Origin of the sequence: Vibrio sp. RW (genome assembly GCF_027587105.1) — a bacterium.
GTDB lineage: Bacteria > Pseudomonadota > Gammaproteobacteria > Enterobacterales > Vibrionaceae > Vibrio > Vibrio toranzoniae.
This window is the reverse complement of the sequence record NZ_JAPPTM010000006.1, coordinates 57,672-115,342: the sequence shown is the minus strand read 5'-3', so window position 1 is coordinate 115,342 and position 57,671 is coordinate 57,672. Positions and strand designations below refer to the sequence as shown.

Annotated in this window: 43 protein-coding genes; 14 read left to right on the top strand and 29 right to left on the bottom strand. The window is 44.5% G+C overall.

The genetic code is table 11. The features are described 5' to 3' along the window. Positions 1-30 precede the first annotated feature (30 nt). From OCT63_RS07395 to OCT63_RS07355, 9 genes are all read right to left on the bottom strand, one after another. On the bottom strand, positions 31-762 hold the full coding sequence (locus OCT63_RS07395; protein WP_269983470.1) for a hypothetical protein: 732 nt from the start codon (positions 760-762) through the stop codon (positions 31-33). A 55-nt stretch (positions 763-817) separates the two neighbouring features. Next, a complete protein-coding gene (locus OCT63_RS07390; protein WP_269983469.1) occupies positions 818-1,504 on the bottom strand; it encodes a hypothetical protein in 687 nt (228 codons plus the stop codon). 312 nt (positions 1,505-1,816) lie between these two features. Continuing rightward, on the bottom strand, positions 1,817-4,240 hold the full coding sequence (gene pheT, locus OCT63_RS07385) for a phenylalanine--tRNA ligase subunit beta (protein ID WP_269983468.1): 2,424 nt from the start codon (positions 4,238-4,240) through the stop codon (positions 1,817-1,819). 18 nt (positions 4,241-4,258) lie between these two features. After that, entirely contained in the window at positions 4,259-5,242 is a 984-nt protein-coding gene (gene pheS, locus OCT63_RS07380) for a phenylalanine--tRNA ligase subunit alpha (RefSeq protein ID WP_004734764.1), read from the bottom strand. 217 nt (positions 5,243-5,459) lie between these two features. Then, a complete protein-coding gene (locus OCT63_RS07375) occupies positions 5,460-6,569 on the bottom strand; it encodes a GGDEF domain-containing protein (protein ID WP_269983467.1) in 1,110 nt (369 codons plus the stop codon). A 235-nt stretch (positions 6,570-6,804) separates the two neighbouring features. Further along, positions 6,805-8,037, bottom strand: a complete 1,233-nt coding sequence (locus OCT63_RS07370; protein ID WP_269983466.1) for a hypothetical protein — start codon at positions 8,035-8,037, stop codon at positions 6,805-6,807. Between the two features lie 9 nt (positions 8,038-8,046). Then, positions 8,047-8,796, bottom strand: coding sequence for an outer membrane lipoprotein-sorting protein (locus OCT63_RS07365; RefSeq protein ID WP_269983522.1), 750 nt, complete (start codon positions 8,794-8,796; stop codon positions 8,047-8,049). A 101-nt stretch (positions 8,797-8,897) separates the two neighbouring features. Further along, positions 8,898-11,372, bottom strand: coding sequence for an efflux RND transporter permease subunit (locus tag OCT63_RS07360; protein ID WP_269983465.1), 2,475 nt, complete (start codon positions 11,370-11,372; stop codon positions 8,898-8,900). A 170-nt stretch (positions 11,373-11,542) separates the two neighbouring features. Continuing rightward, entirely contained in the window at positions 11,543-12,328 is a 786-nt protein-coding gene (locus OCT63_RS07355; protein WP_161672627.1) for a TetR/AcrR family transcriptional regulator, read from the bottom strand. A gap of 543 nt (positions 12,329-12,871) precedes the next feature. Between OCT63_RS07355 and OCT63_RS07350 the strand changes: the two genes are divergently transcribed. Both OCT63_RS07350 and OCT63_RS07345 read left to right on the top strand, forming a co-directional pair. After that, positions 12,872-13,648, top strand: a complete 777-nt coding sequence (locus tag OCT63_RS07350) for a hypothetical protein (RefSeq protein WP_269983464.1) — start codon at positions 12,872-12,874, stop codon at positions 13,646-13,648. Next, positions 13,569-14,345, top strand: a complete 777-nt coding sequence (locus OCT63_RS07345; RefSeq protein ID WP_269983521.1) for a hypothetical protein — start codon at positions 13,569-13,571, stop codon at positions 14,343-14,345. The genes OCT63_RS07350 and OCT63_RS07345 overlap by 80 nt, the downstream gene beginning before the upstream one ends. A gap of 193 nt (positions 14,346-14,538) precedes the next feature. Here the strand turns inward: OCT63_RS07345 and OCT63_RS07340 are convergent, their stop codons facing one another. From OCT63_RS07340 to OCT63_RS07330, 3 genes are all read right to left on the bottom strand, one after another. After that, positions 14,539-15,033 (bottom strand): outer membrane beta-barrel protein, encoded by a 495-nt coding sequence (locus tag OCT63_RS07340; RefSeq protein ID WP_017057506.1) that lies wholly within the window; start codon positions 15,031-15,033, stop codon positions 14,539-14,541. Between the two features lie 143 nt (positions 15,034-15,176). After that, positions 15,177-19,247, bottom strand: coding sequence for an ATP-dependent RNA helicase HrpA (gene hrpA / locus OCT63_RS07335; protein ID WP_269983463.1), 4,071 nt, complete (start codon positions 19,245-19,247; stop codon positions 15,177-15,179). 168 nt (positions 19,248-19,415) lie between these two features. Next, a complete protein-coding gene (locus tag OCT63_RS07330; protein WP_269983462.1) occupies positions 19,416-20,732 on the bottom strand; it encodes a MipA/OmpV family protein in 1,317 nt (438 codons plus the stop codon). Between the two features lie 135 nt (positions 20,733-20,867). On the opposite strand from OCT63_RS07330, the gene OCT63_RS07325 reads away from it, so the two are divergent. From OCT63_RS07325 to OCT63_RS07315, 3 genes are all read left to right on the top strand, one after another. Continuing rightward, positions 20,868-21,356, top strand: a complete 489-nt coding sequence (locus OCT63_RS07325; protein WP_046224039.1) for a hypothetical protein — start codon at positions 20,868-20,870, stop codon at positions 21,354-21,356. An 8-nt stretch (positions 21,357-21,364) separates the two neighbouring features. After that, positions 21,365-23,353, top strand: coding sequence for an alkaline phosphatase family protein (locus OCT63_RS07320; RefSeq protein WP_269983461.1), 1,989 nt, complete (start codon positions 21,365-21,367; stop codon positions 23,351-23,353). Positions 23,354-23,486: 133 nt separating this feature from the next. Beyond that, positions 23,487-23,936 (top strand): tellurite resistance TerB family protein, encoded by a 450-nt coding sequence (locus OCT63_RS07315; protein WP_060467895.1) that lies wholly within the window; start codon positions 23,487-23,489, stop codon positions 23,934-23,936. 114 nt (positions 23,937-24,050) lie between these two features. Here the strand turns inward: OCT63_RS07315 and OCT63_RS07310 are convergent, their stop codons facing one another. Further along, positions 24,051-24,581 (bottom strand): 3'-5' exonuclease, encoded by a 531-nt coding sequence (locus OCT63_RS07310; protein ID WP_060467896.1) that lies wholly within the window; start codon positions 24,579-24,581, stop codon positions 24,051-24,053. Between the two features lie 87 nt (positions 24,582-24,668). Beyond that, positions 24,669-26,207 carry a sensor domain-containing diguanylate cyclase gene (locus OCT63_RS07305; RefSeq protein ID WP_161672633.1) on the bottom strand — a complete coding sequence of 513 codons (1,539 nt, stop codon included), beginning with the start codon at positions 26,205-26,207 and terminating at the stop codon, positions 24,669-24,671. Positions 26,208-26,554: 347 nt separating this feature from the next. On the opposite strand from OCT63_RS07305, the gene OCT63_RS07300 reads away from it, so the two are divergent. The 3 genes from OCT63_RS07300 (at position 26,555) to OCT63_RS07290 (ending at position 32,154) form a co-directional block, all read left to right on the top strand. Continuing rightward, entirely contained in the window at positions 26,555-27,187 is a 633-nt protein-coding gene (locus OCT63_RS07300) for a DUF2760 domain-containing protein (RefSeq protein ID WP_060467898.1), read from the top strand. Further along, the gene (locus OCT63_RS07295; RefSeq protein ID WP_269983460.1) at positions 27,187-29,163 is read left to right on the top strand and encodes an Hsp70 family protein; all 1,977 of its coding nucleotides are present in this window, start codon (positions 27,187-27,189) and stop codon (positions 29,161-29,163) included. Before OCT63_RS07300 ends, OCT63_RS07295 begins: the two co-directional genes overlap by 1 nt. A gap of 138 nt (positions 29,164-29,301) precedes the next feature. Next, on the top strand, positions 29,302-32,154 hold the full coding sequence (locus OCT63_RS07290) for an Hsp70 family protein (RefSeq protein WP_269983459.1): 2,853 nt from the start codon (positions 29,302-29,304) through the stop codon (positions 32,152-32,154). Between the two features lie 195 nt (positions 32,155-32,349). Here OCT63_RS07290 and OCT63_RS07285 read toward each other — a convergent pair whose 3' ends face one another. The 8 genes from OCT63_RS07285 to OCT63_RS07250 all read right to left on the bottom strand — a co-directional run bounded on the left by OCT63_RS07285 (position 32,350) and on the right by OCT63_RS07250 (position 40,357). After that, entirely contained in the window at positions 32,350-32,565 is a 216-nt protein-coding gene (locus OCT63_RS07285; protein ID WP_269983458.1) for a hypothetical protein, read from the bottom strand. Positions 32,566-32,820: 255 nt separating this feature from the next. Beyond that, entirely contained in the window at positions 32,821-33,294 is a 474-nt protein-coding gene (locus tag OCT63_RS07280) for a DUF2947 domain-containing protein (RefSeq protein WP_060467902.1), read from the bottom strand. Between the two features lie 171 nt (positions 33,295-33,465). Continuing rightward, entirely contained in the window at positions 33,466-34,053 is a 588-nt protein-coding gene (rimJ, locus tag OCT63_RS07275; RefSeq protein ID WP_161679235.1) for a ribosomal protein S5-alanine N-acetyltransferase, read from the bottom strand. Positions 34,054-34,158: 105 nt separating this feature from the next. Next, positions 34,159-35,703 carry a transcriptional regulator TyrR gene (tyrR, locus tag OCT63_RS07270; RefSeq protein ID WP_161679234.1) on the bottom strand — a complete coding sequence of 515 codons (1,545 nt, stop codon included), beginning with the start codon at positions 35,701-35,703 and terminating at the stop codon, positions 34,159-34,161. 144 nt (positions 35,704-35,847) lie between these two features. Continuing rightward, positions 35,848-36,900: a YcjF family protein gene (locus OCT63_RS07265; protein ID WP_060467905.1), complete on the bottom strand. Its 1,053-nt coding sequence runs from the start codon at positions 36,898-36,900 to the stop codon at positions 35,848-35,850. A gap of 14 nt (positions 36,901-36,914) precedes the next feature. Then, positions 36,915-38,288, bottom strand: coding sequence for a YcjX family protein (locus OCT63_RS07260; RefSeq protein WP_161686492.1), 1,374 nt, complete (start codon positions 38,286-38,288; stop codon positions 36,915-36,917). A 201-nt stretch (positions 38,289-38,489) separates the two neighbouring features. Beyond that, the gene (locus OCT63_RS07255; RefSeq protein WP_161679231.1) at positions 38,490-38,675 is read right to left on the bottom strand and encodes a hypothetical protein; all 186 of its coding nucleotides are present in this window, start codon (positions 38,673-38,675) and stop codon (positions 38,490-38,492) included. 164 nt (positions 38,676-38,839) lie between these two features. Next, positions 38,840-40,357: a fumarate hydratase gene (locus tag OCT63_RS07250; protein ID WP_060467907.1), complete on the bottom strand. Its 1,518-nt coding sequence runs from the start codon at positions 40,355-40,357 to the stop codon at positions 38,840-38,842. A gap of 253 nt (positions 40,358-40,610) precedes the next feature. Between OCT63_RS07250 and pabB the strand changes: the two genes are divergently transcribed. Beyond that, a complete protein-coding gene (pabB, locus tag OCT63_RS07245) occupies positions 40,611-41,984 on the top strand; it encodes an aminodeoxychorismate synthase component I (RefSeq protein ID WP_269983457.1) in 1,374 nt (457 codons plus the stop codon). Positions 41,985-42,149: 165 nt separating this feature from the next. On the opposite strand, the gene OCT63_RS07240 is transcribed toward pabB, so the two are convergent. After that, entirely contained in the window at positions 42,150-43,868 is a 1,719-nt protein-coding gene (locus tag OCT63_RS07240) for an ATP-binding protein (RefSeq protein ID WP_060467909.1), read from the bottom strand. Position 43,869: 1 nt separating this feature from the next. Next, positions 43,870-44,412, bottom strand: coding sequence for a heme NO-binding domain-containing protein (locus tag OCT63_RS07235; protein WP_060467910.1), 543 nt, complete (start codon positions 44,410-44,412; stop codon positions 43,870-43,872). Positions 44,413-44,728: 316 nt separating this feature from the next. On the opposite strand from OCT63_RS07235, the gene OCT63_RS07230 reads away from it, so the two are divergent. From OCT63_RS07230 to OCT63_RS07220, 3 genes are all read left to right on the top strand, one after another. Next, positions 44,729-45,319 carry a CoA pyrophosphatase gene (locus tag OCT63_RS07230; RefSeq protein ID WP_060467911.1) on the top strand — a complete coding sequence of 197 codons (591 nt, stop codon included), beginning with the start codon at positions 44,729-44,731 and terminating at the stop codon, positions 45,317-45,319. Positions 45,320-45,637: 318 nt separating this feature from the next. Beyond that, entirely contained in the window at positions 45,638-46,891 is a 1,254-nt protein-coding gene (locus OCT63_RS07225) for an aromatic amino acid transport family protein (protein WP_017057530.1), read from the top strand. 119 nt (positions 46,892-47,010) lie between these two features. Beyond that, complete coding sequence (locus tag OCT63_RS07220; RefSeq protein WP_060467912.1) at positions 47,011-48,372, top strand: L-serine ammonia-lyase; 1,362 nt, start codon at positions 47,011-47,013, stop codon at positions 48,370-48,372. 396 nt (positions 48,373-48,768) lie between these two features. Here OCT63_RS07220 and OCT63_RS07215 read toward each other — a convergent pair whose 3' ends face one another. From OCT63_RS07215 to OCT63_RS07200, 4 genes are all read right to left on the bottom strand, one after another. Continuing rightward, entirely contained in the window at positions 48,769-49,911 is a 1,143-nt protein-coding gene (locus OCT63_RS07215; protein ID WP_099049812.1) for an amino acid permease, read from the bottom strand. Between the two features lie 81 nt (positions 49,912-49,992). Next, entirely contained in the window at positions 49,993-50,190 is a 198-nt protein-coding gene (locus OCT63_RS07210) for a hypothetical protein (protein WP_157769196.1), read from the bottom strand. A 260-nt stretch (positions 50,191-50,450) separates the two neighbouring features. Then, entirely contained in the window at positions 50,451-51,281 is an 831-nt protein-coding gene (fdhD, locus tag OCT63_RS07205) for a formate dehydrogenase accessory sulfurtransferase FdhD (RefSeq protein ID WP_060467914.1), read from the bottom strand. Positions 51,282-51,352: 71 nt separating this feature from the next. Then, positions 51,353-52,237, bottom strand: a complete 885-nt coding sequence (locus tag OCT63_RS07200) for a LysR family transcriptional regulator (protein WP_060467915.1) — start codon at positions 52,235-52,237, stop codon at positions 51,353-51,355. Positions 52,238-52,836: 599 nt separating this feature from the next. On the opposite strand from OCT63_RS07200, the gene OCT63_RS07195 reads away from it, so the two are divergent. Next, positions 52,837-55,161, top strand: a complete 2,325-nt coding sequence (locus OCT63_RS07195; RefSeq protein ID WP_269983456.1) for an FdhF/YdeP family oxidoreductase — start codon at positions 52,837-52,839, stop codon at positions 55,159-55,161. 72 nt (positions 55,162-55,233) lie between these two features. Here the strand turns inward: OCT63_RS07195 and queD are convergent, their stop codons facing one another. After that, positions 55,234-55,599 (bottom strand): 6-carboxytetrahydropterin synthase QueD, encoded by a 366-nt coding sequence (gene queD, locus OCT63_RS07190; protein WP_060467917.1) that lies wholly within the window; start codon positions 55,597-55,599, stop codon positions 55,234-55,236. Positions 55,600-55,924: 325 nt separating this feature from the next. On the opposite strand from queD, the gene OCT63_RS07185 reads away from it, so the two are divergent. Continuing rightward, positions 55,925-57,559: a methyl-accepting chemotaxis protein gene (locus OCT63_RS07185; RefSeq protein WP_269983455.1), complete on the top strand. Its 1,635-nt coding sequence runs from the start codon at positions 55,925-55,927 to the stop codon at positions 57,557-57,559. Positions 57,560-57,671: the final 112 nt, after the last annotated feature.

The following is a 57,671-nucleotide window of genomic DNA, read 5'->3' as shown; positions in this document are numbered from 1 at the left end:
GAACAGTACCATCGAAATATCAAGCAATTACTACACGTATGTTGATAATTCATTGATCAAGTTGAACCGTGGTATTTTTCCCCCACTGACGTGGGCTGCTAACTGAGCATTGTATGCTTCCATACACTTGGCGTATTGAGGTTCGCGAAGCTTTTCAACATCAACAAAGGTTTTTGTCACAACACGACCGACAAACGTGCATTTCACATCACTAGTCGATGCTGTAAACCACATTCCCAACAACTTTCCATTACTAATATATGGCAGCGCAGTATCAATTGAATTCAGTCCGGGAGTCCGCCATTTCTCGTGAATATTGATAATTTTTTGAGGTTCCCCAGTCAAAACATACTTAGTTTGTTCATGGATTGCTTTTGCAACAGCTTCTCTTGGACTCTTGGTTTTCAATCTTTGAATCAGACGTTGAATTGAATGTCTTGAAAATCTCATATCACTATCATAGATCGAGTATTTTCCATTAACTCTTGCTAAATATGCACCAGCAAACATTTCCTTTCTTTGGTCATACATTACAAACATAGCTAAACACTCTCTATCACCAATATAGAAGCCCGAAACATTTCCATTTTTAAAAACAGCTTTGGTTTTTTTCTGTAAGTTTTTCAAACCACCATGGCTAACGATATTAATACTACCTAAATTTTCAACACACTCTCGAGCCAACCTCTTCATTGCACCTCTAGCAAGAGACTCATCAATTGTAAGAGGATCAAGCTCTAACTTACCTATAACCTGTACCATTTTGATTCCTTTTCATACTCTAGAACACTAGCTAAGCTAAAGTGAATGATTCTGGCTAAGCCAAGTGCGACCAAACACTAGAACCAGGACTGATTCCGCTAGTCTTATTCTTAGGAAAGGCTCGACTGAGTGCTGTGGTAGCTGTTGTGTTATACACACTCACAGAGCGAACCCAGTCTGATACATAAGTTTCAAAGTTTGCATGGATTAAACGGTGGTCGGATAAGCAATATCCCGTTGAGCGATAAAAATGTCCGAGAGCAATAAGTAAGGCTCCCTTGATTTGAAAATCTTCCTTGTCATCTTTCAATGCATTCCAGCCTAGTTCTTTTATATACTCGGTATCCAAAGCCCAGTTTAAAATTGACCATTTTGCATTTATATTGATGCCGTCATGATTAAGCCCAGAATCAAAAGCATCTAACAAAGTAGATAAAACAATAGGCTTTAAATCTTGGTTTGGGTGATGTCGTTCAATAGTTGAACGGCTATGCTCAATTCCTGCAATGCCCGCATCACTTTCAATAAAGCTAATTAAAAATTGTCGAGCAAACTCTTTAGGGCTAACGGAAAGTTTGGATTGATTAGCATGGGAGTTTTGTAAAGCGTAATAGGAAGCAAAACCTGCTTTCTTCGAGGTCACTTCAAGAGCTTCAGAGTGAGATATACCTAACTCTTTCTTGAGGTGCTTTGCAGATTTTTTAACGTTGGAAATGAATGAGGATGTTATAAGTTTTGACATTGTCTTATTTCTCCATGCGAAAGCTGCGTCAATTCACCCCTAATTTCACTTTTCCGCAAATGGTAATAAGATCAAAGTTATATTGTTTACTTTTGCATGGTTCTCGAAAGAATTCGCCTAGTTGGGGTGGGCAAGCTTCCACAAAGCTTGAGCAAAAAATATCTCAGCCAGAATTCTGAGTCAACAAACTTTAATGTAATTTATCTAATGTACTTTAAACAAATTGTTATTTAGTGCGCTACGTCACTAGTTCTCAAAAAACAAAAAGGCCTCGCAATACGAGGCCTTTGGTTTTCTATCTATCAGAAGAAATTAGTCGCGAAGTGCTGCGCCGAATTTCTCTGAGATTGAAGCTACGATAGCATCTACTGAACCAGCGATGTCTGCATCTTCTAGTGTGCGCTCTACAGACTGTAGGCTAAGTGCGATTGCTAGGCTCTTCTTACCTTCTTCAACGCCTTGACCAACGTATACGTCGAACAGTTTAGCACCTGTTAGGAATTCGCCACCAGCAGCGATACACGCTTCAACGATGTCGCCAGAAGCTACTGCTTCGTCAACAACAACGGCGATATCACGACGGTTTGCAGGGAACTTAGATACGGCTACTGCTTCTGGAAGCACGCGAGTGTTGATAGCTGCCCATTCGATTTCGAATACGATAGTGCGGCCGTTAAGACCAAACTTACGCTCTAGTTCTGGGTGAACAGTACCAATGATACCCACTTCTTTGCCGTTAGCCATAATCACTGCTGATTGACCCGGGTGAAGTGCTGGGTTGCGCTCTTTTGCTTCAGAAGAAAGGGCTTTGAAGCTGTATGCGATTTCGTTTGCAGAAAGCTCAAGAACGGCTTCTAGGTCACCTTTAAGATCGAAGAAATCTACAGTGTTAGTTGCAATGTCCCAGTGCTCTTCGCCACGAGTACCAGAGATAACGCCCGCAAGCATCATTTCTTGGCGCATGCCGTTTTCAGCAGTTGCTTCAGGGATGAAACGTAGGCCTGATTCGAATAGACGAACGCGAGACTGTTGACGCTTCTGGTTGTGAACAACTGTGTTTAGAAGACCTTGGATTAGACCAAGACGCATTGCTGACATGTCCGCAGAGATTGGGAATGGCAGGATTAGCGGCTCAACACCAGGTACAACAAGTTTTTGCTGTTCTGGTTCTACGAAGCTGTATGTGATTGCTTCGTGGTAGCCACGGTCTACAAGAAGGTCACGAACGCGCTTAAGCGGTTGGTCAGCTTCTTTGTGGTCATTCATTTTAAGTGCCGCTTTAGGCGCTTGGTTTGGAATGTTATCGTAACCGTAGATACGACCTACTTCTTCAATTAGGTCTTGCTCGATTGCGATATCAAAACGCCAAGATGGAGACGTTGCCGTCCAACCAGCATCAGTGCTTTCAACTTCACAACCTAGGCGAGTAAGAATTTCCACTACGTCTGTAGATGGGATTTCGTGACCTAGTAGGCTGTCTAGCTTAGCGCGACGTAGAGCAACTACGTTTGCTTTAGGAAGATCAGCTTCAGATTCGCTGCCGTTTACTGGCGCAACTTCACCACCGCAGATTTCAACTAGAAGCTGTGTTGCACGCTCCATTGCTGCTGCTTGAAGTGTTGAATCAACACCACGTTCGAAACGTAGAGAAGAATCTGTGTGAAGGCCGTAAGCACGTGCGCGACCACGGATGTGATCCGGTGCGAAGAATGCTGCTTCAAGAAGTACGTCTGTCGTTTCAGTCGTAACACCTGAATCTTGACCGCCAAAAATACCAGCGATTGCTAGTGCTTTGTTGTGGTCAGCGATAACAAGTGTGTTGCTGTTTAGTTCAGCTTCGTTGCCATCTAGAAGTGTTAGCTTTTCGCCCTGCTCTGCTAGACGAACCACGATACCGCCTTCGATCTTAGCCAGATCAAATGCGTGCATTGGTTGGCCTTGCTCTAGCATCACGTAGTTTGTGATGTCTACAACTGGGTCGATTGAACGGATACCACAACGGCGCAGTTTCTCTTGCATCCAGATTGGAGATTCCGCTTTCACGTTTACGTTCTTAACCACACGGCCAAGGTAACGTGGACAAGCATCCGTTGCTTTGATTTCAACAGATACTGTGTCTTCAATGCTTGCTGCAACAGCTTCAACTGTTGGCTCTGTAACGTCTGCGCGGTTTAGTACGCCAACTTCACGAGCAAGGCCACGGATGCTGAAGCAGTCTGCGCGGTTTGCTGTTAGGTCTACGTCGATAGTTACGTCGTTAAGCTCTAGAAGCTCACGAACGTCCATACCTAGCGTTGTGCCTTCTGGCAGCTCAAGGATGCCATCAGACTCTACGTCGATACCTAGCTCAGAGAAAGAACAAAGCATGCCGTGCGATGGAACGCCACGTAGTTTTGCTTTCTTGATTTTGAAGTCACCAGGAAGTACTGCGCCAACTGTTGCTACTGCTACCGTTAGGCCAAGACGACAGTTAGATGCACCACATACGATGTCTAACAGCTCTTTATTACCGTCTGCATCAACAGCGCCGATATCAATTTTAGTTACTTGTAGTTTGTCTGCGTCTGGGTGCTGACCGCACTCAACCACTTTACCTACTTTAACGCCGGTGAATTCACCTGCAACAGGTTCTACATCGTCAACTTCCAAACCAGCCATAGTGATTTGGTGAGCTAGCTCTTCGCTGTTAATTGCAGGTTTAACCCACTCGCGTAGCCAAGATTCACTGAATTTCATAGTTTTGACTGCCCCGGATTACTTGAATTGTTTAAGGAAACGAAGGTCGTTCTCGAAGAACGCACGAAGGTCATTTACGCCGTAACGAAGCATCGTTAGACGCTCTACACCCATACCGAATGCAAAACCAGAGTATTTCTCAGGGTCGATGCCAACAGAGCGAAGTACGTTAGGGTGAACCATGCCACAACCTAGAACTTCTAGCCATTTGCCATCTTTACGTTTCACGTCAACTTCAGCTGAAGGCTCTGTGAACGGGAAGAATGAAGGACGGAAACGCACTTCAACTTCTTCTTCAAAGAAGTTGCAAAGGAAATCGTTAAGAATGCCTTTAAGTTGTGCGAAGTTTACGTTCTCATCAACTAACATACCTTCCACTTGGTGGAACATTGGCGTGTGAGTTTGATCGTAGTCGTTACGGTAAACACGACCCGGAGCAATGAAGCGGAATGGCGGTTTGCCGTTTTCCATCGTACGGATTTGAACACCAGAAGTGTGCGTACGTAGCATTAGATCAGGGTTGAAGAAGAAAGTATCGTGATCAGTACGAGCTGGGTGATCGTCTGCGATGTTTAGTGCATCAAAGTTGTGGAATGCATCTTCGATCTCAGGGCCAGACTCAGTGCTAAAGCCAAGCTCACCAAAGAACTGTTCGATACGCTCAACTGTGCGAGTAACTGGGTGAAGACCACCGTTCTCAATGCGACGACCTGGTAGGCTCACATCGATAGTTTCTTCAGCTAGTTTCGCTTCAAGCTCTGCACGTTGAAGTGCGTCTTTGCGAGCTGCGATCGCTTGTTGAACAGCACCTTTCGCTTTGTTGATCTCTTGACCAGCAGTGCGACGCTCTTCAGGTGGAAGTTTACCTAGGCTTTGTAGTTGAAGAGTGAGTTCACCCTTCTTACCTAAATACTGAACTCGCACTTCATCAAGTGCGACTAACGAATCTGCTGTATCAATAGCAGTCGTTGCATTAGCAATGATCTCTTCTAGATGTTGCATCATTTCCTCATCTACCAGTTGGTAGTGTCCGTATCGGATGATTAGTTTTTTAGATAGCTACACATAGTAATCAAACACGCAACTAATGCCAAATTGAATCGCTAAAAGAACAAGTTATTGACTAAAAACACGGCAAATTTAACAGGACATTAATGAGGAGTAGGAAGAAGTAGAACAATTACAGGTTCCACTTCTTAATTTGGAAATGACCTGAAGGCTAGATCTGAATCGAACAAACGCTGTTCTTCCCCGCATCTTTCGCTAGATAAACGGACTCGTCAGCCGCTTTAATCAATTCATTCATGGTTTCGAATTCTTGGGTCATTTCAGCCACACCGACACTGATGCTGCCAATCCAAGCTTGGTTACCGGTTTCAACCTCTAATTCAGACACTTTCTGTCGCGTCGTTTCTGCGATGTGCATGCCACCATTAAGATCGGTATCTGGGCAAATCACCAAGAACTCATCGCCCCCTAATCGACACACAATATCATCGTTGCGAAACCTATTTTTCAGCTCGTTCGCGAGGGTTTGTAACACCAAGTCACCAGCATCATGTCCACAAGTGTCATTAATGCGCTTAAAGTGGTCGGCATCGATCATAATGCACACCAAAGGCATGCCAAATTCTTTCGATTCTTGCCAATGCAAAGCTAACTGCTTAAAAGCACAACGACGGTTAGGTAATTTAGTGAGTGAATCGGTTAACGAGAGCTCTTCGAGTTTCTTGTTCGCTCGTTTCAATTCTGCGGTACGTTCTTCGACTTTGTCTTCGAGTACTTGATTGAACCGTAACAACTGTTTGTTTCGTTCAGAAACTTGTTCGAATAAGCCTTTAAGCGCGGCCAGTAAAGGGATGGTTGAAGAGTCTTGCTGCTTTTCTTCTGCTTCAAAGGCTTGTTGAGGTGTTGCGCCCTCTTCTATCGCGGCCACTTGTCGCGCCATGTTTTGGTCGATGCCAAGGATGTGGTAAGCAAGCCAATGGATGAGGAAGTCCAGTAGCTGACGTGCTGATGCCTGATCTTCTTCCAAGATGAAGGCTTGCATGCTGTAGATGTCTTGCATAAACACGCGATGCACTTTGATGTGTTCTTCGATGTGTAAGTCATAAACTCCGCACCCTCTCATCAAAGACTCTTCTTCTTTAAAGTGAAACTCAGCATAACTTGTGAGATCAAGTAAAGCGATGCGAATGTCTTCGACTGAGATAGTATTCTCAGACAGCAGGTTTCCGTAGTGGTTGATAAAACCAACAAGGTATTGATGTTGTTCGTCTACGACACCAATACCTGTTTCAAAGTTTTTATCCCAATTAAATGAATTCATAAATTCCTTAGGGCCGATACCACCAGCACAATTTGCATGAATATTCGGAGATTATAGATGCTCGAAAATACAACCATTTTACCTATAGGGCTATTCGATTATTTGATCCATTTTATAAAAAGACGACTTTGAACATTCTAAATATAATTCATCTTAAATTTGAGACGCTCCCCTTAACAAGAGCGCCCCACGAATCCAACATTAACTGATTTGAAACGCTAACTTTTTGTAAATACTAAAAATAGTATTCCAACGCCAATTCAACAAAGTCATCCTTGCGAGCAAAGAACAATAAGTCTTCAGCGGTTTCGTTTTCAAACAACCAAGCGTTCAGTCGCCACTTGAGATTGTTATTGATACGGCTCGACGCTTCGAGTTTTGCACTGTAGACATCGCTGTTATCTAAGTCTTGAGTGATGCCTGTTAATACCTCGGTTCCGTCTACATCGTTTAAGGCGAAACGCGCACCAAGGAACACATCGTTTTGGCCGATGGTTTGGGCGTTATTGCCTCGGCTGTCATACAAGTATTCAGCAATGAAGCCGATGTCCCAATGCGACTCTAGCGCCCCAACCCACGTGTATTCAAAGCCTGTCGCCACGCCAGTGTGGTTGTCGTAGCTGTCGCGATAAATGCTTTCTAGCTTCCACAACCAATCGCCAATAATGCCCTGTACATCAAGCCCGAAATGCTGCATTTGTGCGTAATAGGGCTTAAGCTTATTGCCTTCCACACGGTAATAAGGGTCGCGATTTGTGCCGCCTAAGTAGCTTAAACCGACATCCCAATCGCCGTACATTTGGCTATAACGCAATGCCACATCAACATGCTTTTCTTCTCTTGAAGATTCGTAAAGCGCATCGTCCGATACTGGCACAGTGGGCCTTAAGCGCCCGTCTTCCCCTGCGAAGGTACGTTCACGAAAATACGGAAGCAACATGGCGTCTATGGTTCCCCAGACTTTTATCGAGGTGAAGTGCACCATCGGCTGACCTAGTTTGGATTCACCATTGACCGATTCAATGGCATCGGTTTGGTTTACCACATCGACCAAGTGCGCCGATTCGGTTACGCCCCAGAACACTTTACTAACGCCCGCTCTCAGTTCGTAGTCATCCCAATACGTTAGGTACAGGGCTTCACGAATGTCACCATGGGTTCGCTCGTCGTCTTCACTGTCTAGGCGGTAAAAGGGCGTAAAGGTAAAGCTGCCATTACCCTCTTCTTGCTCCCAATAAAACTCTGGTTGTAACACCAGTGAGCTTTGCCCTTTATCTTGCCCTTGTAAACCGTCGCTAAAGAACTGCCTGTGTTCAAGGTTAACCTGCCCTGCTAGCTGTGGGGTGACCTGTTCTACGAACTCAGAGCTAAACCCACCTGCCACACATGGCAACGACACCTGCATAAGCCCCATGGTCACCACCAAGGTTAAAGATAACTGCGTTCCTGTTGACACAATCCTTTTCATATTTTTGCCTTACTTTGCACGTTTGAGTGTGTTTTTTTGGAAATCTTTGTCCTTAAGACCGGTCTGGAACGCTAAATCTGTCGTGGTTAATACCGTACTTTTGCCTGTTTGGTGGTTTTGCATCGACATGGTATGAGCACGCCAGTATTGGTTTAGGTATTGTTGGTAGTCTTGGAACGACAGGGTTTTGAGCAGTGCGCCTTTACGGTCGTAAAACTCAACCTGAACGGGGCGGTAATATTGTTGATCGAGCCATACTTTCTGCTTGGTGTAGCCTGAATTTTTGTCGGTCGGCACTTGCTCTAAAACAAAGGTGTCCACGCCTTCAATTTTGGCGTCTTCAATATAGTTGAAGGTGTATTTTTCTAGCTCGAACGAGCTTAAGTCTTCATAAGCAAATTCACTGCCCATGAACGGGCCAGACTTGTTACGTGAAGAGATGCGTTTTACACGTTTCAAGGCAGGCAGATACAACCATTGGTCGTCTGATTTATTAATGTGCGAATGGTTTAAGAAAGCCGTGCCTTTTACGTCGCGTGGCTCATCAAAAATGGTCAGCCCTTTGTCGCCATCTTCATCAACCTCTAACGACTTCAATCGCATTAGGCGCGTACTGCTTTCGCCCTGTTTGTTGCGAAGTAGCATTTCCATTGTCGCGACAGAATCCCCCCACCCCATATCGACAGCTTTGCGTTGTTCGGCAATTTCTAGGCCTTTCGCTGGGTCTGCTAACGCCGGGAAAGCCGCAAACGCGCTCATTGTTATCAATGACGTTATTAGTGCTTTCTTTGTAATAGAATGTTTAATACTTTTCATAAATCTCTCCTTGAGTCAGCCCATCGCAGCAGGCTGACGATTCCTTATTTGGTCGACGTAGACAGTTCGCCAGTTGGGTTAGATTGCGCTGTTGTGGACAGCTCTGGTTTATACTGGGGTTTATCGGAATAGTGGGTTTGTTTGTCGAAGATCATCAGCAAGCTTGGTAGCAAGATGAAGTCGACCACCAGCGCAATAAAGATCACAATCGCGCTGAGTAAGCCCATGTCGGAATTGAGTCTGAAGCTCGACATCGCCAGTACAGAGAAACCAGCGACAAGCACAACAGTGGTGATCCACAATGCACGGCCAACGGTGTGGAAGGCATAACGAACCGCTTCCTCCGCTGATTTCCCTTCCAATCGTGCACGTTGGTATTTACTTAAGAAATGCACAGCATCATCAACCACGATACCCAAAGTAAGGGTGACTACGACCGACAATCCAAGGTTGATTTCACCAGAGATAAGCGCCCACAAACCAAAGCCAATAATTGCAGGGGCAATGTTTGGCACTAGGCTGATCACGCCTAAGCGAACCGAGCGCAATGCAAATATCATCAGACCAGAGATAAGCACTAAGGTGATTGGCAGAGTCGAAAGCATGCTCGCCATGTTGGTTTCGCCGATATGAGCAAACATCAATGATGGGCTCGACGCGACCACTTCATATTGCGGCGCGTTGGCTGCAAACCATGAGTAGATGCGTTCTTCGAGTTCAACCAGTTCCACGCTGCCTAGGTTATCGACCGTGAGCACCATTTTGATCGATGACTTATCGACGTTGATCTGGTTGTTCAAGTCCAAGCCATAAGGAAGAGACATCTCATAAAGCAGTAAGTATTGCGCAGCTAGCTCGCGGTTAAGTGGCAATTGGTAATAGCTCTCGTCATCGCCGTGCATGTTCTTGTTCAAACGCATGTAAACATCGGAAAGCGTTGCCACATGGTCGGTTTCTGGTTGAACACGCAGCCACTCAGTAAAGTCACCAATCGCTTGCAAGAACACAGGATCAGCTATCGCTTGAGACTCGTTGGTTTTCACTGCAATACTGATGGTCGTCATGCCGCTTACAGTCTGTTCCATGAAGTCGGCTGCTTGTCTGAATTCGCTTGAGGTATCGAAATACTTCACCGATTCATCATTCACTTTGTTCAAAGGAATTAACGCCGCAGCGCTGACAATCACAAGAGTTGAAACAGGCAGTAGCGCTTTACGGTGAGTCACCACAAAGTCGCCTAACTTATCCATAAAGGTCACTTTGCTTTGTGCCGCTTCATTCGTTGGTAAAGTCTTAACTGGTAGCAGTTTTAGCAGCGCAGGTAGCATAGTCACGGATAGCAAACACGCTATCATCACACCCAATGCCGATAAGTTACCAAAGTCACGCAACACCGGGGAATCCGACATGTTCATCATCAAGAAGCCTATCGCAGTAGTAACAGACGTTATCAAAATCGGCATCGCATTCAGCTTGATGCTGTATTGAATGGCTTGTGTTTTCTCCATCCCGCGTTGCATGGCTTGTCTCATGGTCACAATCACGTGAACACAGTCGGCAACGGCAAGGGTTAATACTAACGTTGGAACATTGACCGTTGCCGTGCTAAGGAACATCCCTGCCCAGCCAGATAGCCCCATGGTCGCCACAATCGACGAGATAATCACAAGTAAGGTTGCAACCACACTAAAAAATGAGCGCAGCATAAAGGTCAGGAACACCAACACCACCAACAGCATTAATGGCACGAGCGTTGCGCTGTCTTCCTGAGCCGACATCATAAAGGCGTCATTCATGGCAATGATGCCCGCTTTGTGGAACTCGACATGTGGATAATCGGCTTGGTACTTGGCAAGCATGGTGTTGATGGCCGCGATCACTTCTTGCACTTCCGCGGTTTCATCCACTTCAGGTAATTGCACGGTCACGTTAACAATAGTCACGTCACCAGACGCTGATACCAACGCATTCTTGAGCAGCGGCTCGTTAAGGGCAATCTGTTTAACTTTGGCGATTCGCTCTGGTGTATGCTCGTACCCTTCATACAACAGATCTTCCACCAAGAGGTCGTCTTCAATGGCTTCAGTGTGCTGATAATTGGCAAGTGAATCGACACGGCTTGAGTACGGGGTCTGCCACGCATCGAGCGTAAGGTTTTGAATTAAGGTGAGGGTTTCCGGGGTGAAGACATTGCCATTTTCAGGCGCGACAACAATCGCGAGGTTGTCAGTTTTCGCAAAGGTGGTTTGGATTTCTTCGAACGCCATCAACTGTTTGTTGTTGCCTTCGAAGAAGATGTTGTAGTCCCCTCTGAAGTAGAGGTTCTTTGCCCCTAATGCAGAGAGCACAATGATTGAAAGAACCACCAGCAGAACGATAAACGAACGCTTGGTAGGCATTGAGTACCAACCGTTATTTAGATTCACGTTATCTAAGTTACTGCTATCTGAGCGGCTACGGCTTAGATTAGGGATTTCTAAAGCGGGCTTCTGGCTGTCATGCTCCATCACAGTCTCCATTTGTGACGATTCGTCATATTTGTGTCATAAAAAATCAGCCAAAGCTGACACAGACACAATTCTTAGTCATACGTTCAAGAAAACCAAAACTACACTTGGTCAAATTTACGTTATGACGAATCGTCACAAATGGTTATTAATAAACCCACATGAGTGGGCTTAATGGAAGCTTATCGACCTACTGATTCTAAGTAAGCAATTTCTTCACTGAACAATTCCTGCTCTACACGACGCCAGGTTTTTCGGTAATCCCAATCGCTAGAAAGGGGTTGCCAGTTTAGGCCATCTAGAAGCATATTTGCGTTATGTAATACTGAATACGGGTCTTGTAACCGCTTGATACAACGACTGTTTGATGCGTTCTGTGACAAGGCATTTGAACCGAATGCGATTGACCAGTTTGCAAACACGATGGCATCTGAACCCACACCAGAAGAGAACTTTAGGTCACCCGCTTCTACTGCTTGGTTAACCATAGAGTCGGCTTGTTCAATCACCAGCTCTTCCAGTTCGTTCATCTCGGTAACGCGTGCACTAGACGCTTTCTCTAGTACCCACGGGCTTTTCGCCATGATCGCACAAGTTGATAGTACCGGTTCCATGCGAGCATAGATTCGGTAAGCAACGTGTAGTGCGACGATCTTTTCACGTGTGTTGCCTTCAAACTCTCCAGAGCGAGCAAACATCAATGCCTCGGCCTTTAAGGAGTGAATACACAAGGCTAAAACCACGTCTTCTTTGCTGCAAAAGTGATTGTATATCGTACCTTTAGAATAACAGCTCGCGGCCGTTAGCTTATCCATTGTGAGGTTTCCGAACCCTTGTTCTCGAACCAGGTCTTTTGCTAACAACATCAATTCTACTTCTCGATCTGCGATAGACTGCTGCTTTTTAGACAACACGCCTTTGCAACCAAAGATACCTTGTTTATCGCCTTTACAACTAAAGCCAAACATAATTTCTCAGTCCATATATGAGCTTAGCCGTTATCTAAGCTTCGCCAGTATTTAAAACGCTCCTATTAAATATATTAACACGAATGATAAATTCATGTAGCTAACCATTTTATGACGCTTCGTCATTTCTGACTTATCGTCATAATAGCGCAAATATCGACCATATCAAGATATTTTGTAAATTAGATACAATTAATGAATAGATGGATAAATAGATAAGAAAACAATCAATAGTCAGTATAGAGGGAAGATAGACACGTTCATGAGAGGATAAGACGAAAATTAGAAGCGCATTCTAAAATGCTAGTGGACCACGTTACTTTAAGCCTTGGTGCAGAATCAGCCCCCAAAATACGACCGTAAACCTCATCTTTAGCCATCTTTTTACCGAGAATGAATTAGTGTAGGCTTACTTTTTGGGGCAGACCTCTCCTTATGGTTAATATTTGGCTTACTAATGCCGTTTTTTGTTAAGTTGCTATAAATTCAGTTAGGGGTGACTTACAATGGTGGCAACGATTTACCTTTATTGAGAACGCTATCTTGAGCGCCAAATATTCTTATTTAGCTTGGCAAGTGAATACTTCTAGCCCAGCAGAAAAGCTTGTTTTATTGATGCTTGCAGACGGTGCTGATGAGTGCGGCTACACCAATGTGTGCTTACAATCAGCAAGTCAGCTTTGTGCTCTCTCTACCTTTGGTTTGGCCGACTGTCTTAAATGCTTGGTCGACCAAGGCTTTCTCGATAAAATAAAAGTAGATTATCGAGACAAAAAAGAGATTCACGTTTTCAAAATGCTCATTGAGCAAGCACAAGAGCAAGCTCAGGTTGATGTTGAAGCGCAACCGCTCAATAGCATACCAGTGTATTCTACTGCACCAGCACCAGCACCAGCACCTAAGTTTCAACCTGCGCCGGCGCCAATGCAAAATATGCAGCAAGCCCCTCGCCCACAAGGCCGAGGCTCAATGAACAGCAATACTGTTTCAACTCATGATCTCAACGAAGAAGAGATACCATCATGGGCAGAACGTGCGTTTAAGTTCTCCGGCTTGTCCGGTGACCATAGTTTAGTATGGAAGAAATTTGTCCTCTGGTATAAAGCCAAAGCCAATGAATTAATGCCATTATCTCGGATTGAATCCAAGCTGCAGTACTGGCTAGTTAACGAGAAGCAAAATGAAAGACAGAACCAGAAAACCTCTCAATATTCAGGAAATGCAGGACAAGCTCAAGGAAATGGGTATCGACAAAAGCTTAGCCCATCTGAACGCTTCAGGCAGCAGCTCATCCAAAAAGGCAAAAAGCCAACCTTCTGAGCCAGAGCCGAAAGTTCAACGTGAAGCTCCAGTAGTACCTGAAGTAATTGAAAATCAAAGTACCGAAGTGAAAGTAGCGGCGGGACAAGCTGCAGACTCAGGTGCGTCTCAACAAGTGCCTGTTGTTGATCAAGATCCTGCAGAATTGGAGTTAACAGATTGGTGTATTCACGTGTTCGGCTCTTTTTTGAGCGTATACGAAACACAATGGGAATATCAATACGGCAGTGAGCCGAGCGGTAAGTTTATTGAATTTGCTAACTCTGTCGATTCAGACGGCCTAAACCGTGTGCTAATGCACTGCCATGAACGTATTCAACTTGGCAACAGCTGGCCGCCGCAAATGGGCGAGCTTTGGATCCTAAAAGACTCTTTGACTGAAGAGGAATTATTGGATAGCCGTATTCGAGTGTTATCGCGCGGTGGTGTGAACAAGATTGAGAAGTGGTTAATCCAAAACAAGCTGTACGATTTAAAACGCACAGCTGAAAACAAGCTCGATGGCCTGTTCAAAAAATACTACTTAGAAGCGAAACGTTTAGATGAAAAAGGTATGCTTGACACCGAGTTACCAGATTACCTTCTTACCGCTAACTCCGTAAAGAACCTGAACGATTTAAAACGCGAAGAGTACGAAAGCAAACACGGTAAAGCGATTAACCCAAGAATTCAGAAGATTCTGAACAGTAAAAAGTAACCGCCCTTCCGTTATCGATTTAGAGTGCCGTTGATTGTAAGAAAATACAGTCTATCGTAAAAAGTGCAGTAGCTATTACACGGTTAACAGATACAAAAATGCCAGCTATCAAGCTGGCATTTTTTATGAATTCTTACGAACTCTTTAACAAATATCCGTGACCAACGGTAAGTCCGTCACTGACTGCAAGTCATTATAGCAGGTGGATAGTTGCGTTTAGAGAGAAAACGCCTGAGTCGTCATCTTTCATTTTGAAGTTTTGGTAGCTAGCGCCTACAGATAGTGGGCCAAAAATAAAGTACTCAGCGCCTACACCGTACATGATATCTACATCGTCTTGTTTGAAGCCGTCAGCTTTCAGCTCGTATGAATGAAGACCACCTTTCGCGTATACGTGAAGAGGACCGAAATCGATACTTGGTTTGATCGCTAGGTATGCCGTGCTTGCATCTAGGTTACTACGAACCGTGTTGCCATATTTTACGCTATCGAAAGAACCTAGATCCCAGTAACCCGCTTCAACACCGATTAATGGTAGAATACCAGTACCCACGTGGATACCCATCGCAGTTTCTTCTTCATTGCCTAATGAGTTTTGACCACCCATTACACCACCATATACCCATGAATCAGCCATTGCTGTTGAAGATGCACCTAGCAGTGCTAGTGCCAATAACGTTTTTTTCATATTCGACCTTTTCGTCCTAATGGCCGACCTTAAGTGGTAATAAATTGCCACCAAGTCGCCCTGTATGTATTAACTATTCAATTAGTAATGCAATAAAGCAAGATTTATACCCAAACCTTGCCATTGCGTCTAGCTTTATTCTTTTAGCAAGCATCAATCGCGTTTTTAACACGCTTATCTGACACCGGGTAAGGCGTACCAAGCTGCTGAGCGAAGAAGCTTACACGAAGCTCTTCTATCATCCAACGCACCTCTTTCACGTTTTCTGGAACCGCAATCCCCTTTGGAATCTTATTCAGCAGCTCTTTGTAATCGTTCATTACTGACTCAACTTTGATCATGTGTAAGCGATCTTTGTTCGGGTCAATAGGCAGCTTCTCCATGCGGCGTTCTATCGCCTTCATATAGCGTAGAATATCTGGCAAGCGTTTCCATCCACATTCTGTGGCAAACCCCTTAAAAATCAAATCTTCTACTTGAGCTTTTATGTCAGAGAGAGCGAATGCCATTGAAAGATCAACGCGTCCTTTCAGCTTCTTGCTGATGCTGAATGCCGTAGTTAAAATGGTTTCAACCTGCTGAGCAATCTCAACAACGGTGTCACCCAGCTCTGCACGCACGTGTTCTTTCAGAGCTTCAAACTGTTCTGGCTCCCAAACCAAACCGCCCTTCTCTTCAATCAGCTTATCAATACCACAAGCGATACAGTCGTCGATCAAATCAAGCACCTGTCCGTATGGGTTGAAGTACAAGCCAAGTTTCGATTTATTCGGCAGGTTCGAGTGCAAGTATTTAATCGGAGATGGCACGTTCAACAAGATCAAACGACGCTGACCCGATTTCATTGCCGAGATCTGCTCTTGCTCGGTTTCGAACAGTTTGATCTCTACGCTGTCTTTGGTGTCCACCAACGCTGGAAAAGCTTTCACATCGTAGCCACCACGCTTTTGTTGGTAGACTTTTGGCAATTCGCCAAAGCTCCAAGTGTGCAGGTTCTGCTGTTCGATGTCATCGTCTGCCACTTTAGAAAGCGTTTCTTGAACCTTGTCTTTCAGGCTCTCTTTCAACTCATGCAGATCTTTCTGTTCTTTCAGCTTGCGCTTGCGATGGTCCACAGCACGGAATGTTACCTTTAAGTGCTCTGGTATCTGGTCTAACTTCCAGTCTTCACGCACTACTTCCACACCTGTCATGCGGCGCAGCTCTTTCTCAAGAGAGTCCAACAGTGGTGCTTCAAGTGGTGTAACACGAGCTAAGAACGCATCGGCGTAGTTTGGCGCAGGCACGAAGTTACGACGTAGCGTTTTAGGTAGCGACTTAATCAGGCTAATCACTAGCTCTTGACGTAAGCCTGGGATCTGCCAATCAAAACCGTTCTGGTCGATTTGGTTCAAGATAGGCAGCGGAATGTGTACCGTTACACCATCGTTGTCGTCGCCCGGCTCAAATTGGTAGCTCAGCTTCAGCTTAATGCCGTTTTGGTGCCAGAAGTTTGGGTAATCCAGATCGGTAACGTGGCTTGCATCGCCTCGGAACAGCATCGACTTTTCGAAGTTGAGCAGGTCAGGCGTTTTCTGGCTAGTCTTCTTCCACCATGTATCAAAGTGGCGGCCTGAAACCGCCTCTTCACCTACACGTTGGTCATAGAAATCGAACAACTCATCATCATCGATCAAGATGTCACGACGACGCGATTTGTGCTCTAGCTCCTCTACTTCTTGTAGAAGCTTACGGTTCTGCTTGAAGAAGGCGTGTTTGGTTTCCCACTCACCTTCTACTAATGCGCTACGCACAAACAACTCACGACTGACGGTGGCATCAATCGCTCCGTAGTTCACCAAACGTTTCGGAATGATTGGGATTCCGTAAAGCATCACTTTCTCGTGAGCCATTACTGCCGCTTGCTTCTTCGACCAGTGTGGTTCGCTGTAGCTGCGCTTGATCAGATGTTTCGCCAAAGGTTCAATCCATTCCGGTTGAATCTTGGCGATAACACGACCCCAAAGTTTTGAGGTTTCCACCAGCTCAGCAGACATGATCCATTTAGGTTGTTTCTTAAATAGGCCAGACGCAGGGAAGATATGGAAGCGCGCATTACGAGCACCTTGATATTCATTCTTCTCTTGGTCTTTCATACCGATGTGCGAAAGCAAACCTGATAGCAGCGACATGTGAATACCATCGTAGCTGCCCGGTTCGTCGTTCAACTTGGTATCTAGTTCACGCATTGCTTGGTGAATTTGGAAATACACATCTTGCCATTCACGAATACGTAAATAGTTCAGATAATCTTGTTTACACTGTTTGCGGAACTGGTTGCTCGACAGCGCTTTTTGTTGCTGCTTAATGTAATCCCATAGGTTCACAAACGTGATGAAGTCAGACTCTTTATCGAAGAAGCGCTTGTGCTTGTCATCAGACGATTGTTGCTTATCTGATGGACGCTCACGCGGATCTTGAATCGACAATGCAGACGCAATAACCATCACTTCGTGCAGGCAACGGTTGCTTGGCGCTTCAATCACCATACGTGCTAAACGTGGATCGATAGGTAGCTTCGCCAGCTTACGACCAATCGCCGTTAGCTTCTTCTTATCGTCGCCTTGATTCTTGTTTTTGTTCGCGGCGGGCTCGGCTGTCGCGATCGCACCCAGCTCTTCAAGCAGCCTTACACCATCTTGAATGTTGCGCTTATCTGGCGCTTCAACAAATGGGAAGGCTTGAATGTCGCCTAGACCTAAGGCTGTCATCTGAAGGATAACGGATGCTAGGTTAGTACGAAGAATCTCTGGATCGGTAAACTCTGGACGTGACTCGAAATCTTCCTCAGAGTACAAACGAATACAGATACCTTCCGCAACACGACCACAACGACCTTTACGCTGGTTTGCACTGGCTTGAGACACAGGTTCAATCGGTAGGCGTTGTACCTTGGTACGATAACTGTATCGGCTGATACGTGCCGTACCTGGGTCGATCACGTATTTGATGCCAGGAACGGTTAACGAGGTTTCTGCCACGTTAGTCGCCAGAACGATACGTCGACCAGTGTGGGACTGGAAGATACGGTTCTGTTCACCCGCCGACAAGCGCGCATACAACGGAACAACCTCCGTATCTCGCAAGTTACGCTTATTTAGCGCATCTGCGGTATCACGAATTTCTCGCTCACCGTTCATGAAGATCAAGATATCGCCAGAACCTTCATCACACAGCTCATCAACCGCTTCAAAAATGCCTTCGATTTGATCGCGGTCTGAATCACTTTCATCCCCCCCTAATGGGCGGTAACGCGTATCAACTGGGTAGGTACGGCCAGAAACTTCAATGATAGGCGCATTGTTGAAGTGCTTAGAGAAACGCTCTGGGTCGATGGTTGCCGACGTGATGATCACTTTGAGATCGGGACGCTTTGGCAGCAACTCTTTCAGGTAACCCATGATGAAGTCGATGTTCAGGCTACGTTCGTGCGCTTCATCGATGATGATGGTGTCGTACTGATTTAAGAAACGGTCGTGTTGAATCTCCGCCAGTAGAATACCGTCGGTCATCAATTTGATTTGGGTGTTATCAGAAATCTGGTCGTTGAATCGAACCTTATAACCAACAAACTCACCCAGTTGTGTTTCCATCTCTTCAGCAATACGGTTCGCAACCGAACGCGCCGCAAGACGACGAGGCTGAGTGTGACCAATTAGGCCAAAGCGGCCACGGCCAAGCTCAGAACAGATTTTTGGTAACTGAGTGGTTTTACCCGAGCCTGTTTCACCCGCCACGATAACCACTTGGTTTTCAGCAATGGCTTTCGCGATGTCTTCGCGCTTTTGGCTGACGGGGAGAATCTCTGGATATTCAATCGTTGGTTTTTGTGCAGCACGATGGGTTGCCGTCATCATCGACTTGGCAATATCTAATGCGATTTCATCGAAAACAGCATGCTTAGATTGTTCATTCTTAATGCGGCTTGCACCAGAGATACGCTTACTTAAACGGAAGCGGTCGCGCATCATGCACTCATTTAAGGCCTTACGAAGAGAGGCTGGGCTATTTTGAGATGCGCTAGCTTTAGGTGCTTGCTGCTTTGGTTTTTGGTTTTGTTTTGGGTTTTGCTTAGCTTGATTTGCAGAGGAATCAGGTGTCGCGTTTGAATTCGCGGCATGGCTTTGATTCGCAGTATGGTTGTTTTTGTCTGCTTTTTCCGGAGACGAAGTCACAGCGTGTCCTATTCTTTCTCTTATATAAACTCGCGCGATTGTACCACAAGTATTCAATAAAAAAGCCTGAGGGCTATGTGAAAACTGCGCTAACGTTTAAAAACTCAGCGATTCCACAGCAGCTGTCAGGCTTCTTATCTCAGGTCCAATCAACACCTAAATCAATCGTTAAAACTCATATTGGAAATAAACGGTGTTGTAGTTACTGCCACCTTTGATTCGACCAAACTGAGAGGCGTTTTCAAAGATCGCCGAGCGATGGTGTAATGAATAACCGAACCATAAGTTGTTCAAATCGTTGTTACCAATTAAATCACCCACATTCACATCGAATGAGAAGTCTAGGTAGTTCAACAAGTGACTTGCGGTGTAACCTTTGCGATCCATCTCAGAGCCTTCGATGTAGGTAATCGAATCGATGTACGACATACCTTCTGCGACACCAAATCGCCACTGTGTCGGCCAGTCAAACGTGTAGTAGGCTTTGATCGCAATGATGTATTCCGTACTGCTCGATTGCACATCTGCACTCCAGTGGTGCGCAATACCCGGCGTTAGGTAGATGTCCAACGGGAAACCAAACACTTCGTCAGTTAAAGGGTGACCATAGAAGAAGGATGTAAGCTGATTGTTGTATTCGTCTTTCTCACCGTTGAAAGTGATGATTTCACCAATGTTCGATGGCGTTGCCCAGCCGTGAGCAACACGCAGATAAGGTGCGTTACTTAGCTTAGGTTTTGGAGCCTTCTCTTTGTCGTTGAAGAAACCAAAGCCAAGGTAGAGTTCACCTTGATAACGGTCTTCCACAATTGAAGAATCGTAAGCATTATCGTCCAATCGAGTCACGCTGGTCGAACCCAATAGATAAAGGTTTGAAAATACATGATAACGCGCTTCTACGCCGACATTTAGGTCAACACCTGCACCAATGGCTTCATTAGATGCTGAGTAGTATTCGCTATTGAAGTCGGCACTTTTATAACGCAGCGTCGCGCTTGGAGAGAATTCCCAATCGCCCGTTTCATACTTGGCTTTCACACGCAGATTACCGTGGAAGTTATACTCACTGTCACTCATAATTTCCGTCTCGACAGCCCATTGCTCATCAAGTCGGTAAGTGAGTTGAGTACCAAAATCGGCGGTATCGCCCTCAATGGCGTTTTGCTCTGAAGCTGGGATATCAATAAAACGCATACGAGAAATAGCGTTAAATGACCACTTTTCATCTTCGGTTTGGTACAGGTATGCCCCCATTTCAGTTCCGTCAATAAACACGTAATCGTTCTTGAAGAATAACATCGGGACAAATGAGTTAACCGACTGATCGCCCCCATAAGTGTCGTAAGGAATGCTCGCGGTTCGGAACATTGCAGCAATGCCCCATTCTTGCTCTTCCGCAGCCCACGCCACGCTGTTACCTAAAAAAGCGTTACTTAATAAAACCGCCCCATACGAGATGAGCTTCGGTGAAAATTTGTGCTTCATTCTTGTTTAATTACTCTTTGTAATAAATATTGTGTTACTGAATAGACATTTCTTAGTCATTCCGGCTAACTAATTTTAGGTTTGAACAGCATTGACCGTTACAATGAAGGATATTCTCGGTCAAATGAAAGTATTGTGAAAGTTTCAGAATTACAAAACATTATAAACCACTTACCCAGTGATTCCGACCCAGATATCGTTATGGGTGAGGAGTGGTTACCAGAGCGATTGGTCAACACAAAGTTAGACGGTGAATTGCTGTTTCTGGAATTCGATAATGCCCCCGAAGAAAACCAAGGGGACGACGAAGGCCGTGGTTTTGTTGAGCACGAAATTTCGATGATTCGAGAGAAGCTTGAGCAAGTCTTAGACGACCCTTCCGATACCCAGACTAAAGCCGATGCCCTATTGGCGATATTTCTCATGGGCCATGAACTTTCTAGCTCAGAAGTTATCGAAGTCCTTGAGATGGCAGAGTCTGAGGTAGCAGAGCAAGAGGTAATAGAGTCTGAAATTTCAGAATTAGAAATATCGACTCTCGAAGCTAACGAACCTGAAACACCAGAACTCGGCACCTCTGCGCTTGAAACAAAAAAACTCAACGACACACCTCCAACGATTTAGGAACCGTTTTGAAACGCTCGACGACATCATCTCTTCCATTTTTACTTGCTGGCCCGATTTTAAGAAAAACGACGGCAACTGAAGTCGTACTCTGGATAGTGACTAGCTCACCGCTTACTGGCACAACCAAACTATTCAATGCAGGACAAGAGGCGCCTTTTTATACGTCGCAACTCGATGAACAAGAATCGATTCAAGTGGGTGCACATGCTTGGGTAACCTTGATTCATTTACAAGGTGAGTTTCCAACCAACGTTCCGTTGGAATACCAAATAAAGACTGAGCAAGGTTCGTTAACCGACCTGGCACCTCATTTGGTTTACACAGACAGACGAACCAACAATGACAGCCCTCGGATCGAATTTAAGATATCGACAGCGGCTGACTACATCTTGCATGGCTCTTGTCGCAACCCCCATCACCCAAGTAAAGATAGTCTCGTTGCGGCTGACAACAAAGTCGCACAACAAACGGTGCTTGAGCGACCAGATATATTGATGATGAGCGGAGATCAGATCTATGCCGATCACGTCGCAGGCCCAACGCTTGATGCCATACAACAGGTGATTCAATTACTTGGACTTGCTAGTGAGAATTTGCCAACCGATTCGCAAGCTAGCGATATAAAAAGTAGCGAAATGTTGTTTATGAGTGAATATCACTTGTACCGACGCCATCACCTTTTACCACACCACAAAAGTTCCGATTCTCTACTCGATAAGATATTTCCAAGTCGCGGAGTTCCAATCTTCAGTTCGACTGATTGTGAAAACCACTTAGTCACCTTGTCTGAATTCATTGCTATGTACTTACTGGTTTGGTCCCCAACGCTATGGGAATACATCAACCGTGAGCGATTAATAGAAAACGATTTCACACAAGGCGGCAATAAATTAACGCCTGCAGAGCAACAAAAGTGGCGTGATGAAAGTATCATCATTGACGACTTCATAGCTGGCCTGCCGCAAGTGCAGCGCCTGTTCGCTCATATACCAACATACATGATCTTCGATGACCACGATGTCACCGATGATTGGAACCTTACTGTTGGTTGGGAACACGCGGTGGATCAAAACCAATTCGCCACGCAAGTAATTGGTAACGGCCTTGCTGCTTATTGGATGTGTCAAGGATGGGGCAATAAACCTGAAAGCTTCAATCAGGAGTTTATAGAACAAGCTAGGGAGCTCTTTCAGCATCAAACTCATAATAAAATTGATGATAGCGCCACCGCCCCCTTGATTTACAACATAGATCCAGAGAAACACCAAGCGTTTATCGAGGTACTCAGTCGCTTTGAAGAGTGGCACTACACGATAGATTCTTCCCCAAAGGTTATCGTTCTGGACACTCGAACACGCCGTTGGCGCTCTGAATCTAGAATGAATAAACCTTCCGGTTTAATGGACTGGGAAGCGTTAATTGAATTCCAACATCAGTTACTTAATCAAGAGAAAGTCGTCATCGTTTCTGCTGCACCTATGTTTGGGGTTAAGTTCATTGAAACGCTGCAAAAGATGATGACCACGCTAGGCAAGCCACTGGTAATTGATGCTGAAAACTGGATGGCTCACCCTGGTAGCGCCAACACGCTGATCAGTATTTTTACGCATACTAAAACACCAACCAACTTTGTCGTTCTTTCTGGCGATGTGCACTACTCCTTTGCTTACGACATTAAGCTTAGGTATCGCCGAAACAGTCCGAACATTTACCAAATCACGTGCAGCGGGATCAAAAATCATTTTCCTGATCCACTGCTTAAATTCTGTGATGCTTGGGACCGGTTGTTATACAGCCCGCGTTCGATTCTTAACTATTTCACCAAGCGTAAACGCTTAAAAATTGAGAAACGAAGTCCAGATAATCAGACCTTTTATCGCCTTTCAAACCGCAGCGCTATTGGTGAGTTAAAGTTAGACAGTGACGGTAAACCACAGTCAATCACGACATTAGGCAGTGATGGTAAAGTCACACGCTTCCCTGAGCCGGATTAAACAAGTGTTCCTTAGCTCTCGCTTATCCGTAATGTCAGCTTTGAGTAAAGATGCTTGCGATCACGCTCTGTAAACCCAATAGTTATATCTATCAGCGTTGCAAACTCGATATAAACATTCACTGGAGCTCGTTATGTTTAATTCTCTTACATCAATCTTCAAACAATTAATAGAAGGCCAAGACCTAAGCAAAAACCAAGTCGCATCACCCAATCTCGCCATCGCGAGTTTATTATGTGAAGTTGCGGGTGCCGACCACCAGATCGATGAATCGGAAAGAGTGGCTAAGCTTCAGCTAATTCAGCGCTTGCTGGGCTTAGATGAGGAGCAAGCAAAGGCGTTACTGGAACAAGCCGAGCCAAAAGTAGAACAATCGGTATCGCTGTATGATTACACATCTCAACTACGAGAATTGTCTCAGCAAGTAAGAATCGACTTAATAAAAGCGATGTGGGAAGTAGCGCATGCAGATGGTGAAATAGACCCAATTGAAGACTCTGTGATCCGTAAAACAGCAGAGCTACTCTACGTTGACCACAGTGATTTCATTAAAACGAAATTAAATGTAATTGGTAAAATTTAGCAAAAATGCGTTTCTATTAGCCTAAGCATTTCTATTAGCCTAAGCATCCGTCATCTGTCGCACTAAAAAGCACTGATTTGAAAGTAAGAAACAATGGTCTAATAGTCACAACAATTAAAGCATGGTCAGCGTTAGCTTCGCCAAGTTGTACGCGTCAACGTAACCGGAATGTTGGCGCCCTTCCCATTCAATGTTCTTAGCTTCTTGAGCGGCCCTGTGGCCAATGCGTTTGTCTTTCAATCTATTTTGAACACGATAAAGCGTTGCGATGTTTAAGAACTCGCTGAAAGGAGGTTCAATGCCTTTCTCTTTACACTCCTTGTGTAAGATGAGGTCATCGCGTCCCCACGCTGCGTAAATCTTGTTTGGACCACCAAAGTTCTTGATCATCGACTTGATGACAGACTCTAGCGGGCGGCCTTGCTTTTCAATTTTACGAGGTGTAATGCCCGTTAACTCGGCACAGAACAGAGAGACTTCGTCTTTCTCTGGCTTAACGTAGTATTGTGCGCGCTTCACGATAGTGCCGGATGCTAGGTCAATCTCAGCAAGACCAACTTCAATGATCTCCCCTGTTGTACCTACCCCGTCTTCGCTCCAACAGCACATTTCCAAATCGAAACACACCACTCGATTGTGATTCATACGTCGCCTAATTCTCTCGTCAAAAATTTCGTGAAATTGTACATGAGCCCAATAAAGAACTCGACCCCAGTTGCATCAAGTGCTCATTTAGCCTGCAATTGTGACTCGATTTCGGCCATTTGACTTACTGTGGTAGAGCATGCTGTCCGCTTTTTGCATGATCTCTTCAGAGTCCTCACCGCTACGAATGGCAGCACCAATACTTAAAGTACAACTCAGTTGTCGACCTTTATGTTCACAATGAGAGTGACTCACTGTGTTTCGAATGCATTCTAAGTAACGATTCAAAGCTTCATGATTCGAGATGCTAGAGATAATACAGAACTCATCACCGCCTAAACGGAACAGACCATCTCCTTGCTTCAGATTGACAGAAATCAGCTTGATAACATGAATAAGTAAAGCGTCGCCAGCCGGATGGCCGAATTGGTCATTAATACCTTTAAACTTATCAACATCAAACCCAATCAAACTAAAGGGCTGGTTTCGCTCAATGGCTTTGTCGAGCATTTTATTGAAAGCACGGCGGTTATAAATTTCGGTCAGGCTATCATGATTGGCTAAGAAACGAAGCTCTTCCGTTCTTTCATCAATCATTCGGTATAAACGCTCCTTCTCACGAATTTGTAAATTGACAATATAAGCAAGAAGCAGTGAGATGGTTGTACCAACAAAAGCAATACCCGCCAATACAAGATAACCATTAAAAGAGATGCATGAATCTATCTTGTAATCGACCGTCCATTGCCGGTTAGTCAAGGTGATTGTTTTTGTAATATGGTGTCCAGACACACCTTCGTAGCCGTCAGATTCAAATAAAATAGGAGCATCTTCTGATTCGAAGCCGTTATCGGTAACACGTACATAGACGTCTATATCTCCGATGGTTGATGCCAAAAGGTTATCAAAGTAGGCCGTCGTACGAACGATACCAATCACAACCCCCAATAAGTTGTCACTGTGATCCTCGAACACTGGATGGAAAACCAGCATCCCCCTTTTCGGCGTATCACTATCTAAACCGTCTTGCAGTAGGCGGACTTTGTCTGAAATATTAGCCTCACGCGTCTCTCTGATGTTATCAAGGATCAACTTAAAGCGTTCACGAGAAGAATAAAAACCCAATAGATCATTGTTTACTTGATCATTGGGGTAGATATCGGTCGCAATAAATGCGGGTTCACCACTCAAAACATAACCGTATGTTTTTGGGCCATGTTTAGGAATAGTAAACATTTTGTAGGATGGGTACTTCGCTACCATTTGTGCGGTATGTTCGGCGATATCTTCTACCGCCACTTTTTGCATCCATTGCAACCCAATCAAGCTTTTCGATCCATTAATCGTTTGCTCAGCAAAACGGTCAAATTTATCCCAGCCCTCTGGCTCAGAGGAATAGAAAAAATTAGCACCTGAACCTATATAAGCCACATCATTATCGATAAATGCTTTCAAGCTCAATGTTTGTTGCTTAGCAAAGCTATCCAAGTTCGTATTTAATGAATTATGTTGATTGATCGCGACTAGAACAAAACACAAGACCATTATCAAAAATGAAATCGAAAAGGCGACTAACGGCAGAGTTCGTTTTTTCAACCCCGTCATAGGGTCGATTGTATGGGGCATACAGTTTCCATTCATATTGATTGATTTGAAAGTATACACTGCCAGAATACTACTCTCTAATTATCTTGGCTTTAACAATGGGACAAAACTAACACTATTTACAAAGTGTGGACATTTACGACGAATAAACCAACAATTCTCGATTAAATTTCAAGCTAACTCGCTAAAAAGCCAATTTATTGAAAACATTTAATAAAGCCCTTAAGCCTTGAACATGCTAGTATCCACCCATATTTATAGCTTGAAAGAATCTATTTTTCCTTTGTATAAATGAGTTTTCTTTCCAACCTGTATATTCTACAAAACCAGCGAATATACCGTTAAATCAATCTTAAAGAGAAATCACTATGATCGTTGATTTGAACCTAATCCCACAGACGTTTGATATGCTTCACGCAGGCTTAACTGCATCAAGCGTTTTACTACTGTTAATTGCCGTTTCTCGTAAAACCAAAGTGGTTGAGAAAGTCATAGAAAAACCAGTAGAGAAGATCGTTGAAGTTGAAAAGCCAGTTGAAAAAATTGTCGAAGTAGAGAAAGTTGTTGAAGTTGAAAAAGTGATCGAAAAAGTCGTTGAAGTGGAATCTAAGCTGGCGACAGCGCCAACAGATTCAGCAATGCAACTTCTATCTATCATGCAACAAGAAGCGCGCTTAATCGACTTCCTACAAGAAGACCTAACTTCGTTCTCTGATGAAGAAGTTGGCGCAGCGGCTCGTGTTATTCACACTGGCGGCCAAAAAGTATTAGCAGACTACGTAACGCTTTCTCACATCCGCAGTGAAGATGAAGAAACGCGCATCACGGTAGCTGAAGGTTTCAATCCGCAAGAAATCCGCCTAACAGGCAATGTAACGGGTAACGCACCATTCAACGGCACGCTAGTTCACAAAGGTTGGAAAGCAACTGATATGAACCTACCTAAGCTTGCTGAGAATTACGATGCATCTGTGATTGCACCGGCTGAGGTGGAGCTATAATGGAACACCAAAGTCATTCAGCTCAAGAGCATTCACAAGAGCTATCTTCTCAAGAGCAACATCAAGCACCTAAGTTCAGTGTTGGTATCGATTTAGGTACTACACACTGCGTTTTGTCTTACATCGACACTACCAATGAAGACGCTCGCGTAGAGGTGATGCCAATCCCTCAACTGACGGCTCCAGGTACAGTAGAAACTCGCAGCCAACTTGGCTCGTTCCTATACCAGCCGCACGAACACGAAATGAATGCGGGTTCTCGCGTTCTTCCTTGGTCTTCTGAGCCTAAAGCCCTAGTAGGTGCTATTGCGCGTAACCTTGGTTCAAAAACCCCTATCCGTTTAGTAGCAAGTGCTAAATCTTGGCTATGCCACGGTGGTGTAAACCGTCGTGATGCATTCCTTCCTGCAGGTAGCCCTGATGAAGTGGAAAAGGTATCTCCGCTTAAGACTACTGAACTGTACCTTGAGCACCTTAAAGATGCTTGGAACCACGCAAACCCAGAACACAAACTGGCAGACCAAGATGTCACAATCACGGTTCCAGCTTCGTTTGATCCTGCTGCACGCGACCTAACAGCTGAAGCGGCACGTAATGTGGGGTTCACTCACTTAACGCTTCTTGAAGAGCCTCAAGCAGCACTTTACAGCTGGATCGATAACAGCGATGACAAGTGGCGTGACGAAGTCGACGTTGGCGACATCGTACTTGTTGTTGATATCGGTGGTGGTACTACCGACCTTTCGTTAGTTGAAGTCACTCAAGACGACGGCAACCTAAGCCTGAACCGTATTGCAGTAGGTGAACACATCCTACTTGGCGGCGACAACATGGACTTAGCGCTTGCTTACCGCTTGAAGATGAAACTGGCGCAAGACGGCAAAGAACTGGCACCTTGGCAAGTTCAAGCGATGACGCATGCTTGTCGCGATGCTAAAGAAGCGCTACTTAACGATGCTGAACTGCAATCTGTACCAATCGTAGTACCAAGCCGTGGTTCTAAACTGCTTGGCGCGACACTGAAAACAGAACTGACTCAGCAAGAAGTACAACAAACATTGGTTGATGGCTTCTTCCCACAAGTCGCTGTAACGGATCATCCGGTACAGAAAACACGTGGTGCACTGACTCAAATGGGTCTGCCTTATGCTCAAGATGCGGGCATCACTCGTCATATTGCCGCGTTCCTTTCTAAGCAAGCCAATGCGCTTTCTGGAAATAGCGAAGCCACTCAACAAGATTTCAACCCGTTTGCAAACATGCCCGGTATGCCCGGTACAGAAGCGCAAGGGTCAGAAGCGCCAGCGGCAGATTTCATCAAACCAACAGCGGTGCTGTTCAATGGTGGTGTTCTAAAATCTAATCTACTGGCTGATCGTCTTTCAGACACGATCAATGAATGGTTGATCAATGCTGATGCAGAATTTGCTAAACAGCTTTCAGGTTTAGACTTAGACCTAGCGGTTGCAAGTGGCGCTTCTTACTACGGCGCTGTACGTCGTGGTCAAGGCGTTCGGATCCGCGGTGGTATCGCATCTTCTTACTACGTAGGGATCGAGAGCGCGATGCCAGCAATTCCAGGTATGGCCCCTCCTATGGAAGCTCTGTGTGTTGCACCATTCGGTATGGAAGAAGGTTCAAGCGTTCAAGTGCCTAGCCAAGAATTCGGTCTAGTGATTGGTCAGCCTGTTCACTTCCAATTCTTCGGTTCAACGACACGCCGTGAAGATGAAGCGGGCACGCATCTTGATCACTGGGCACCAGAAGAGCTAGACGAGCTTCCGGAAATCCAAGTGACACTGCCTATATCTGAAGGCCGTCGCGAAGGTGAAGTGGTTCCGGTTACTTTGGCTTCTCGCGTTACTGAGCTAGGTACTCTATACCTAGAAGCGATTGCCACTGACAATGGTCAGAAATGGCACGTTGAGTTCGATGTTCGTGAAGACTCGAATAACGACTCAAACGAACAAGCATAATGAATCAACGGCACCTTAACGGGTGCCGTTACTTTATCAATGCGATTACCTAGCCCTGTATGAAAAGCATTTAGAAGACAATAATAAGACCAAGACTGTCAACACACTGGTCATCACTCTGGAAGAATAAGGTTTTGTATGGCATCTCCTCGTTTTTTAGTCGGCATTGACTTAGGCACAACCAACACTGTGGTTGCCTACTGTGAAATCAACGACGACCTACAACATGCTCCCGTTTCTCTTTTCGATATTGATCAACTCATCGGCCCCGGTGAAGTGGTTCGTAAGCCCCTACTTCCATCATTTCGTTATCACCCAGCACAAGGTCAAATCTCCCCTTCTGACCTAACCATGCCGTGGGAACCAAGCCCAGTAAAAGGCGATATCAAGAACGTTATCGTCGGTGAATGGGCACGTGAACTAGGCGCTAAGGTTGAAGGCCGCCAAGTATCGAGTGCCAAGAGTTGGTTATCGCACCAAGCGGTCGACCGTAGCTCAGACATCCTCCCTTGGGCTGGCGCAACTGATGTCGACAAAGTATCACCGGTTGTCGCGAGTGCGAGTTACCTGAATCACATTCGCCAAGCATGGAACTACCGTAACCCAAGCAACAAACTTGAAGACCAAGATGTTGTAGTGACAGTTCCTGCTTCCTTCGATGAGACAGCACGTAAGCTGACACTTGAAGCCGCAGAACTTGCTGGCTTAGGTAAGATTCTATTACTCGAAGAACCTCAAGCGGTTTGTTACGACTGGTATGCACGCCACCAGCAAACAGCTGCGGAAGAGCTTCAACAGATCCCATTGATATTAGTGTGTGATGTCGGTGGTGGTACTACCGACTTAAGCTTAATTGAAGCGCAGTTCAATGCGAATAACGATACGGACAAGCAAGGTCATAACGAGCTAGCACTCGACCGTATCGGTGTTGGCGAACACTTAATGCTGGGTGGTGATAACCTAGATTTAGCCCTTGCTCACCTAGCCGAACAGCGCTTCAATCAAAACAAGAAACTGAACGCCTCTAGCCTAACCAAACTGATTCAACAAACTCGCGCTGCAAAAGAGAGCTTACTTTCTGCGAATGCGCCTGACGATGTAAAGATCACCATGCTTGGCAGCGGCTCGAAGCTACTAGGTGGAACAAAGAGTATTGGCTTAACCAAGCAAGAAGTTCATCAAATCGCACTCGAAGGTTTCTTCCCACTTTCTGAATTTACGGAAACACCAGATAAGCGTCGCAGCGCCGTGGTTGAATTCGGCCTGCCTTACGTTGCCGATCCAGCAGTCAGTAAGCACGTTGCAGAATTCCTAACAACACATCAGCAAGTGTCTAAAGCTGCGCTGGAAAACTCTGACTCTATTGAGTTCGATGACACTAAGCCTGCTATCCCTGTTGGTGTGCTACTTAACGGTGGTGTATTCAATAGTGAACTGGTGACTGAGCGTATTACTCAGCTACTGGGCAACTGGAAAGGTTCTCCAATCACAGTATTAGATAACCCTCACCCTGATTGGTCTGTGGCTCTAGGGGCTGTTGCTTTTGGTAAAGCTCGCCGTGGTGCGCAGCTGAAAATCGGTGGTGGTGCTGCTCGTTCTTACTTCTTGCATCTACAAGAGAAGAACAAGATGGGCAAAGCACTTTGTCTGCTTGCCAAAGGGACTGAAGAAGGCCAAGAAATCCGTTTGAACAGCCGTCGTTTCTCATTGACGCTTGGCGAGCCGGTTCGTTTTAACCTACTGACTTCAACACACGATCAAATCGCACACGACACTGCAATCCAAAACGGTGTGATGGTGGATGTGGATGCCGATCTGTTCTCCCCTCTTCCACCTTACATTTCTACCTTGGAAGGTTCGGGGACTGCAGAACTTCAAGCCAACCAAAAAGAGCGCGTTGAAGTATTGCTCGCTTGTCAGTTGACCGAAGTCGGCACACTTAAAATAGAATGTGTGAGCACTGAAGATGACTCTAAACGTTGGTTGCTTGAGTTCGAAGTAAGAAACAAGCAAGGTGATGAGTCTGAAACCTCTAAACTACATCCAAGATTGGATGAATGTAAGGAGATAATCTCTCGTCTATATAGTGGCAACAAGAAGAGTGCTGAATCGAAAGAGATCAAGACGCTATCGAAAGACCTTGAGAAACGACTCGGTAAACGTGATGAATGGGACTTCACGACTCTTCGTCATTTGTTCGATAGCTTCTCATTAGGTCGCAAGCGTCGCCGTCGCTCAGAGGCACACGAGAAGAACTGGCTGCGTTTGGCGGGTTACTCGCTGCGTCCTGGCTTTGGTGACCCAACGGACTCATGGCGTATTGAACAAATTTGGGGCCTTTACCAGCAAAACATCCAGTTTAAGAACCACCAAGGTTGGACGGACTGGTGGGTGTTCTGGCGTCGTGTTGCAGGCGGTTTAAACCAAGAGCAGCAAGAGACTATCTTGGCAGACATTGCTAAATACCTTCACCCAGGCGCAATGAAGAACCCTAAAACGGCCAAAGATGCACAAGACAATGGCTATGAGGCCATGGTTCGTTTAGCGGCGTCACTTGAGCAACTTGAAGTGGAAGACAAAGTACTGCTGGCGAGTTGGTTCTTGAGCAAAGCGATTAACCAGAATCAGTTTGAGCAAGCGCACTGGTGGGCACTGGGTCGATTAACATCAAGAACGCCTTTGTATGGCAGTCAGCACAGCGTGATTCCTAGAGAACAAGCCGAGCAATGGTTACCGAAACTACTTGAACAGAACTGGCATAAAGAACAAATGATAGCCTTCGCAGCTGTGATGATTTGTCGTAAGACGGGTGACCGTCAGTTTGATATCTCTGATGACTATCGCAACCAAGTGATTGAGAAGCTGAAACAAAGTAAGGTGCCTGAATCTTGGCTGATGCTAGTGAGTGAAGTGACTGAACTTTCTGAGAGCGAGTCTAAGCGTGTGTTTGGTGATGCATTGCCAAGCGGATTAAGCCTAATCAATAGCTAGTTTTAAAAACGACTAGCTTTCGTTACTAATGAAAAAAAGAAAAGCCACTTTCGATTCGTTGAAAGTGGCTTTTTTATTGGTGGCTTAAGGCCTGTTTGCAAGTGTTTGCTTGACTCGTGTTTCGCTGGCCAATATCTAATTGATTAGAGGCTTGCTGTTCAAAGGCCTTATTAGCCGTGTTGCTGTTCATCATTGTTAGTGTTTGGTTCCTGTTGGGTTGATAGGAAAATCCGTGTTTTCATAAATATCGGACAGTTTTTTCGGTTTCTTACCCTTGGCTCCTTTGGTTGATTGACTATGAGTTTCGCTTAAAAGCCATTGCTCATGCATTTTTGCTGAACCCAAAAACTCTGGATCCTCCATTGCTTCCTTGCGAAGTCTATTTACACGTTCGAGAGTATCCCAAATCATAATACTTCACCTCCACTAAGGCAGTACTATAAAGATAGCCCAAAACCACAAAACTTCAAGTAAGCCAATGGGATAGCGATCTCAATTTCGTAAATCTCTGTATTTAAACGAGTGGAAATTCGATTAAATTTTCAGCTTCAAACAGTGGGTGTTTCGCAACGATCTTTAAAGATCCACAAGCAAAAAAAAAGCGAGCTCGATGCTCGCTTTCTATCTGTCGTTTGTACAACGTGACTTAATTAAATCATGTTTTAATTAAGCTCGGTTACCGATTTTCACGGTACCGTTTGTTGAGAACCAAAGCGCTTCTGAACGACGGCGGCCAAGTAGAATCGGACCATCATCGTAGAACAAAAAGTTCTTCCAATGCTTCTTAAAAATCGCCCACTTGGTCTCTAGTACATTATATTTTTCGTAACAAAAATAAACAGTTACGTCATCTTGCCAATCAATGAAGTTTAGGATCTCTTCTGGCATTTCTGGTTCATCTGCTTCCCAATGTGCCATCCAGCTGATCTCTTCATTCCAGTTCGATGCTTTGCTCGGCCAATCTTGCGAGCTTAGTCGCTCGGCATCAGGGCTTTGAGGGCTTACGTTCTCTTTCCAGAACTGAGATGCTCTTGCCTGTGTCATTGGCCTAATCTTTTCCAAGTCCTCAGCGGGTAGTGGCATCGACTGGTGAGTAAAAATCCATTTTCTTTGGTATTCGTCCAAAGTTGTGTATGACATCAAAATTCCTCAAATTTCTTCTCAGGCTTATGGATTACCATGCCTATATGTTCTTTCTGATGCAGCGGCGATTAGAGATCGCTTGATATTCGCTGCCTTTAAATTCGTTGTTCGCTTGTTTACTTAAATACGCTTACTGCTAAATACAACTGTAGATAACTACAACTGCGTCTAAGCATTGCGTCTGTCTTCCCAGTTCGGGTTAACTAACGCGGTCAGTATATGGTCTTCCCATTTACCGTTAATCTGTAGGTAGTCTTTAGCAAAACCTTCGCGAACAAAACCAAGATGTTCCAACACACCAGCACTTCGCTCATTGTGAGGCATATAGCCCGCCATTAAACGGTGCATGTTCTGCACATCAAACATGTAGTCCTTCGCCATGCTCAAGCCTCTTCGCATGTAACCGTGGCCTTGTGCACTTGCAGCCAACGAGTAGCCCACATTACAGGCGTAAAACGGAAAGCGAGACAAATTACTGAACGAGATCGTCCCTAACATTTCGTTTGAGTCGGCATTGATCAATAAACAGTAGTAGCCAAGCCCCATTTTATGAAGCTCGTTTAGTTTGATCAGTCGCTGCGCCCAACCTTCTCTTTCGAAGAACGCATCTTCTCGAGTCGGTTCCCAAGGCTTAAGGTGCTCTCGGTTTGTTTGAAAATACTCACTGATCATGCTCGCATCGTCAATTTGCGCTGTACGTAGAATAAGGTTTCCATCGTGCTTATAAACGCGTTCAGGTGTACTCAGATCTTCCATTCGCTTTCTTATTCCGTTATCTGGTCTTGTTCTAATGTCTTACTCAATACCGTTTGCTTGTTCAATACTGCCCACTTACTTAATAACATACCCCAGCAGGCTCAATCAGTTCTTTCTAATACCGTAGTCGCGCAGTTTGTTGGCAATTGAGGTGTGAGAAACATTCAAGCGCTTTGCTAACTTACGGCTTGATGGGAACGACTGATAAAGCTTCTCTAGAATCTGAGATTCATAGTCTTTCATGATCTCATCTAGAGAACCATCTAAGCTTAGATTCGCCATTCCTGCCGTCATGGTTTCTAACTGAGGCAAGTGGAATTGCTCAACGGTTAAGGTATCTGAATCCAACTCTGTCAGTGCGCGTAGAACCATGTTGTCTAATTGACGAATATTACCCGGCCATTGGTAGTTGCCTAACTGGTCAATCAATTCTTGAGTAAGCTTTGGCTTTAGCATGCCTAGTTGCTGTGCATATTTAGCCACGAACAGCTCTAGCAATGATGCTACGTCGTTAGAACGTTCACGCAAAGCTGGAATTGACAGTGTCAGTACATTCAAGCGGTAGAACAAGTCTTCACGGAATGAACCAGAATCGGCAAGTTCAGAAAGGCGGTGGCGCGTTGACGCGATAATACGCACATCAGCGTGCATCTCTTCTTCTTCACCAACACGACGGAAAGAACCATCTTGTAGGAAACGCAGTAATTTGATTTGTAGATGCGGACTCATTTCGCCAATCTCATCTAAAAATACCGTACCGCCATTCGCTTGTTCGAAAATACCTTTATGACCTTGCTCATGGTTGAATGAACCCGGAGCATGACCAAACAATTCGGTTTCCGCTACGTCATCTGGCATGGATGCACAGCTTAGAATCAAAAATGGGAAAGAAGAGCGATTTGATCGGTTGTGACAAGCTTTAGCCAGCATCTCTTTACCCGTACCTGTATCGCCTTCAATTAACAGAGGCTGATCCAGCATCGCCAATTTCTTAGCTTGGCTTATCAAGGCTTTATGGCGATTAGACACACCAACAAAGTGTTCGAAACCTAGGTTGTTCTGTTCTGGGATGGCATCTGGCGTGTTCATCTCTTGATTACAAGAGCGAATCGTCATTACTGCACTGGCCAGTACTGCTTCGTTAACATCGCCACCAAGATAAATAGGCAGAACCTCAATCGAGAAATCTAAACCATCCAACACCACCACTTCACGATGACGAGTGACGTCACCTTCGATCCAACGAGCAAAATTGAAGCTAGGTACGAATGTCGAAAGCGGCTCACCGATCACTTCGTCTTCTTGCTTGCCGAATAGGTTCAATGCAGCGTGGTTCGCTATATCAACTGACCCTTTAAGGTCAATCGCAATCACGGGGTCTGGTAGATTAGCCAACAGAGCAATTAACTCTGTGTTATGCCTTTCGCTTGGCATAAATTGGATTTTTCGTACATCCTTCACACCAGAAATTCGGCGAATTTCAGCCATAAGTTCACTAAAAGCATCAAAATTGATATCAGGGCAATTTAGGTAAATAATGCCTTTAACATCAATTTCGATTCCTCTTAAATCAATGCTTTTTGAGGCCAAGATATCGAGCAACTCACGCGTTAAGCCGAGTCTGTCTTCACACAATACTTCAAGACGCACAAATAGTCCTATTATAGGTGTCAGGATAAGTTGACAGTAGTGTGGATTAAGGTCTGAGTTCAGTCAAGAAGAAGAGTAAACATATGTTTACTCTTCGCTCGCAAACCACTCAATGTCATACATTTTGTTTCAAAGTCGTATGCACTATTTCAGCGTGATTCGTTTTATTTCAGAAAGGACGGCTTTACGAAGGTCTGATAGTTTTACTTTGCGCTCGTTATGCCAAGGCATTGGGCGCAGCAACGTCATGGCTTTTAAGCCCAATCGAGCGGTTAGGATACCAACACCGAGGCCCTGTCCTGCTCTCGCGGATACTTTGCCAGCAAGATCCATCGAGACGAGATCCACACTTGCATCTATTGCCAGTTCACTTGCGCCCGCTGCCGCCATATTGATTAACACCAACTTGAACAACTTAATGCGAGACCAGTAACCAAGCTCAATGCCATACACATCGGCGAGCTTGTCTATCATGGTGAAATTACGCCACGCCACCAGCAACATGTCTGCCGCCGCTAATGGGCTCACCGCAACCAAGGCCGCCGATTCCGTCGAGAATTTGGTCACGATTTGAGTTGCCACCTTATCTTGTTGGCTCACCACTAGCGCATCGTACATATCCAACACTTCAGCATCACTGTGCGCAGGGTTAATGCTGTTTCGCCATTTATCATAAGCTGGAGACTCGGCAATAATGCCGCCCTGCTTGGCGATGTTTTCACAGAACGTTTTGCCCTTACCGACACTTTGGCTTTGCAGTAGCTCTTCACTCTGTTCTTGCACACTAAAATGGTCTTTCAGTGAGCGTAGTTTCCACAGCTCTTTGCCTATTGCGCCTAAGCCCAACGAAGCAATAACTGCTATGAAACCAGCCCAACCTAGGGCGAGCCAGTCAGCAGATTGAATCGCGGTGATGACAGAATCAATCGCTTGCCAGCCGACTAAGCCTGAGAAAGCGACCAATACACCCGTTCCAAACCACTTCTTCTTTTTGCTCGGTCGAATCACTTGTTCCAGTTGCTGCTCAGCGTCACCATCAAGGTCGGTTTCCACTTGTGGTGCGACAGGAACAAATTTCTCTTGCTCGGTAAATAACTGCTGGGCTCCGAGTTCTGAACTCGCTTCATTCTTATCATTGTCATCAAAAGAGGTCTTCAACGGTTCATTAAAGATCTGCTTTGTTTTTAATTCACTCATTTTGATTGCCTCAATTACTTCAACTTATCGCCAATGAGATACTCTAAAACCTTATCGACTCGTAAGTGCTGACAAGGCTCATCGGAATGTTGCTCCATTGGCCTAAAGCTCGTGAAATCAAATTGGTTGGTTTCCCAATACTGTTTGTTCGGAAGCTTACGTGGCACCTCACCCGGATACATGGTTTGAGCTACATCACCTAAGGTGACACCTTGCAGCGCTGGAACATTGTCTGACCCTGAAGAGATATAACCTGCACTGGTCGCTTGAATAGACGCGATGCTCATGCAACTCATGTCGATATGTTCAAACGCTGCCTGTTGCCACGCTGGGTGCACCATCTGTTGTAACAGTGACACCAAGTTCGGATGCTGGTCTGGTGTTACATGGTCGGCCTTGGTCGCTGCAAACAAGATTTTGTCGATCTTAGGTGCAAACAGGCGTCTTAGGATATTGCTTCGACCGTACTTAAAGCTTTTCAATAGCTGCTCAAGTGCGCCACGCATATCCATGAAAGAGTCGTAACCAGCATTGAGTGGTTGTAAACAGTCCACCAGTACGATTTGTCTATCGAACGTCGCGAAGTGATTCTTGTAGAACGCTTTCACTACCTTCTGTTGATACTCTTCATAACGCGCTTTTAGCACAGCATAGTTACTTGTTTTCGAGAACTTACCTTCTGGTGCAATACACGGGAAGAATTGCAGTACAGGCGCGCCTTCAAGCTCGCCCGGTAATACGAATCGACCCGGCTGTACCCAGTGCAATCCGTTATCCTTACAAGTGTGAAGGTACTGAGTATAGCTATCGGCAATGGCGACTAGTTTCTTTTCGTCTGCTTCGGCTAACAAGTCAACGTCACCACGCATTGCGTTCCACTGTTGCGAGTAGGTTTCTCTATCGCCTTTTAGCGCTGCAAATTGAGATTGGCTCCAAGTATCGAAATCCATATCCAGTAATGGCAAATCGAGTAGCCATTCGCCCGGGTAATCGACGATATCGAGATAAAGCGTACTGTTTTTGCTCAGCAGCTTCTTTGCACCTTTAGCCGGCTTATATTTTATGGCTAAGCGAATTTCACTGACATCACGTGTTGGTACTGGCCATTCTGGTGGCAGACCATTTAATGACTCCATCGCTTCATCGTAAGAAAAACGGGGAATCATCATGTTGTGCTGAGGGATGCGCTTTGCGCCAATAATCCTTCCATCTCTCGCCGATGAAAGAAGCGGTAAATTTTTGTGCGTAGAGGTATGAAGAAGCTGGTTAACCAGCGAGGTAATGAAGGCTGTTTTACCTGCACGAGACAGACCCGTAACCGCTACTCTAATGTGAGAATCCGTTCCTCTGCTTATAAAGTCACTCATTTCTTGAGTTAGGTGTTTCATTTGAACGACTCCGTGATAAATAGGCTAGCTGATTATGATAATAGAGAGGCAAGCCTATGTTTTTCCCTATTGGGATAGTTCGTATGCTTTTTCTTTTGCTGATAGTGGTGAGTATGCAATACCCATTCTTAATGCTAGATGAATAAAAGCCCCTGACTACATTCATAATCAGGGGCTTTGAATTTTTTCGTTGATGTCGGACTAATCGTCTTCTATCAGCTTGTAGATAACAAACAGGGTTATCTCAGAAATCAACCACAATACACATGTGATAGTTACGTATTTTTCGTTAAAGATGCTGATTCCGTGCAAGATCAAATCGTAACCAATGAAACTACCAATCACCACTGCCAAGACAATCTGTAGGATCTGAATAAAACGAGGCATTCCTCTCTCCTATGTTCTTATATCAAACGATGTGTTTATCACTATATCATTGATAATAAGACAAAAGTGCAGATAATGCTGCACTTTTGTCTTTAACTTTCTTTCAAAAATTGAAATTCAAACGCTGAAGTTAGCGACAATTACGATTTTTTGGCTTCGGTTAATTACACTTTCTCAGCTTCAGCAATCTTCACTTTCCACGTGTCAGGGCCGATCTGGTGTGCGTTCACGCCGTTAGAATCAACTGCTACCGTTACCGGCATATCTTCAACTTCAAACTCGTAAATCGCTTCCATACCTAGATCTTCAAACGCAACTACGCGTGCTTTTTTAATTGCTTTCGCGACTAAATAAGCTGCACCGCCGACTGCCATCAAGTAAACCGCTTTGTGCTCTTTGATTGACTCAACCGTTGCAGGACCACGCTCGGCTTTACCGATCATGCCCATGATGCCTGTTTCGTTTAGCATCATGTCTGTGAACTTGTCCATACGTGTTGACGTTGTTGGACCCGCAGGACCTACCGCTTCATCGCCAACTGCATCAACAGGGCCAACGTAATAGATGAACTTGCCTTTGAAATCAACGCCAGCTGGAAGGCCTTCGCCGCTTTCTAGCATGCCTTGGATACGCTTATGCGCTGCATCACGACCGGTTAAAATCTTGCCTGATAGAAGAACCGTTTCGCCTGTCTTCCACTCTTGTACGTCTTCTTTGGTGACTTCATCAAGGTTAACACGACGTGTGTTTGCGCCCGCTTCCCAAGTGATGTCTGGCCACTCTTCTAGCTTAGGTGGCGTTAGCTCTGCAGGGCCGCTGCCGTCTAGTGTGAAGTGAACGTGACGAGTCGCTGCACAGTTCGGGATTAGGCAAACTGGCTTAGATGCTGCGTGTGTTGGTGCTGTTTTGATTTTCACATCAACCACAGTTGTTAGGCCGCCAAGGCCTTGCGCACCAATACCCAGTTTGTTTACGCGGTTGAAGATGTCTAAACGAAGCTCTTCTTCAGCGTTCTCTGGACCTTTGTCGATAAGCTCTTGGATATCGATGTGTTCCATAAGAGATTCTTTTGCAAGTACCGCAGCTTTCTCAGCCGTACCGCCAATACCTATACCAAGCATGCCCGGTGGACACCAGCCCGCCCCCATGGTTGGTAGCGTCTTCTCTACCCATTCTGCAATATCGTCAGAAGGGTTCAGCATAACCATCTTGGTTTTGTTCTCAGAACCGCCGCCTTTCGCCGCGATTTGAATTTCAACTTTGTTGCCCGGAACCATATTAATGTGAACAACCGCTGGTGTGTTGTCTTTGGTATTAATACGCTTACCTGCAGGGTCCATTAGGACAGACGCACGCAATGGGTTATCTGGGTTGTTGTAAGCTTGACGAACGCCTTCATCAACCATCTGTTGTACTGTTTGATCCGTTTCCCACCTAACATCCATACCGATGTTCACGAAACAAGTAACAATACCCGTATCCTGACAAATTGGACGATGACCTTCCGCAGACATACGCGAGTTGATAAGAATCTGAGCGATCGCATCTTTTGCTGCTTGGCTCTCTTCTTTCTCGTACGCTTTTTCTAGGGCTTGGACAAAGTCTAAAGGGTGATAATAAGAAATGTACTGAAGTGCGTCAGCGACACTGCTGATCACATCTTGCTTACGAATAACCGTCATTGCATGCCTCTTTATTGTTCTAGTTCCATGTGGGTTCACAGTTTGACTTTTATGCCGAATCGAATTAGTGGGTTTAGCTTTTTATTGTCTTGAGCTGTATTTAGTTGCTTTAGCAATCGCTTGCATAGCTGTAAACTAAACCACTTGGATTACTCCGTTCTAATCAAGAACCCATTTTATTTTCAATTTATGATACTCTTGCTTCCTCTCACACGCCATGCAGTGATCGAACTCTTTGTCACAAATTAAACAAATGAATAACAACGAATTTCGCTCTATCCAAATCAAGCCGCTTGAATATCAATCAACTTTAGCTAAACAGCTGTTTTCTCATATTGAAAGCCTGCCGTGGGCAATGCTATTACGCTCTGCCTCAGAAAGCCACGTTGATAGTCGATACGACATTTTAGTTGCTCACCCCATCGCCACCTTCGAGACTATCGGCGTCAAAACGACCGTTAATGTAAACGAAGAGCGTAAGGTGTCAGAGTCTGATCCTTTCGAACTACTCGACCAATATCAGCAACAGTTATTGCCTGCAACCAAAGACCACCCTGAATTACCATTCGTTGGCGGCGCTTTGGGCTACTTTAGCTATGATTTAGGGCGCAGAGTGGAAACGCTTCCATCTCTTACAAAGCGTGATATTGAAGCACCCGACATGGCGGTGGGTCTCTATGAATGGGCAATCGTGGTTGATCATAAGCTTAAGACAGCGTGTGTGGTTGGACAGAATATCGAGGCGCACTGGAATTGGTTGTCTGAGCAGAAAGACAAATCTCAAACAGAGGAGTTTCGCCTAACAACGCCATGGCAATCGAACATGAGCGAACAGGGCTACGCGGACAAATTCGATAGCGTTCAAGAGTACTTGCTGTCTGGCGACTGTTATCAAATTAATTTAGCTCAGCGCTTCAATGCCAAATACCAAGGCAGTGAATGGCTAGCTTACGACAAATTAGAGCAATACAACTCGGCACCCTTTTCCGGTTTCATCCGTTTGGCCGACAGTGCCATTATCAGTGTCTCACCTGAACGTTTCTTAGAACTTAAAGATAACGTGATTGAAACCAAGCCGATTAAAGGCACACGTCCTCGTTCTGATGACCATGTGATTGATGATGCGAACGCACAAGACTTAGCAAATGCCGACAAAGATCAGGCCGAAAACCTGATGATTGTAGACCTACTTCGTAATGACATAGGCCGAGTAGCAAAACCGGGCACGGTTCATGTTCCTAAACTGTTCGATATTGAAAGCTTCCCAGCAGTGCACCACCTAGTAAGCACAATACGAGCTGATCTAGACTACCAGTACTCAGCGACGGATCTATTGAGAGCTTGTTTCCCCGGCGGTTCGATAACAGGCGCACCTAAAGTTCGCGCGATGCAGATCATTGAAGAGCTAGAGCCTCATCGACGTTCAGCGTATTGCGGCAGTATTGGCTACATCAGCCGAAACGGTAGAATGGATACCAGTATTACCATTCGCACCTTAGTCGCTGAGAACAATACCCTTTACGCTTGGGCTGGCGGTGGTGTGGTGTTTGATAGTGATTGTGCTTCTGAATACCAAGAGACACTCGACAAGTTGAGCCGGATCTTGCCCGTGCTCGAAGACAGCTAAGCATCAGGCCAATGTTCGACGACGTTTCCCCGTTGGCGTTCAACAAATAAAACAAACCCTAAGTTATCCGGTTATCGTCATGACCACTTAGGGTTTTTAGTTTCTTGACTAAAGGTATGCTGACCACGGAGCTAACTAGCTCAACTTAAATCACAGTAGTTTGGCCTAAACAACAGCAGCAGGTACAGCCCCCCACTTCTGAAGCATATCTTTGAGGTCATCCGCTGTGTAGGGTTTACTGAGTATGTCATCCATACCACACTGAATACAGCGTTCACGCTCTTCTAGCGTTGTGCCCGCAGTCAGTGCCACAATCGACTTGTTATATCCTTTCTCTCTTAGGGTCTGTGTTGCCTCAAAGCCATCCATGACTGGCATTCTGCAGTCCATAAATAAAATGTCGTATTCATTGTTACATGCTAACTCAAGCCCTTCGACACCATTGCTTGCGATCGCCGGCTCTATCTCATACTTACGAAGCATTTGTTGGATGATGATCTGGTTCATCTTAATATCATCAACCACCAGCACTTTTAATAACGAAAGCTCGACATGTGACTCGACATCTTTAGCCTCTCGTTCGCTATTAGACAATACTTCAATCACTTGCAGCGGAATTGCGATAGAAAAAGTCGTTCCTACGCCCACGGTACTCGAAACTTTAATATCACCATGCATCATCGCGACTAACTTGCGACAAATAGCTAAACCCAGCCCTGTACCTTCATAGTTTCGGCTACTTGAGTTATCAGCTTGTGTAAAAGGTTCGAAAAGTGTTTTATGAGCAGACTCTGCGATTCCAACCCCAGAATCTTGTACCGAAAAGAAAAACTGATTATGGCGCCATTCTATATCAACACTTACGTGACCTTCTTCAGTAAACTTGATGGCATTACCAATCAGATTCACAAACAATTGCGTAATACGCTCCAAATCCCCATTGAAGTGAGTAGGCATATTTGGGGCAACATTGACATTAAATTGCAGTTGTTTCTCAATAGCTCTATTTATAAAGATGCTGTCGATAGTGTTTCTCAAATCCTTCAACGCAAACTTCTTAGGAATAAGTTCCAACATGCCCGCATTGATTTTACTGTAATCGAGTAGGTCATTAATGATGGTTCTTAGAAACTCACCAGATTGGCTCAGATTGTTCACTAATTCACGCTGTGAACTTGTTAATTCGGTATCACTAATCAGTTCCGCGCTACCCAACAAACCGTTTAATGGAGTCCTTAACTCGTGGTTAATCATGGCAACAAAATCGCGTGTCGCCCTTTCAGATTCTTCCGCTCGTTGGCGTGATTTAATATTGCGGTTAATGGCAAGCTGATGAGCCAACGCACTGCATATAAGGTCGGCCACTAACGATAATTGACTCTCAATAAACTCATAGTCTTGTACAGACAAATGAACTTTAACGATCAGTGCACCAACAATCACCTGCTCGACTTCAAGGGGCACCGTCAGTATATTGCCTTTCCATTGAGGCATCTGTATATCATGGGTTAGCTCGCCAACGGTTTTGTCGCCATAGTCGTACGTTTGAAGTTCTGGGATTAGCTTAGGTGGCAGTATTAAACGGCTGGCTTCGATGAGGTAACTGTTCGTCACATTAGTCGTTAGTTCAGACAACATAACATCATCCAGATCATTACGAAGAAAGGCACGTCCAAAATCAATCAACAGGTTATCGACTTGTTCTTGAAACTCAATACGACGCAAATTCGCTTTAGAGCGCTTCTCTAACTGGCGCAAAGCAAGTTCAAGCTGCTGGTTGGTCTCAAATAGTTCAAGACTTTTTTGCTCCAATAGTCTTTCAGCTTCTTTTCTTGCCGCGATCTGTCGCTTAAGTTTCTTTTCTAGCGCGGATGCCAAACTCATATTATTTTTCTACTTTAAGATTAAACCTAACCACACTTTGCTCATCATTTTGAGGTGTCATCCCTATTACAATGGATTCTCCATGGTAATCAGCACAACCTTCAATGAGTCCTAAACATACATGCGACATACACCTCGCACTCTTATAATCGAATATTAGCTGTGCTTCTGTCATCGTTATAAAACTAAATTCCGGTGGTTCAGCATCTGGATAGAGTTTCTTCACTTCTACATGAATATAATGCTCTACGTGTTGGATAAATTGGAAAGTGGTATTGCTGTGCTTAAGGCTGGCTTTATTAGGTATAGAAGCTAACAGGTTCTTAAAGACAGACTGACCAAACACACGCTGTAAACTGGCAGCATCTATATTGGTTTTTTTACTTAGGTTAATGATGAGCTTCACAAGATCTTTATGGTCGTAACTACCTACAGATGTGTAGATCCCCTCATCTTCTGACATCTCTAAAACGTCTTCCAACAACTCTAATCCAAATTTATCTTCAACAAGCTCTAAAAATTCGGTGAATATGATTCCTTTCATCGCATGCCTTTTTTTTATTTCTTTTTAGAATGGGCTACTAAATTATTGTTATCAAATTCTTAAACAAAAAATATACGTTTCATTACCCAATTATATGACATGGATAACGCTTACCAATTTAAATGCACATATTGAATGTGGGGGGAATGGTTATTTTTCAGTTGAATTTTGCACTTTGACTATTAACGAATTATCCAAAAGAACAGAGTTATCTTGTTAAAACTTTGGTGAACAAGGCCAATTTTAGTCAAAGTTGGTAATCTACTCGGTGTTATGCCTATACTTAAAATCATAATTATCAATATATTGGGTTGATATGAATAGAAAGAACTTCCTTCAGCACTTCCAACTGAATACAGCTGTCGGTTACCACCCTGAGTCTATTGAGCGTGTTGCTCACATCAGTCGGGAACAACTTCGCAAAGCGGCAGTTGTGGTCGGTTTAGTTGATCGCGAAGACGGTTTACATGTCATTTTTACTAAAAGAGCCGCTCATTTAAAGCATCACCCAGGACAAGTGAGCTTCCCTGGCGGAAAACACGAACTTTCCGACCCTTCAATGCAGTTTACAGCACTGAGAGAACTTCATGAGGAAGTAGGAATTCGATCGGATCAAGTTAAAATTGTTGGTCAATTACCAGCATTAAGTACCATTAGTAAATTTTATGTTACGCCAATTGTTGTATTAGTCGATCCCAACTACAAAGCGGTTATCGATGCGAACGAAGTCGCCTCTATTTTTGAGGTACCTGCCACCTATATTTTGGACCAAGCCAAGCTTCATAGTCATACCGTTAATTTAAGAAAAATCAAACACCGTGTTTTTGCCATGCCCTTCCAAGAGCACCTAATTTGGGGCGTTACAGCTCAAATCATTCAGTCACTGCAACAGCACGTAATGCAATAGATCACACTGAAACCACACCTTGTTTAATCTTTGTTAACAAACTCGAGCCTTTCTATGGAACAGATTTATTAATGCAATTTTACGCAAACGTTTATCTGATATAAATCCGTACAAACCACCCCTTCAAATTAGAAAAACTAATAACAGGCATGAGCATAAATCACCTGTGGCACGCTATTTTCGTGATCAAAAATCCGTTTTTCGCATATCATGTGACACGCCGTTTCATTACATGATTTAGATCTACTTTTTGCCAAAGAAAATTCTGCAAAATTAGCCCCGACTTATTTCCTGTTCCCAAAAAATGAGTAATTTAACATGAACACAACAACTTCTTCGGTAAGTGCCGTTAAAGATTCAAGCAAGTTTAACTATAAAGATTTTACCTGGTGTTTATCACTATTTGGTACAGCAGTTGGTGCTGGTGTACTGTTCCTTCCAATCAAAGCTGGTGCGGGTGGTTTTTGGCCACTAGTTATCCTAGCTCTAATCGCGGCACCAATGACTTGGTTCGCACACAAATCTCTAGCTCGTTTCGTACTGTCAGCTAAAAACCCTGAAGCCGATATTACAGACACAGTTGAAGAACACTTCGGTAAGACTGGCGCAAACATTATCACTTTCGCTTACTTCTTCGCTATCTACCCGATCGTTCTTATCTACGGTGTTGGTATCACAAACACTGTTGATTCTTTTTTAGTAAACCAAATCGGCATGGAATCTATTCCTCGTCCTCTTCTTTCTGGTGCACTTATCCTTGCTATGACAGCAGGTGTTGTATTCGGTAAAGAGCTGATGCTAAAGGCAACTTCAGCAATGGTTTATCCGCTAGTATTCATCCTACTAGCTCTTTCTTTTTACCTAGTTCCTGAATGGAACACTTCTATGATGGACGTTGAACCTGAGTGGTCAACAATGCCTTCTATCATCTGGCTTGCCATTCCAATCATCGTGTTCTCTTTCAACCACAGTCCAATCATTTCACAGTTCTCTAAAGAGCAACGTCGTGTATACGGTGAAAACGCAGTTAAGAAAACTGACGCTATCACCGGCGGCGCAGCAATGATGCTGATGGGCTTTGTAATGTTCTTTGTATTCTCTGTCGTGCTTTCTCTATCTCCAGAGCAACTAGCAACAGCACAAGCACAGAACATCTCTGTACTTTCTTACCTAGCTAACATTCACGAGTCTCCACTTATCTCTTACATGGGTCCTCTAGTAGCGTTCGCAGCGATTACTTCAAGCTACTTCGGTCACTTCTTAGGTGCTCACGAAGGTCTTGTTGGTCTAATCAAGTCTCGCTCTGACTCTTCAGTAAGCAAGATTGAAAAAGTATCTTTAGCGTTCATCGTTGTTACAACTTGGATTGTTGCGGTCGTTAACCCAAGTATCCTAGGTATGATTGAAACAATGGGTGCTCCAATGATTGCAGCTATCCTGTTCCTAATGCCAGTATTCGCGATGCAAAAAGTACCAGCAATGGCTAAGTACAAAACTTCAGCACCTGTACAAATGTTTACAGCTTTATGTGGTCTAGCGGCTATTAGTTCTGTAATCTACGGCGCTCTTTAATCTTAAGCATTTTTTATAAGATGGTATTCATCTTATGTCTCGAGATTAAACACAAATATAATGATAATAAATGAGCCTCCCTACTCCACTTGGGAGGCTCTCTTTTTGAGGTAATCGCTATGATTAGTGTATTTGATATCTTTAAAATCGGTGTTGGTCCATCGAGCTCACATACAGTTGGACCAATGAAAGCGGGTAAAGAGTTTATTGATGACCTACGTTCAATGGGAAAGTTGCGCGACATCACTAAAATCACCGTGGACGTATATGGATCACTATCACTGACAGGGAAAGGTCACCACACAGATATCGCTATCATCATGGGTCTTGCTGGCAATACTCCTGAGAAAGTAGATATTGATTCCATCGCAGGTTTTATGGCTCGCGTAGAAGAAACTGAACGTCTACCTGTTGGTATGCACTGTCATACTGTTTCGTTCCCTAAAGATGGCGGAATGAATTTTCATACTTCGAACCTTTCATTGCATGAAAATGGCATGAGCATTCATGCTTGGGTTGATGACGAAGTAGCATACTCAAAAACATACTACTCAATTGGTGGCGGTTTCATCGTTGACGAAGAGAACTTCGGCAAAGAAGAAGCAAACCCAATCAAAGCACCTTACGAATTCACAACAGCTGAAGAGCTGGTTAATCAGTGTAAAGAAAGTGGCCTTTCTATTAGTACACTGGTTATGAAAAACCAAGCGGCTTTCCACTCAGACGAGGAGTCTCGCATTTACTTCTCGAACATCTGGAAAACGATGCGTGAATGTATGGATCGCGGTATGAATACTGAAGGTATCCTGCCAGGTCCATTGCGCGTACCTCGTCGTGCTGCAGCACTTCGCCAACAGCTAATTACTTCAGAAAAAACAACTAACGACCCAATGACGGTTGTTGACTGGGTAAATATGTTTGCGATTGCTGTAAACGAAGAAAACGCAGCTGGCGGTCGTGTAGTAACGGCACCAACAAACGGCGCATGTGGCATCATCCCAGCGGTATTGGCTTACTACGATAAGTTCATCCAAACAGTGACAGAAAAAGACTACATCCGTTACTTCGCAGCTTCTGGCGCGATCGGGGGTCTATACAAGCGTAACGCTTCTATCTCTGGTGCTGAAGTTGGCTGTCAGGGTGAAGTTGGTGTGGCATGTTCTATGGCTGCTGCAGGCCTTGCTGAACTTATGGGCGGTAGCCCAGAGCAAGTATGTATGGCTGCAGAAATCGGCATGGAGCACAACCTAGGTCTAACGTGTGACCCAGTTGCTGGCCAAGTACAAGTACCATGTATCGAGCGTAACGGTATTGCTGCAGTAAAAGCAATTAACTCAACTCGCATGGCACTTCGTCGCTCTTCTGCTCCTACTGTTTCTCTCGATAAAGTTATCGAAACGATGCTAGAGACAGGTAAAGACATGAACGCTAAATACCGTGAGACTTCTCAAGGTGGTTTGGCAGTTAAGGTGGTTTGTTAATAGCCTTTAGCCAACCCGCTCTTTATTAAGCAGATAATAAAAAGGAACGCCGACGCGTTCCTTTTTTTGTATCTGAAGCTTTTGTAGCTGAAATTTGGTAACTAGGGCGTGTTGATCTTTCGAGCTGATTTTTGCAGCGAGTTGCTGGGTATTTATACAAGGCAGAGGCGTCGATGTGTAGCTAGCCTACATGAGAAGCCGATAACGTAGTAGAAATGACCAGCAAACGCTGCCCGAAGGGTTCGGCTAAAAGCGTTTTACTCTTTGTTGAGGGAGATTTGCTTAGAGTGACTAGGCTACTTCCCCCTCGCCGCGATTAAAACGCTTTTATCTCGAACAAAATTTAACCATGAAAGGTCAACACGCCCTAATTATTCAACCGACCAAATTGTTTTGCTAAATCACTTGTGAGATAAGCAAGAAGCAACCAAATAGCAATGAGAAAAGCATCATTGGTCGGCCACCTTCTGCGCTGTATCTGTCTTCCGCTACTTTCATAAAGCGTTGCTTGTGAACCATCATCAACGGAACAAACACGGCTAAGAACACTAAGATGATGCCGGCGTAATTCAGTACTTGTAAGAATTTGTCAGCAGCAAGCAGAGAACCCACCAAAGGTAAGATGAAGCTGATGCCATAAGTCACTGCCGTATTTTGATTAAACATGTCTTTGTTTTGGTTGAACAATGCCATCGCTACACCAAAGAAAGAGGTCAACAACGCCAAGCCAGTGAAGGTAGACAGAACGTTACCCACCCAAGGAGATTGAGCCTCAAACGCCGCCATCAAGTCAGAGACATTCTTAAAGCTTCTGAATTGCTCTTCATTCAAATTACCCACAACAGCGAATAACCAGCATAGGTAGCACACTAGTGGAATAAGGGAACCTGCAATCACCATATTTCTTAACTGTGTGTCTGTCGCTTCGTGGTTGTAAGAAACCAAGGTTGGAATCACTACCATAAAACCAAAACTGGTAAACAGAATTGCACTGGTTTTGATTAGATCAAGATGGTCATGGCTTGTCACTTGCGACAAGTTAGACACCGTCATTCCCGGAGCCAAAAACACCATGGTTGTCACCAAGCTGCCTAGCATCACGAAAAACAACAAACGATTAAGCTTATCGACCACTCCTGTACCACTTGCCACAATCGCACCAGCGATCACTGTGAAGCCGATCTGACCATTCGTTGCTGTTATTTCTAAGCCAAAGTTAGACAGTACCTTACTTAATAGATCACCAGCGCCTAGGATGTAGGCCATTAATAGGCAAATCAGTAACGCGTAAAGCAAACCATTGGTGATCAGCTGGCCCTGCTTGCCCAGAATTTTTCGTGCAATTGAGTTTAATCCTAGACCGCCGCCAGCTTTGATGGTCGCTTCTAGAAGTAGTAACGCTGCATAGGTGGTACCGAAGCAAATCAGTACCATCAGCAATGTACCGTACAGCAATCCAAATTGAGCTAATACCATTGGGATCGCAAGCATACCAGCACCGAGAGCGGTACCAGCGATAATTAGGGAGCTACCCATCATTTTAATATTCATTATTTTTAACTTATTTGTTTAGTTTTTATAGGTGTGAGTCTTCGTACATCAACCGGATGACAAAGGAGGTCAAATAGAAATAAAGTTATAAAACGAATAACAATAGGAGCGATAAGCAGTAAAGAAGCGTGCAGAAACGTTGTCGAACAGGGCGTTCAAAGGAGAGCTTGTCTTAAAAGAGGTAAAACGAGATGCATAAATTTGCGTTAACTGATGTGGCGAACCTTCCGTCGGTTCGATAATCGGTGATGTAATCTTAAATTTCATGTATGTGTCCAGTAAATCACATTCCATAGCACTTGAAGCAGCGTATCCGTTGCTGCCCTTCCTCTAGCATTAGAGGCCTTTTTATCTTATAGAATGAGCCTCGAAACACAACGCTATAACCACACTTTTTGCTATTAAATTGAACAAAACAGCCATTTGAACAAAATTCAACCACCAAGCTGCGTAAAACAATAATCATTTATAATAAAAACCAAAGAGAGACCCAATGGTCTCTCTTTTGATCCGAACGAAACATTACATCAAGGCGCTGGGCTGTATAAACGAGGTGGACTGCTGTTTGGTAAGTGAATCAAATTTAAACGGTTACGCCTTGCCCATTCGACCGTCAATGAAGTCGGAGCCGACAAACAAACCAAGGTTGCAATTTCAGCACGTACCGCTTTATGGATAAGCTCTAAACTGCAACGACTCGTCATAATCGCGAACCCCGACTTAGGGTTGGTACCGTTCACGGCCATTGCCCCTATTAGTTTATCCAGTGCGTTATGGCGACCGATATCTTCACGGCAAAGGACAATTTCACCTTTCGAATTCGCAAACAACGAGGCATGTAAGGCGCCGGATATTTTCGCTGCTTTTTGATGTTCGGCAATTCGACTTCTCAATCCCTGAAAAACCAGTGGACTGGGTGGTAACGATGATGGCAATGGCACTAAATCCGGAAGTGCTTGTTCAAGCGCTTCAACACCGCACAAGCCACAGCCTGTGGTTCCAGCCAAGTTACGCCGCTGAGTTTTCATTTCCCAAAAAGCACGATTGCTAATTTCTACTTGTGCGAAATGAGATTCACCATTGCGACCAATCTCTATATCGCGAATTTCATTGAAGCTTTTCACAATACCGGAACTTAAACTAAAACCGCGCACAAAATCTTCCATGTGTCCGGGCGTGACCATCATAACCGCTTGATTTATCCCATTATAACTGATCGCCAATGCAGATTCGTTTGCCAAAGGAGCATCCACTACCATACTATCGCCCGTAAGCTCTCGATAGCTCATAACATCAGGCTGTGGAGGCGCTTGATTGAAAACAGGCTGCTCACTGTAAGATTGAGTTAAACATCTCATAAAATCACCCGGGAAGACGGTCAGCTGAACGATATCGACTCAGACTAAAAACGTTACTTATTAAATAAATATCACTGATTAAACAAGTGTTTTGCTTCAGAAAAACACTGGTCAGTGACTGCCGAATAAGGCTCTTGTTTGCGCTTAAGTAAACCTAAAGGTGAATGCACCACGGCTTTTTCTATCGGTACGATACGCAGTTGTTCGTTAAGCTCTTCCAATCCCGAGTTAAGTGGCATAACAGCACAGCAAAGACCGCTGGTGACGGCTTGGATCAGGTGAAAGGTAGAATTACTTTCAATCACAGTCTGCGGAACTAAGCCTTTACTACCAAAGCTCAAATCAATCGAATGACGATAGTGCATACCTTTAGACAAAAGCCCTAAAGGAATGTTATTGAGTGATTCCCACAAGACTTCCGACTCTGCAAAATCAAAGAACCGACTGTCATACAAAATACCTAAATCCGTTGAATTCATTTCTATAACGTCAAAGTACGCCGTATTGATCTGGTCGACGTAACACATGCCTAAATCAAGTTGATTACGATTGAGCTGGTCTATGATCTGCTCAGACGTCATCGATAAAATCTGAAAACGGAGTTCAGGGAACTTTGCGGATAAAGGCTTAATCAGCTGCATAGGGTTTTGACTGGCTAGGGGCACCATGCCAATCCTTAGCGAACCGACCAGTTGACCACGGCAGTTAGCCGCTTCGGCTTGTAAACCGTCATGAGCCGCTAAGACAGTCTTTGCCCAAGCCAATATACGTTCACCCGCTTCGGTAAACCCTTCAAAACGTTGACTTCTTGAAATCAATTCGAGGTCTAACTCTTCTTCTAAACGCCTTATCCTCATCGACAACGTAGGCTGAGTAATATGACAAAGTGTCGCAGCCTGACCAAAGTGTTTCGTTTGATCTAAAGCGATTAAATACTTAAGTTGTTTTATATCCATGAATGATCAGTAAAACCTTGAAATGAAGCGTCTTCTTCGCGTTCGTCGTACATTAACGGTTCTCTGTGATTGAAAATACCTATCACGGGAAATGGCTCAATCTGTAAAGCAACGGCTAAAATAACAACGGTGTTTTTGATTTAAATCAAAGTATGCCTAATTTAAATACAGGTCAAATCTAAATTATCTATAGCGTGATAGACAGCAACTATCATGAAAATCTCAGCTATACCAAGGCTGATCGACGAATCTCTCATAAAATAGAACTCACATTGCACTGGGTAATAAGTTCTATTTATCACTATCACAAGTCTATTTATCACTGTGACAAAAGCGATACTTTCCATATTTACTCGCCATGATAGATTCTATTTATCACTCAGTCGGCAATATCAATTGGACGCATCGCCTCTTAACAGCATAACCTTTGATTGAGATCATGGCGAACAATTCGCCAGTCTATTTCTAAATATTCAAAGCAGTAAACAGGTATCAATACTAAATCATAAAAACCGTTTTACTCCCGCCTTATTTTTATAATGCGCCTGTTTTACTGGTTCCTTTGTTTATTGCCTTTTCTGTGCGTGAGGAGTGCTGTCGTGAACCAAAAAGAACAGATAAAAAAATATGAAGGGCCCGCGGGCGGTTGGGGCGCGTTAAAAGCCGTCACTAAGAGTTGGTGGGGCAGCGAAAACGCCATCAAAAACATTCGAACAATGCTTAAAACGAATCAAAACGGTGGTTTTGATTGTCCAGGGTGCGCATGGGGTGAATCCCCACACGGCAGTAAAGTGAACTTCTGTGAGAACGGTGCAAAAGCCGTGAACTGGGAAGCCACAAATCGATTTGTGGATCCTGACTTTTTCGCTGAACACAGCGTAACGTCCTTGTCATCACAAACAGATTACTGGCTGGAATACCAAGGCCGAATAACCCATCCGATGAAGTACGACGCAGCATCCGACCACTATATTCCTATCGCATGGGACGAAGCCTTTTCGCTCATAGCCAAGCATTTGAAGCAACTCGACTCACCACATCAAGCCGAATTTTACACCTCGGGTCGCGCCAGTAATGAAGCAGCATTTTTGTACCAACTCTTCGTTCGTGCGTTTGGAACAAATAACTTCCCAGACTGTTCAAACATGTGCCACGAAGCCAGTGCAATTGGCATGAAAGATACGGTCGGTGTCGGCAAAGGAACCGTGATTTTTGACGACTTTGAACAAGCAGACGCGATCTTTGTGCTCGGGCAAAACCCAGGCACTAACCACCCCCGCATGCTTGAGCCATTGCGTGAAGCGGTAAAACGCGGTGCGCAGGTGATCTGTTTCAACCCATTGAAAGAACGTGGGCTTGAACGTTTCCAAAACCCTCAAGTTCCGATTGAAATGCTAAGCAATGGTTCAAAACCAACCAATACTGCTTACTTAAGACCAGCACTGGGGGGTGATATGGCGGTCTTTCGTGGGATGGCTAAATATTTACTGCAATGGGAGCGTGATGCGCTCGCAACCGAAGGAAAGGCCATATTTGATCGTCAATTCATCAGCGAACACACCACAGGTATTGAAGAATACTTAGCAGAAGTTGATGCGACGACATGGGAACATATCGCTGAACAATCGGGGTTAGCTTTAAGCGAAATAGAAATGGTCGCTGACATGTATCGCCGTTCAGAAAAAGTGATCATGTGCTGGGCTATGGGGCTAACACAACATCGTCATTCGGTACAAACCATCAAAGAAATAGCCAATGTACAATTGTTGCGCGGCAACATCGGTAAGCCCGGCGCTGGGCTATCACCCGTTCGGGGGCATAGTAATGTCCAGGGCGATCGTACAATGGGTATCGATGAAAAACCCTCAAACCAATTGCTTGATAGCATTGAACGCCGCTTTAACTTCAATGTCCCACGAGATGCAGGCCACAACACCATACAAGCGATTAAAGCGATGGAGGAAAAACGCTCGAAAGTCTTTATTGGTTTAGGCGGTAATTTTGCGCAAGCCACACCCGATACTCCTCGTACGCATCTAGCGATGCAAAATTGTGACCTAACCGTTCATATCTCAACTAAGCTCAATCGCTCTCACCTTGTTACCGGTCAAGATGCCCTGATTCTGCCATGCTTGGGACGCACGGAAATCGATACACAAGCTAATGGGCCACAAGGCATCACCGTTGAAGATACCTTCAGCATGGTTCATATCTCTTACGGGCAACTCGAACCTCGATCAGAGCATTTACGCTCTGAGCCAGCCATTATTGCGGGTATTGCTAATTCAACACTGGGTTGCCATCCAATAGATTGGAATTGGGTCATTGAAGATTATGGGCATATCCGCGACCTCATTGCAGATACGATTCCGGGCTTTACTGGCTTCAATCAGAAACTAGACAGTCCGGGTGGGTTTCATTTAGTCAATCCGGCTGCAAACCGTCAATGGAATACCCTCAGCGGCAAAGCGCAATTTGGCTCCAATGAACTACCAAAACAGCTGATTAATGAAGCGGTGTTGCAGGGGGGTAATAAGCCCGACCTGATCTTGCAAACCATGCGTTCCCATGACCAATACAACACCACGTTATATGGCTTGAATGATCGGTACCGCGGTGTCTTTGGTATGCGCGAAGTTTTGTTTATCAATGAAGCTGATATATTGAAGCTCGGTTTTGAACCGGGTGACAAGGTCGATATGGTGTCGCTTTGGGAAGATGGTGTGACGAGAAAAGTGAAAGGGTTTACCTTGGTGGCTTATGACATTCCACAGGGTCAGGCGGCGGCTTACTATCCTGAAACCAACCCTTTGGTTCCTTTAGACAGCTATGGTGAACGAACCTTTACCCCTACCTCGAAATTTATAGCCATTAGATTAGAAAAATCTGTGTCTGACACCATTCCTCTTGAAACCGTCAGCTAACTTTCAATCAACAACTAACCTTCAACCGACAACTAAAAAAATCCACCTGTTTTAGCAGGTGGATTCTAATGTTTACGCTTCGCCAATATAAATACAACCTGCAGTACAGGTTTCTTTAATTTCAACTTTGCTCAAAAGCGGCAAGTTTGGTTTTAGCTCATTCCAGATCCACTTAGCCAACACTTCACTTGTAGGGTTCTCTAAACCCTCAATGTCGTTAAGGTAGTAATGATCTAAACGGTTGTAAATCGGTTTGAAGACCGCTTTAATTTCCGAGAAGTCAATTACCCAGCCTGTATGTGGATCAACTTCACCTTCTACGTACAAGCGAACAAGAAAAGAGTGGCCATGCAAACGACCGCATTTATGCCCTTCAGGCACATGAGGAAGATGGTGGGCAGCTTCAAACATAAACTCTTTGTATAACTCAGTTCTCATTGTGTTTCTCAGGCTAAAAAAATGACACGCAATTTTACGTAAAACCACTACACACTACAAGTTCTATCACCGTTGGACGCCCTATTCCAGTAAGGATTCCCCCAAAAGCTAATTATGCTTCTTCATAAAATCAATATGCACATTAATGGAAGCTCAACACTAAATTAAAACCTAATTTACATAATAGAAGCACCACAATCTCGCTACATCACAGAAACAAAACCACAACCGGAGTATGGTCACATAATTCACCCTACTCCATAGGTAGTAGAGACTCTAACAAGTAAAGTGTGCGCGTCATTATAATTAAAAAAACAAACACCTTATGCGCTCAACTATCACCTTTAAAATCCTAGTGGCTCTCGCCATCGTGTTCACTTTTTTGCTAGTAATATCGACCTACTTTCAATATTCGCAGCAAAAGCAGCTTGTTCATTCTGTATTAAGTGAACAGCTCCATGATAAGGCGAGCAACTATTTCGATAGCCTCAATATGATGATGCTGACTGGCACCATGGCACAGAAAGAGACGCTTCGTCAGAAAGCATTGGCACAAGAAGGCATTGAAGACGTTCGCGTATTACGGGCTGATACTGTGAGCCGGCTATACGGCCCTGGAAATGACAATCAAACACCCGTTGATGATATTGATAAACGCGCGCTAGCGGGTGAAACTGTCATCGAGTCATTTTCTGCAGATTGGGGAAAAGGCTTAGTTATCGCCCTACCTATGAAATCGAGCGAAAACTATCGTGGTACCAACTGTGTGGCCTGCCATATGGCACCGGAAGGTGAAGTGTTGGGGGCCATTCGTCTTGAATACAACCTAAATCACGTCAACTCCTTGATCAACACTCAAACGATGGCCGCAATCGGTATTATGGCAGTGATCTCTTTTGCTGGGTTTATTCTAACAATGGGATTGGTTCGTAAAATTATTGTTCGCCCACTGCAACACACTTCGCGCTTTATGACTCAAGTTAGCAACGACAAAAACTTATCAACTCGTCTACCAGAGCAAAGCAAAGATGAAATAGGTACTTTGGCGAACTCTATTAATTCATTTATGGGGACGGTGTCTGACAGCCTTAAACAGGTTCAGAATACTTCTCACAAACTGAATGCTTCCGCCAACCAACTAACTAGTGTCGCCCAAATTACAGAGCAAGCCGCCAGTGATCAGCAGAATGAAACCGCTGAAGTACAAAATAATGTGGAAGGGATACAAGCTCAACAAGTCAATGTAGAACAAGCCACTTTAACGGCATCAGACCTTATCAACCATACCGCTGACGTAGCATGCCAAAGTGCCAACCAAGCACACGACGCCAGTAATGAAATAAAGAACTTAGTGGCCAGCATTGAAGAAGTTAAACAGAAAATACTAATGCTCAATGAACAAACTGGAGAAGTGTCTTCGATATTGAGCGTAATTCGGGGCATTGCGGATCAAACAAATTTATTGGCACTTAACGCTGCAATTGAAGCTGCTCGTGCGGGTGAACAGGGTCGTGGCTTTGCGGTGGTCGCTGACGAAATCCGTCATCTAGCATCACGAACCGCTGAAGCGACAGGTAGTATTGAATCAATTATCCACCAATTCCAACAAGGCAGCGAGGAATCATTAACCTCTGCCGATCGCGTTTGCGCACAAGCACATCAAAGTTCAACAGATATTGATACGCTGTCCAATGAAATGAACGGTGTTGTGGAAGAGATGAAACAGGTATTAACACACGCTCGAAACATTCAGCAGCAGACGCAATCCACCACACTGGCGACCAAGGATGTTCAACAAAAAGTCGAAGCTATTACTTCTCATGCCGATAATACTTCACAATCTGCGGCAGAAACCCGCGACATCAGCAATGACCTAGAAGAACTTTCTGATCATCTTGAATCACTGATTAATCAATTTACTCTATCTAACTCAAGCACCCATTATAAGAACAATTCATAGCACCGCTAAACTGCAATATCACCATCTAACCCAAAAGTGCTCAACCATGAGCACTTATGTCTTTACCGAATATTAGCAAGCAACCTCAGCGCACTGCCACTATCTCCGAAGA

Bases quoted from the DNA above. Each gene is read 5' to 3' on its own strand.
- OCT63_RS07395 (WP_269983470.1), bottom strand. From the start codon at position 762: ATGGTACAGGTTATAGGTAAGTTAGAGCTTGATCCTCTTACAATTGAT.
- OCT63_RS07390 (WP_269983469.1), bottom strand. From the start codon at position 1,504: ATGTCAAAACTTATAACATCCTCATTCATTTCCAACGTTAAAAAATCT.
- pheT (WP_269983468.1), bottom strand. From the start codon at position 4,240: ATGAAATTCAGTGAATCTTGGCTACGCGAGTGGGTTAAACCTGCAATT.
- pheS (WP_004734764.1), bottom strand. From the start codon at position 5,242: ATGCAACATCTAGAAGAGATCATTGCTAATGCAACGACTGCTATTGAT.
- OCT63_RS07375 (WP_269983467.1), bottom strand. From the start codon at position 6,569: ATGAATTCATTTAATTGGGATAAAAACTTTGAAACAGGTATTGGTGTC.
- OCT63_RS07370 (WP_269983466.1), bottom strand. From the start codon at position 8,037: ATGAAAAGGATTGTGTCAACAGGAACGCAGTTATCTTTAACCTTGGTG.
- OCT63_RS07365 (WP_269983522.1), bottom strand. From the start codon at position 8,796: ATGAGCGCGTTTGCGGCTTTCCCGGCGTTAGCAGACCCAGCGAAAGGC.
- OCT63_RS07360 (WP_269983465.1), bottom strand. From the start codon at position 11,372: ATGGAGACTGTGATGGAGCATGACAGCCAGAAGCCCGCTTTAGAAATC.
- OCT63_RS07355 (WP_161672627.1), bottom strand. From the start codon at position 12,328: ATGTTTGGCTTTAGTTGTAAAGGCGATAAACAAGGTATCTTTGGTTGC.
- OCT63_RS07345 (WP_269983521.1), top strand. From the start codon at position 13,569: ATGGGTATCGACAAAAGCTTAGCCCATCTGAACGCTTCAGGCAGCAGC.
- OCT63_RS07340 (WP_017057506.1), bottom strand. From the start codon at position 15,033: ATGAAAAAAACGTTATTGGCACTAGCACTGCTAGGTGCATCTTCAACA.
- OCT63_RS07330 (WP_269983462.1), bottom strand. From the start codon at position 20,732: ATGAAGCACAAATTTTCACCGAAGCTCATCTCGTATGGGGCGGTTTTA.
- OCT63_RS07315 (WP_060467895.1), top strand. From the start codon at position 23,487: ATGTTTAATTCTCTTACATCAATCTTCAAACAATTAATAGAAGGCCAA.
- OCT63_RS07310 (WP_060467896.1), bottom strand. From the start codon at position 24,581: ATGAATCACAATCGAGTGGTGTGTTTCGATTTGGAAATGTGCTGTTGG.
- OCT63_RS07305 (WP_161672633.1), bottom strand. From the start codon at position 26,207: ATGCCCCATACAATCGACCCTATGACGGGGTTGAAAAAACGAACTCTG.
- OCT63_RS07300 (WP_060467898.1), top strand. From the start codon at position 26,555: ATGATCGTTGATTTGAACCTAATCCCACAGACGTTTGATATGCTTCAC.
- OCT63_RS07295 (WP_269983460.1), top strand. From the start codon at position 27,187: ATGGAACACCAAAGTCATTCAGCTCAAGAGCATTCACAAGAGCTATCT.
- OCT63_RS07290 (WP_269983459.1), top strand. From the start codon at position 29,302: ATGGCATCTCCTCGTTTTTTAGTCGGCATTGACTTAGGCACAACCAAC.
- OCT63_RS07285 (WP_269983458.1), bottom strand. From the start codon at position 32,565: ATGATTTGGGATACTCTCGAACGTGTAAATAGACTTCGCAAGGAAGCA.
- OCT63_RS07280 (WP_060467902.1), bottom strand. From the start codon at position 33,294: ATGTCATACACAACTTTGGACGAATACCAAAGAAAATGGATTTTTACT.
- rimJ (WP_161679235.1), bottom strand. From the start codon at position 34,053: ATGGAAGATCTGAGTACACCTGAACGCGTTTATAAGCACGATGGAAAC.
- OCT63_RS07265 (WP_060467905.1), bottom strand. From the start codon at position 36,900: ATGAGTGAATTAAAAACAAAGCAGATCTTTAATGAACCGTTGAAGACC.
- OCT63_RS07260 (WP_161686492.1), bottom strand. From the start codon at position 38,288: ATGAAACACCTAACTCAAGAAATGAGTGACTTTATAAGCAGAGGAACG.
- OCT63_RS07255 (WP_161679231.1), bottom strand. From the start codon at position 38,675: ATGCCTCGTTTTATTCAGATCCTACAGATTGTCTTGGCAGTGGTGATT.
- OCT63_RS07250 (WP_060467907.1), bottom strand. From the start codon at position 40,357: ATGACGGTTATTCGTAAGCAAGATGTGATCAGCAGTGTCGCTGACGCA.
- pabB (WP_269983457.1), top strand. From the start codon at position 40,611: ATGAATAACAACGAATTTCGCTCTATCCAAATCAAGCCGCTTGAATAT.
- OCT63_RS07240 (WP_060467909.1), bottom strand. From the start codon at position 43,868: ATGAGTTTGGCATCCGCGCTAGAAAAGAAACTTAAGCGACAGATCGCG.
- OCT63_RS07235 (WP_060467910.1), bottom strand. From the start codon at position 44,412: ATGAAAGGAATCATATTCACCGAATTTTTAGAGCTTGTTGAAGATAAA.
- OCT63_RS07230 (WP_060467911.1), top strand. From the start codon at position 44,729: ATGAATAGAAAGAACTTCCTTCAGCACTTCCAACTGAATACAGCTGTC.
- OCT63_RS07225 (WP_017057530.1), top strand. From the start codon at position 45,638: ATGAACACAACAACTTCTTCGGTAAGTGCCGTTAAAGATTCAAGCAAG.
- OCT63_RS07220 (WP_060467912.1), top strand. From the start codon at position 47,011: ATGATTAGTGTATTTGATATCTTTAAAATCGGTGTTGGTCCATCGAGC.
- OCT63_RS07215 (WP_099049812.1), bottom strand. From the start codon at position 49,911: ATGATGGGTAGCTCCCTAATTATCGCTGGTACCGCTCTCGGTGCTGGT.
- OCT63_RS07210 (WP_157769196.1), bottom strand. From the start codon at position 50,190: ATGAAATTTAAGATTACATCACCGATTATCGAACCGACGGAAGGTTCG.
- fdhD (WP_060467914.1), bottom strand. From the start codon at position 51,281: ATGAGATGTTTAACTCAATCTTACAGTGAGCAGCCTGTTTTCAATCAA.
- OCT63_RS07200 (WP_060467915.1), bottom strand. From the start codon at position 52,237: ATGGATATAAAACAACTTAAGTATTTAATCGCTTTAGATCAAACGAAA.
- queD (WP_060467917.1), bottom strand. From the start codon at position 55,599: ATGAGAACTGAGTTATACAAAGAGTTTATGTTTGAAGCTGCCCACCAT.
- OCT63_RS07185 (WP_269983455.1), top strand. From the start codon at position 55,925: ATGCGCTCAACTATCACCTTTAAAATCCTAGTGGCTCTCGCCATCGTG.